This window comes from Sphingomonas arvum (genome assembly GCF_026013565.1).
GTDB lineage: Bacteria > Pseudomonadota > Alphaproteobacteria > Sphingomonadales > Sphingomonadaceae > Sphingomicrobium > Sphingomicrobium arvum.
The window spans coordinates 885,822-938,597 of the sequence record NZ_JAPDOB010000002.1; the positions used below are offsets into that span (position 1 = coordinate 885,822).

A 52,776-nucleotide genomic window follows, 5' to 3' on the forward strand; every position below is an offset into this window, starting at 1 on the left:
TCCATATGGCCTCGCGTTTGATGCGCAGGGGCGTCTGTGGGAAACAGAAATGGGGCCACGCGGCGGCGACGAGCTGAACCTGATCAAGCCGGGCCGGAACTACGGGTGGCCGCTGGTCTCGAACGGGCGAAATTATAATGGCGTGCCGATACCGGCGCACTCGACACGGCCGGACCTTGAAGCACCGAAGTTGTTCTGGGATCCGGTGATCTCGCCGTCGAGCCTGCTGATCTATTCCGGCGACCTGTTTCCACAATGGAAGGGCAGTGGGTTCATCGGAGCGTTGTCAGGCCAGGCGCTGGTCCGGGTGACGTTTGATGGTGAACGCGCGGCCAACGCCGACCGATGGGACATGGGTGCGCGCATCCGCTGGGTCGGGCAGGGACCCGGAGGAGCCATCTACCTGCTGGAGGACGGGGAGAGCGGACGGCTGCTTCGACTGGCTCCGACCGCTCGGCGTTGAACAAGGAAACGGCGGCCAGATCGCTCCGGCCGCCGCGTCCTGGTGGCTGGACCTAGTAGGTGGTCGAGGCCGAGCGCTGCCGGCTCGAATTGTGCCCGCCCGCCTGGTAGAGGATGTCCTGCAGCTGATCGCGTGAGACGCTGGACTGGCTAGGATCGACCGAGACGAAAATGCCACCCTGGTTGACGCGGTCGCTGTAGTAGCTCGCGTCCTCGTTGCTGACGCCATGGCCGGTGAACACGTCGCTCAGGCCGCCGGCGGCCGCGCCAATGGCGGTACCGGTCAGGGCTGCGCCCGGGATGGCCGAAGCGGCAATCGCACCAGCGGCGGCGAGCGGACCGACCCCCGGAATGGCCAGGGCGGCGACGCCGAGCAGGGCGCCGATGCCCGAACCGGCCGCGGCCTTGGCGATGAAGCTGGTCGGCTCGTCGCTGTGCCCGTCACCGACGCGGTCGCCGCTGCCGGTCGTCTCCGTGGTCTCGCCATCGTGGCGGCCGACGACCGAAATGGCCGAGTCGCTGATTCCGGCGGAGCGCAGTTGCGCGATCGCGCGCTCCGCTTCGCTCTGGCTGTCGAAGACGGCGGATACGATGTTTCCCTGCATGGGTAAGAGCTCCTCACGCGGCATGATTGCCGGCATGGAAGCGAAGCGAGCGGCCCGCTTGTTCCACCATTTGCGCCGAATCCCTGATCAGCTGCGAGGGAGCGATCAGCAGCGACGGTAGCGGAGGTAATAGGGGCGGCGGCCCTCGCGGCGGCTTTTTGCGCCGTAGCGCGTCTCGATCCAGCCGCCGACGGGCTCGAGGAAGTCGTTCGGCCGCTCGGCCAGCCAGTCGAACTGCCGCAGGTGGCGCTGCATGATCATCAGCGTCCATTCGAGATAGACCGGGTGATCGGTGGCGATGCGTAGTTCGCCACCCGGCTTCAGCTTGGCCGCGAACAGGTGCACGGGGCCGTCGTTGACCATGCGCCGCTTGGCATGGCGCGCCTTGGGCCAGGGATCGGGGTGAAGGAGGTAGAGCATGGTCAGCGCGCCGTCGGGCACGCGGGCCAGTACCTCAAGCGCGTCGCCCATGTGCAGGCGGACATTCCGCAAGGGCCCGTCCCGAACGTGGCCGAGCGCAGTCGCCACCCCGTTGAGAAACGGCTCGGCGCCGACGAAGCCATGGTCCGGCAGCAGGTCGGCGCGATACGCGAGGTGTTCACCCGACCCGAAGCCGATCTCGAAATGGAGCGGGCGGTCGTCGCCGAACAGGGTGGCGGCGGTGATCGGGCCGTCAGCTGGCACCTCGAGCTGGGGTAGGAGGGTATCGACGAGCTCCTGCTGACCCTTGCGAAGCGTGTGGCCGCTGGATCGCCCGTACAGGCGGTTGAGGGTAAGCGGGTCGCCAGATTTGTGCGCGGTCATCAGGGGAGCGCCTTCACCACATGTGCGTTCAGCGGGCAACCGAGAGGAGTTTCCATGTACGGCAACAATCCCCGCAGCACGGCGCAGATCGCCGGTCATCCGCTGCATCCGATGCTGATCCCATTGCCAATCGCCAGCTTCATCGGCGCGCTGGCGACCGACGTGGTCGGCAAGGTCACCGGCGATCCGGCTTGGGCGCGGGCGAGCAAGTGGCTGCTCGGCACCGGGCTGGTGACGGCGCTGGGCGCGGCGGCGACCGGGTTGACCGATTACCTGGGTGACGAGCGCGTGGCGGAGATCCCGGCGGCGACCTACCACATGGTTGCCAACCTAAGCCTGGTCGGGATCGAAGCCGTGAACCTTACCTGGCGGCTGGTCAGCGACGAGGACGCGCCGGCCGGCGCGATCTGGCTGTCGGCGGCCGCGGCGGGACTGGTCGGCTATTCCGGCTGGCTCGGCGGGGAGCTCAGCTACCGGCATCGGGTCGGCGTGCAGGAGACCGTTGACGAGTTCTCCGGCTATGACGACGGTCATGCCGAAGGTGGGCTCGGCATTCCGCGCGGGCCCGCCCTTAAGGAAAAGATGGCGGGCGCTTAGGCCGCCACCGCCGCCTTCAGCTCGTCTACCAGATCGGTCCGCTCCCACGGAAAGCGGTCGCCCTCGGCCTTGCGGCCGAAGTGGCCGTAGGCGGCGGTGGGCGAGTAGATCGGCTTGTTGAGCCCAAGGTGTGTGCGGATGCCACGCGGAGTGAGCCCGCCGAGGCGCTCGATGCGGCCGATCGCCTGCTCCAGCCGGTCGTCACCGACCGTGCCCGTGCCGTGCGTGTCGACGTAGAGCGACAATGGCGCGCTCACGCCGATCGCATAGGCGAGCTGGATGGTGCAGCGCGTGGCTAGGCCGGCCGCGACGATGTTCTTGGCGAGGTAGCGCGCGGCGTAAGCGGCCGAGCGGTCGACCTTGGTCGGGTCCTTGCCGGAAAAAGCGCCGCCGCCGTGCGGGGCTGCGCCGCCGTAGGTGTCGACGATGATCTTGCGCCCGGTCAGCCCGGCGTCGCCATCAGGGCCGCCGATCTCGAAGCTGCCCGTCGGGTTGATGTGATAAACGGTGTCGTCGCTGAGCAGCTCGGCCGGCAGGATGTCGGCGACGACCTGTTTCACATAAGCGTGCAGCTGGGCCTCGTTGTCGCCCTGGTCGAAGCCCTTGGCGTGCTGGGTCGAGACGACGATGGCGGTGGCCGCGACCGGCTTGCCGCCTTCGAAACGCAGGGTGACCTGGCTCTTGGCGTCCGGCTCCAGGAACGGCGCGGCGCCCGAGTGGCGGTCGGCGGCCATGCGCTCCAGGATCTTGTGGCTGTAGTAGAGCGTCGCGGGCATGAGGTCCGGCGTCTCGTCGCAGGCGAAGCCAAACATGATGCCTTGGTCGCCCGCGCCCTCGTCCTTGTTGCCGCTGGCGTCGACGCCTTGCGCGATATGCGCCGACTGGCCGTGCAGGTTGTTTTCGAAGGTCAGCTTGTCCCAGTGAAAGCCCTCCTGCTCGTAGCCAATCCGTTTCACCGTTGAGCGGACGACGTCTTCAATCTCCTGCTTGGCGCCGTTCACCCACTGGTCGTTCTCGTAAACGCCCTGGCAGCGGATTTCGCCGGCCAGGACCACGCGGTTGGTGGTGGTCAGCGTCTCGCAGGCGATGCGCGCCTCCGGGTCCTTGGACAAGAACAGGTCGACGATGGCGTCGCTGATCTGGTCAGCGACTTTGTCGGGGTGGCCTTCGGAAACGGATTCGGAGGTGAACAGGTAAGAGTTGCGCATGGGTCCTCTGGGCCGCTGAGACACGGATATAACGATATAAGGAAAGCTTTATATGTGGCGCCTGTAGCGGCGGTGCGAAGCGATGCCAACCGCCATGATGAGCAGCGCGGCGGCAAGCACCATTGGGATGATGTTGCCGAGGCGGGCGAAGAGCGTGGGCGACGCGGTGGGCGGCGGGAGATCGGCATCGATCATGCCCGCAGTGCGCCACGGCAGCGAGCGGAGCAGGGCGCCGCGGGCGTCCACCAGGGCGCTGATGCCGGTTGGAGTCGAGCGAATCACCGGCAGCCCTTCCTCGGCCGCGCGCAGGCGAGCCTGGGCGAGGTGCTGCGGCGGGCCCCACCGGCCGAACCACGCGTCGTTAGACGGGTTGAAGATGAAGTCCGGGCGATTGCGGCGATCCACCACCTCGCCCGAGAAGATGATCTCGTAGCAGACCTGGATGCCGGCCTTGCCGAAGCCGGGCAGGGCGAGGGTGCGCGGACCCGGACCGGGCCGGGCGTCGCCGATCCCGGGCGCGAGCTGCGAAAGGCCGATGGCGCTGAGCAGTGGGCGCATGGGGAGGTACTCGCCGTAAGGGACGAGGTGCGCCTTGTCGTAGCGGCCCAGGATGCGGCCGGCCGAGTCGATCGGCATGACGCTGTTGGCCTCGCCGGTCACTCGGCCCTGAGCGTCGGCAGCGAGCGCAACGGCGCCGGTGACCAGCAGGTCGCCGGGACGGAGGAACGCCGAGGCTTGGTTGACCGCTGGGAGCGTAACGGGCGGTTGCGGGCTGCCGGGTTCGAAGGCCTGAAACGGCACTGGCACCGCGACCTCGGGCCAGAACAGCAGGCGCGGGTGGGCGGCACCGCCAAGCGACAGGCTGCCGAGCTTGGCAAAGGCCTCCTGGTCGAGACCGGGCCGCCACTTTTCCTCCTGGCCGATGTTGGGCTGGACCACGCGGATTGGCTGCCCGGCGCCCCGGCGCAGTTCGGCTTGAGGGAGGAAGACGGGAGAAATCAGCAGGACCGACAGCAAGATGGTTGCTAAGCGAGCTCGGCGCCAGTTCTTGCTGAACAGCCAGAGAAGGCCGCCAAGCAGAACCACCGCCACGGACAGGCCGTAAGTTCCAATCCAGCGCGCCAGCTTTGCGTAACCGCCGTCAATCAGAATCACGCCGACCGGGTTCCAGGCGAAGCCGGTGAAGACGGTGGCGCGGAGGTATTCGGCAATGGCCCAGGCGCCGGCGAGCGCCAGCACCAGGGCGACGGGATTACTCCGACCGATGCGCCAGGCGAGGCCCGTGGCGAGGGCGGGATAGACCGCGAGGTAAAGGCTGAGCAGCACGACCGCGACCCAGCCGAGCCAGGGCGGCATGGCGGCCTGGTAGGTGAAGGAGGTGGCGATCCAGTTTAGGCCAAGGACGAACTGGCCGACACCGAATGTCCACCCGGTCAGCAGCGCCGGCCACTGGCTCCGCTGGCCGGCTAGCAGCGCGGCGAGAACCGCAAAGGCGAGCGGCATCAGCGGCCACCAGCCGACGGGCTGGAAGGAAAGCGCGGAGATGAGCCCGGTGCAAAGCGCGATCAGCGGCGCGAAGCGGCTGTAAGAGGACAAAGAGGACACCTTATTGGAAGCGCTTTCCCCCGCGCGCCGTGGAAGCGGAGCGGCGCGGGTCGCGGTGGTGTCGGCAAGAGTGCTCATCGGGGCGGCTGCATGGCAGAAAGGGGGTACTGTAGGACAGATGTTTGTTGCGCGATGCCCGGGCGCTGGGCCGACGTTTAGGCGTCTTCCGTGATCGCCGGTTCCGGGGCGTAGAGGCGGAGGCGGTGCATCTTTCGCTCGTCCGCAGCGACGCTTTCAAGGCGCCAGCCTGAGGGATGGGCAATGCTTTCGCCCGGCTGGAGGATGCGGCCGGCGAGGAGGAAGGCGAGGCCGCCCAGCGTGTCGACCTCGTCGTCCTCGGCAACCAGGCGCTTGTCCACCACCTGGGCGAGCTCGTCGAGTTCGAGACGGGCGTCGGCTTCCCACAGGCCGTCGTCCAATGCGGCGAGCATCGGCTGCTCTTCCTCGTCATGCTCGTCCGCGATGTCGCCGACGATCTCCTCGACGACGTCCTCGATGGTGACGAGGCCTTCGGTACCGCCGAACTCGTCCACCACGATGGCGAGGTGGACGCGCTGGGCGCGCATCCGGGCGAGTAGGTCGAGCACGCCCATGGTTTCGGGGATGAACAGCGGCTCGCGGATGATTTCGTCGACCGTCTTGCGCTCGGTGGCGTCGAAGTAGGCGTTGAAGACGTCCTTGATGTGGACCATTCCCACGACCTCATCGAGGCTCTCGCCGGTCAGCGGCAGGCGGCTGTGACCAGCCTCCGCGAAGATGCGTGCGAGCTCGGCCATGCTGCTGGCGCGCGGGGCGGAGACGATCTCGCCGCGCGTCACGCAGATGTCCCCGGCGGTGCGGTCGCCGAAGTGGAGCAGGTTGCGAAGCATCTGGCGCTCGAGCGGGCTCAGGTCACCCTCGGGTGCGCGATGGTCCTCCGCTTCGTCGATCGCTTCCTCGATCTGATTGCGCAGGGTCGGCTCGCTGTCCTCGCCGAACAGGAGGTGGCGCATGCCGCGCCACAGACGCGAGCCGGGGTCGGGCGAGGTGGCCATCAGGCGGCCTCCGTCGCGTAGGGATCGGGAATGCCGAGCCGGGCGAGCGCGCGGACTTCGCGGGCCTCCATGTCGGTCGCCTCCGCATCGTCGCCATGGTCGTAGCCGAGCAGGTGGAGCGTGCCGTGGACCAGCAGGTGGGCGGCGTGATGGGTGAGCGGAATGGCTTTTTCCTGGGCTTCGGCAACGCAGACGCCGCGGGCGAGGACGATGTCGCCGAGCATCAGCTCGGGGCCGTCGATGCCCGGGTTCGCCAGTTCGGCGGCTTCGGCGAGCGGAAAGGAGAGGACGTTGGTCGACCTGTCCTTGCCGCGCCACTCGGCGTTGAGCGCTCGGACCTGCTCGTCGCCGGTCAGCTGGACCGACAGTTCGACCGGACGCTCGGCGTCTGCCAGCGCGGGGTAGCGGCTTTCGGCAATGGCGGCGCGGGCGGCGGCGTCGGCGAGGGCAGCCCAGTCGGGCTGCTCGCTACTGTCCCATTCGCCGTCGGCGTCCAGGGCGACTTCCAGCATCATCGGCCGGGCCCTTCATATGCTTCAACGATGCGGCCGACCAGCGGGTGGCGGACGACGTCGGCGGCACCGAAGCGAACCATCGAGATCTTGGGAATACCCTCCAGCTTCTCGACCGCATCGTTGAGGCCGCTCTCGACCCCGCGCGGCAGGTCGGTCTGGTTCGGGTCGCCGCAGATGACCATGCGGCTGCGCATGCCAAAACGCGTCAGGAACATCTTCATCTGCTGGGGCGTGGTGTTCTGCGCCTCGTCGAGAATGATGAATGCGTCGTTCAGCGTCCGGCCGCGCATGAAGGCGATGGGCGCGATTTCGATCTCTCCGCTGGTGATGCGCCGCTCGACCTGCTCGTTGGGGAGCATGTCGTAGAGCGCGTCGTAGAGCGGGCGGAGGTAAGGATCGACCTTCTCCTTCATGTCGCCCGGCAGGAAGCCGAGGCGCTCACCGGCCTCGACCGCCGGGCGGGAGAGGATCAGGCGATCGACCTGGCCGCCGATCAGCATAGCGACGGCCTGGGCGACGGCCAGATACGTCTTGCCGGTACCGGCGGGGCCAAGCGCGAAGATCATGTCGTCGCGGGCCAGCGCCTCCATGTACGCGGTCTGGACGGCCGAGCGCGGAACGATGGTCTTCTTGCGAGTGCGGATCATCGCTCGCGGTGGGGCGGAGACCTGATTGTCCGTGTCCTCGATGATGTCAAGCTGCCGCTGCGAGGCCATGCCGATTACGCTTTCCACCGCCGCCATGTCGACGTCGTGACCCTGGTCGAGACGGTTGTAGAGGCCGACCAGCACGTCTCGGGCACGGGCCGCAGAGTCGGGTTCCCCCTCGATCTGCACGCGGTTGCCTCGGGCAGCGATATTGACGCCTAGGCGGTCCTCAATCGCCACCAGGTGGCGGTCATATTCGCCGAACAGGGGCCCAAGCAGGTAGGGCTGGTCGAACTCCAATTCCAGCCGCGCCCGTTCGGGGAGAGCGGGGGCGGTGGCCATGTCACGCTTGGGCATCAGGGACGAGGGACTCCTGTTTGAGCGCATGAAGATAGAGCGGCGCGGTCGCCGCGCAAGCTACTCAACGGTTCTGGCCGGCTCAGGCGGCGGCCGCGAGCGTGACTTCCTCGCCGCCGAGGCTGTTCGGGAGGGCGTGGGTCAGGCGGGCGTGGACGATCGTGCCGGTCGGGGCGGCGGTGTCGAGGAAAACCGATTGCAGGTACGGCGACTTGCCGATCATCTGGCCCGGCTTGCGGCCCTTCTTCTCGATCAGGACCGGGACGGTGCGGCCGACGCACGAAGCGTTGAAGGCGGTGCTGTGCTGGCTGATGCAGGCCTGCAGGCGTTGCAGCCGGTCGTCCATGACCTCTGGCGCGACCTGGCCGGCCATGGTTGCGGCGGGGGTGCCGGGGCGGGGGCTGTACTTGAAGGAGAAGGCCGACGCGTAGCGAACCGTGTCAACGATGGCGAGGGTGGCCTCGAAGTCGGCCTCGGTCTCGCCGGGGAAGCCGACGATGAAGTCGCCCGAGATGGCGATGTCGGGACGAGCCTCGCGGACGCGGGCGATGGTGGCGAGGTAGCTGTCTACCGCGTGGCTGCGGTTCATCGCGCGGAGGATCGGGTCGGAGCCGGACTGCACGGGCAAGTGCAGGTAGGGCGTCAGCTTGGCCACATCGGCATGGGCCTGGATCAGCGCGTCGCCCATGTTGACCGGATGGCTCGTCGTGTAGCGGATCCGCTCCAGCTCGCCGAAGGTGGCGAGGTGGCGGATGAGGCTGGCGAGGTCGTGGCCGTCAGCCTCCCAGGCGTTCACGTTCTGGCCGAGCAAGGTGAGTTCGCGGGCGCCGCCGGCGACCAGTTCCTCGGCTTCGGCGACGATCTGCGCGAAGGAGCGGCTGATTTCCGCGCCGCGGGTGTAGGGCACGACGCAATAGGTGCAGAACTTGTCGCAGCCTTCCTGAACGGAGAGAAAGGCCGACGGGCCAGAGCGCCGGCGCGCGGGGAGGGCGTCGAACTTGGAGATGGCCGGCATGTCGGTGTCGACGCTCCGGCGCCCGGCGGCGGCCTCCGCGACCATATGCGGCAGGCGGTGATAAGCTTGCGGGCCGACCACCAGGTCGATCAGCTTCGAACGGCGCTGGGCTTCAGCGCCCTCGGCCTGGGCGACGCAGCCGGCCAGCGCGACGATCGGCTTGGTGCCGTCCTCGCGAGTAAGGCGGCCAACGTCGCTATAGGCCTTTTCGGCGGCTTTCTCGCGGATGTGGCAGGTGTTGAGGACGACCAGGTCGGCGTCGGCGCCGTCGGGCGCGGCGGTCATGCCGGTATCGCCCAGCAGCTCGGCCATGCGCTCGCCGTCGTAGACGTTCATCTGGCAGCCGAAGGATTTGATTCGGAAGGTCTTGGGGGCAGTCATTGCGGCGCGCCTATACGGCAGCGGGGGCGACCCCGCTAGGCGCGAGCGCGGCTGCGATGGCGTCGTGGGCCTGAGCAGCGAGGTGCTTGCGATTGTCGCTCGGGGTCAGCGCGGGAAGAAGGTGGAGGGTGACCTGCACCGTGCCGCGGCGGCCAAGCAGGCGGAGGAAGTTCGCGACTCCGCTTTCGCCCTGTGGCCAGCCGAACTCGGGTGCGGCCCCGTTGTAGTCGATCGCGACCGGCCGGAGCTGGGTGTCCGCCGGCGCGGGCGCGAAGGCGCTGAGCAAGGCGGGGCGGAACGGCAGGAGCTGGCCGCCGTCCCCAACCGTTCCTTCGGGGAACAGGGTCAGCGGACGGCCGGTCGCCAGCGCGGCACGCATAGCGGCGGTCTGTTCGGCGATGCCGCGGCGGTCGCCCCGGTCGACGAACACGGTGCCGTTCTCCACGCAGAGCCACCGCATGACCGGGTGAGCGCGCAGGCCGTCCTTGGCGACGAAGGCGCAGCCGGTCGCTCCGGCCAGGACCGGGATATCAAGCCAGCTGACGTGGTTGGCGATGAGGAGGGTGCGGGGAGCGATCGCGGGTCCGTCGCTGCGAACTCGGGCGCCGGCCAGCCACGCCACTCCGCGCAACAGGCGGCGGGGCCAGGGCGAGCGGGTGAAGGGGCGGGTGACGAGGTGCGCGAGGACGCAGACGAGGAGCCAGCCGAGCAGCGCCGCCACTCGGGCAGCGGCGCGCAGCCGGGATGAGCCCTTAATGGTCGCGGTTGAGCGGGACGCCGTAGAGCTCCATCCGGTGGTCAACCAAGCGGAAGCCCAGCTTTTCCGCGACCCGGCGCTTGTGGAACTCGAGTTCCTCGTCATGGAACTCGATCACCTTGCCAGACTCGACGTCAATCAGGTGGTCATGGTGCTCGTCGGTGACCGCCTCGTAGCGCGAGCGCCCGTCCCGCCCGAATTCGTGACGTTCAAGGATTCCGGCTTCCTCGAACAGGCGGACGGTCCGGTAGACGGTGGCAATGGAGATATTCGGGTCCACGGCCGCGGAACGGGCGTGGAGCGTTTCCACGTCCGGATGATCCTCGGCCTCCGAGATGACGCGCGCGATGGTGCGGCGCTGCTCGGTGATCCGCAGGCCCTTCTCGGCGCACAGCGCCTCGATGTCGATCATCCGGTGCATGGAAGGGCAAGTAGGAGCGCAGTGGGGCGAGGTCTAGGAGAAATGGTCTGTTGGCAGCGCGTCATGCTGCACTCCTTCATCCATCCACCCTGCCGCGAAGCCCTGCGCTTGCGGGAAGATGAATGCTGAAGCGAGTTCAGCATGACGGCTTTGACTGCCGTTTACTTCGCGCGGGCGGTCCGCTTGCGCTTGGTGCCGAGACCGATCGACTTGGCGAGGGTGCGGCGCTGTTCGGCATAGTTGGGCGCAACCATCGGATAGTCGGCGTTCAGGCCCCACTTCTGCCGGTACTGCTCCGGAGTCATGCTGTAGTGGGTCATCAGATGCCGCTTGAGCATCTTCAGTTTCTTTCCATCCTCGAGGCAGACGATATAGTCCGGCTTCACCGAAGAACGGACCGGAACCTTGGGTTCCGGCTTGCTTTCGGGAGCGAGCTGCGTGCCGCCCAGGCCGGCCAGGGCGCCGTGAACGTTCTGGATCAGCTGCGGAAGGTCGTTGACCGCCACACTATTGTTACTGACGTGCGCCGCGACGATGTCGGCAGTCAGGGTGATCAGCGTGTCCTGACCCACATCATTGTCGTTCATCTTGGTATTTCCTTAACCACAAGGACCGAGCAACGGACAAGCAAGTGCCCGCGACAATCCTTGACTTAGATTCATTTAGCTTCAGTAGCAAGCCGCAACGAAATATGCGGACTTAACGGACGCTCAGAAAGTCCTCGCCATGGTCAGGGCGTCGAAGGTCTCGCCGTCCGTGCCGCGGTAATAGTTGCTGCGGCGGCCAACGATGCGAAAGCCGGTCCGTTCGTAGAGGGCCGTGGCCGGGTTGCCGTCGCGCACCTCCAGGTGGAGGTAGTGGGCGCCGGCGCCTCGCGCGTCCGCGATGAAGCGGTTGACTAGGGCGGTCGCGACGCCGCGGCGGCGGCCGTGCGGACGGACGGCAAGCAGCAGCAGCTCCGACTCGTCCGCGACGGAGCGGACCAGGCTGAAGCCGAGCGGGACCGAGTTGTTGGTTGCGAGGGTCAGCACCACGCCGTGCATGGGCAGGATGCCGGCGCACTGGGCGCGGGTCCAGGCTTCGCCGAAGCGCTGATCGAACGCTTCGTCCATGATCGCCATGACCGGATCGAGCCCGGCGCCGCCCACCTGCTGCAGCACCACGGCCGGCGATGGGTGCAGGCTGCTCATGCTGCCCTGGGCCGGGCGTCGGGTGCGCGGGCGTAGATCGGGCGAGGCGGCAGGTCGCGCTGGGCGGCGGGGAGGCGAAGCAGATTGGCGGCTCTGGGGAAGGCATCGAGCGGCTGGCCAGAGCCGCGTGCGCCAACCAGGGCGGCAGCGCCGGAGCCGATCACCAGCGGAGCGCCGATGACCACCGCCGCTTGTGCGGGTGGAAGGTTGCGCAAAGGGCCGGCGGGGCTGAGGGTGGCGGCATCGAATTGCTGCACGAACAACTCGCCGTGACCGCCACTAATCGCCGCTGCAACTGTCGCGCCGTCGTCGGCCGGGGCTGACGCGGCGAGCAGTGCCAGCGAGTCGAAGCCGCGCAAGGCCGCACCCCAGCCGATCGCCAAGCCATGAGCGGCGGCAATACCGACCCGAAGGCCAGTGAAGCTGCCCGGCCCGCAGCCGACCAGGATGAGGTCGGCGCGGCGGCCGGCGAGCATCTCGTCCAGCATGGGCACCAACCGTTCGGCGTGGCCACGGCCGATCGCCTCGTCTGCACTGGCCAGCAGGGTCCCGTCCTCGCCGAACAGGGCGGCGGTGCAGGCGGCCGTTGAGGTATCGAGCGCGAGGATCATGGCTCCCGTCACAAGGAACGAGGGCGCAGTTTGTTCATCTTCGCGGGCATGGCAAGTCGGTCAAACGGCCTCGACCGTTTCAACCTCCGGCACGTAGTGGCGAATCAGGTTCTCGACGCCGCGCTTCAGGGTGACGGCGGACGACGGGCAGCCGGCGCAGGCGCCCTGCATGGCGAGATAGAGCGTGCCTGCGCGATAGCCGCGATAGACGATGTCGCCGCCGTCCTGCGCCACTGCCGGGCGAACGCGGGTCTCAAGCAGCTCGCGGATCTGGGCGACGATGTCGCTGTCGGCGGGGTCTTCTTCGAACTGGGCGGAATCGTCGATGTGGATGCCGGCGGCGGTGCCGGGCTTGAACAGCGGGGCGCCGCTGGAGAAGTGGTCGAGCAAGACCTGGAGCACGTCGATCTCCAGCCCGCGCCAGTCGACGTCCGGAGCGGCGGTGACCGAGACAAAGTCGCGGCCGAAGAACACGCCTTCGACCTCGCCGGTCGCGAACAGGGCCTCGGCGAGCGGCGATGCGGCGGCGCTGTCCGCGTCGGGGAAGTCGCGGCTGCCGCTCTCCATCACGGGAACGCCGGGCAGGAACTTCTTGGTCGCCGGATTGGGCGTGGCTTCGGTTTCGATCAGCATGGGCGCGATGTGGACCCGGCGACCGCCCGCATCAAGGGCGGAGGGGTGGGGCGCCGAGCACGATCCAGAGAGTGAGCCCGGCGGCGCCCAACAGTGCGAGCAGCAGGCGGAGGGTGGAGGCGCGGACCAGCGGCTCGGTCCCGGCGGGCAATGCGGCGGTGCCGCGGACCATGGCGCCGACCAGGCGCTTGCCGCGCAGGCGGTAGTAGAGGATCGCCGCGACGTGGAGGATGATGAGGCCGAGCAGAACGTTGAACAGCGCTTCGTGGATGCTGTGAGCGAGTTCGCCCGTATCGAAGTCGACAAACTTGTTGAGCGGCCCTGACCAGACGCCATCCTCGTCGACCAGGATGAGGCCGAAGCCGACCTGCGCCAAGGTGAGGCCGAGCAGGGCGACGACACTGAGCGCGCCAAGCGGCGTGTGGCCGATGCGAGTCCAGCTCTTCGCCTCCTGAAGGTAGCGGAACAGCGCACGCGGGCCGCGGACGAAGCTGGCGAAGCGCGCGGTGGAGCTGCCGACGAAACCCCACAAGACGCGGAACAGGAGCAGGAACAGGACTGCGTAGCCGGACCACAGGTGCCACTGGGTGTGGTGGTATTCGGCCGACCACCAGGAAAAGGCGATCAGCGTGGCCAGGCTCCAATGGAACAGGCGGACCGGCAGGTCCCACACCGGTACCGCGAGCGTGGCGTCCGCGGCGGCGGCATGGGCCGTCTCGGCATCAATCATCCTTGGTGCGGAACCGATCGTGGCAGCTGCCGCAGGTCTTGCCGAGCTCGGCCTGGGCGGACTTCATGCGGGCAATGTCGCCGCTCGCGGCGGCCTGCTGGAAGTTGCGGGCGGCGCCCTGGAAGGCCTGCATGCCGCGGTCGAACTCGGCCCGCTGCTGCCAGATCTCGGCCTTGGCGCCGGTCTTGCCCGCTTCGGGGCCGGTGCCGGCGGGGAACCAGCCGATCGCCTGGGGAGCGAGGGTGGCGATGCGGTCGGCGGCGGTCTTCACCGCGGCGGGGTCGTTGCGGTCGATGCCCTGCTTGGCCGCGCGCATCGCCTTGCCGATCTGCTCATAGCCTTCGTGCCGCTTGCGCATCAGGGCGAGTGCCTGCTGGCGCTCAAGCGGGGTGTCGGCGGTATTGACGACGGCATTGGTGACGGCGGCGGTCGCCTCCGCGCCGCTGGCGTTCGCGTCGGCCAGGGCAGCGTTGGTACCATCGCCGCCGCCGGTGCAGGCGGACAGGGCAAAGAGGGCCGTGGCGATCAGCAGCTTGTTCATGGTCGCTCCGCGTTTGTGGTTCGCTCGGGCTTGTTGCGCGTCAGGCGGGCGGCGTCCAGCTGTCGTCGATCATCTTGATGATCGCCGAGAAGTCGAGGCCCGCGCCGCCGCGGTCGGCGAAGCGCTGGTAGAGCTCCTCCGCCTCGCCGCCCATCGGGGTGTAGGCGCCGGCTGCCCGTGCGGCCTCGGCGGCGAGCTTCAGGTCCTTGAGCATCAGGGCGGTGGCAAAGCCGCCCTGGTAGCCGCGGTCCGCGGGCGTCTCGGGGCCGACGCCGGGGACGGGGCAGTAGGAGGTCATCGACCAGCTCTGGCCCGAGGCCTTGGACGAAATGTCGAAGAAGGTCTGCAGGTCGAGGCCGAGCTTCTGCGCCAGCGCGAAGGTCTCGCAGGTGGCGACCATGGTCGCGCCCAGCAGCATGTTGTTGCAGATCTTGGCGGCCTGCCCCGCACCCGCGCCGCCGGCGTGGATCACCGCCTTGCCCATCTGCTCGAGATAGGGCCGGGCGCGCTCGAAGCCGTCATCGGTGCCGCCGACCATGAAGGTCAGCGTGCCGCCTTCGGCCGCGGCGATGCCGCCAGATACGGGCGCGTCGACCATGGTGTAGCCGGCGGCCTGCGCCTCAACCTCGACGGTGCGGGCAGTGTCGACGTCGATGGTCGAGCAGTCGATCAGGATCGCGGAGGTCGGCGCCTTGCCGAACACGGCCGAGCGGAAGACCTCGGCAACGTGCTTGCCCGCAGGGAGCATGGTGATGACCGCGTCGGCGCCCTCGACCGCCGCGGCGGCATCGGAAACGCGCGAGCAGCCGCGTTCCTCAGCCTTGGTCAGCGCGGCTTCGGACAGGTCGAAGGCGCGGACCTGGTGGCCGGCCTTGGCGAGGTTGGCGGCCATCCCGCCGCCCATGTTGCCCAACCCGATGAATGCGACGTTGGCCATGCCTTCTAACTCCTACTTGCCGGTCCAGTTGCCCGGGCGCTTTTCGACGAAGGCGGCCATGCCTTCCTTCTGGTCGGCGGTGCCGAACAGGCCGTGGAACAGGCGGCGCTCGAAGCGGATGCCCTGGCTCAAGCTCTGTTCGAACGTGCCGTTCACCATCTCCTTGGCAGCAATGGCGGCGAGCGGGGGCATGGCGGCGATTTCGGCCGCGGTCTTGAGCGCTTCGTCGAGCAAGGAGGCGGCGGGCACGACGCGGGCGACGAGGCCGGCGCGTTCGGCTTCCTCCGCGTTCATCATGCGGCCGGTCAGGCACATCTCCATCGCCTTGGCCTTGCCGACCGCGAGCGTCAGGCGCTGCGAGCCGCCCATGCCGGGGGTGACGCCCAGCTTGATCTCCGGCTGGCCGAACTTCGCATTGTCGCCGGCGATGATGAAGTCAGCCATCATCGCCACCTCGCAGCCGCCGCCGAGCGCGAAACCGCTGACGGCCGCGATCCACGGCTTGCGGGTGGCGGTGACCTTTTCCCAGCCGGCGAAGAAGTCCGACGCGTACATGTCGGCAAAGCCCTGGCTCGACATTTCCTTGATGTCGGCGCCGGCCGCGAACGCCTTCTCGCTGCCAGTCAGGACCAGGCAGCGCTGACCGTCGTCGGCGTCGTAGGCGGCGAAGGCGGCGATCAGTTCGCGCAGCACCTCGCTATTGAGGGCATTGAGCGCTTGCGGGCGGTTGAGGGTGACGAGCGTGACGGCGTCGCGTTGTTCGACGAGGATGCTGTTGTAGTCGGCCATGCGTTCCTCAGGCTTGCGGGAAGGGCGTCCATTCCTCGCCGGGCGGCAGGGGCACGAACAACTGGTCGACCGTTTCGTCCAGCACCGCTTCTGGCACGGCCGGGTTCCACTTGGGCTCCTGGTCCTTGTCGATCAGCAGCGCGCGGACGCCTTCGACGAAATCGTGAGTTCGGACGACCCGGCAGGCGAGGGCATATTCGGCCGCCATCTCGTCGGCGAAGTCGGTCCGCTGGGCACCTTCGGCGAGCAGGCGGAGGGAGACCTTGCACGACAGTGGGCTCTTGCTCTTGATGGTCGCCAGCTCGGTCTCGGCCCAGGGAGTTGCTTCAGCTTCAAGCGCGGCCATTACGTCTTCCAGGCTGTCGGATGCGAACAGCTTGGAGATGGCCGGAACGTTGGCCTCGATCTTGGCGGTGGGCGCAACGGCGGTGTAGGCGCCGATCGCGCCGCTCGCGCGGCCGGGCGTCTTGGCGAGCCGCTCGACCAGGTCGGGCAGGGACGCCTGTTCGACATAGTGGGTCGCGAGCCGGAGATAGTGGCATTCGGCACCGTCGAGGCGAGCACCGGTCAGGGCCATGAACTGGCCGATCCGGCCAGGCAGGCGCGACAGGTACCAGCCGCCGCCGACGTCGGGGAACAGGCCGATCCCGGTCTCCGGCATGGCGAGGCGCGTGTTCTCGGTCGCGACGCGGAACTTGCACGGCAGCGAGATGCCGACGCCGCCGCCCATGGTGATGCCGTCCATCAGGGCGATGGTCGGCTTGGGGTAGGTGAACAGCAGGTGGTTGAGGCGATACTCGGCGTGGAAGAAGGCCGCGGCCTCCTGCCCGTCGTCGGCGCCGCTGCGGGCGAGCATGACCACATCGCCGCCGGCGCAAAAGCCGCGGCCCTCGGCATGGTCAATGAGCACCGCCTTGACCGCCAGATCCTCGCGCCAGGCGAGCAGCGCGGCCGACATCGCCTCGCACATCTCGCGGGTGAGCGCGTGCAGGGCCTTGGGCCGGTTCAGCCGGATGCGGCCGAGCGGCCCTTCGGTGAAGGTGAGGACGTCGGTGGTCATCGGGGTGGTCACTGGCGAAGCATTTCGCGCGCGGTAATCATGCGCATGATCTGGTTGGTGCCTTCCAGGATCGAGTGGACGCGGAGGTCGCGCCAGAAACGCTCGATCGGGTAATCCTGCAGGTAGCCGTAGCCGCCGTGCAGCTGCAGCGCGCGATCGACGACCGCCGACCCCGTATCGGTGGCGAGGCGCTTGGCCATCGCTGCGAACTTGGTCTTGTCGGGATCGCCCGCGGTGACCTTGGCCGCGGCGACGTAGAGCAGCCAGCGGGCGGCCTGCAGCTCCGTTTCCATGTCGGCCAGGGTGAACTGGGTGTTCTGGAAGTCGGTCAGCGGCTGGCCGAACTGCGTCCGCTCCTTCGTGTAACCGATCGCTTCGTCCAGGCAGCGCTGGGCGCCGCCCAAGGAGCAGGCGCCGATGTTCAAGCGGCCGCCATCGAGGCCCATCATGGCGATGCGGAAGCCCTCGCCCTCGCCGCCGACGCGGTTCTCGACAGGCACGCGGACCTCGTCGAAGTTGACCTGCGCAGTCGGCTGACTGTGCCAGCCGAGCTTCTTTTCCTGAGCGCCGAAGCTGACTCCGGGCATGTCCTTCTCGATGACGAGGCAGGTGATGCCGCGCGGGCCGTCGTCGCTGGTGCGGACCATGGTGACGTAGATGTCGTTCTCGCCGCCACCGGAGATGAACGCCTTGGAGCCGGACACGACATAATGATCGCCGTCGAGCACCGCGCGGGTCTTGAGCGCGCCAGCGTCAGAGCCCGAGGCCGGCTCGGTCAGGCAGTAGCTGCCCATCCGTTCCATCGAAATCATGGACGGCAGGTACTTGCCCTTGACCGCGTCCGAACCGAACCGGTCGATCATCCACGACGCCATGTTGTGGATGGAGATAAAGGCGCTGGTGGACGGACAGCCGTAGCTCATCGCCTCGAAGATCAGCGCGGATTCGAGCCGGCCGAGGCCGATGCCGCCCGATTCCTCGGACACGTAGATGGCGCCGAACCCGAGCTCGGCGGCAGCGCGGATCGTTTCGCGCGGGAAGATGTGCTTTTCATCCCACTCACCGGCGTTCGGAGTGATCTCCGCCGCGGTGAACTGCCGGGCCATTTCCTGGATCTGGCGCTGGTCGTCGGTAAGCTCAAATTGTTGCATGGGTGGCCGTTAGCGCGGCCGAGCAGGGCTTTCCAGTATGTTAACGACTGGCCGGCGCGGCACTTCCATTTGCGAGCTGGTCGGTCGGGGTGGCGACGCTCTCGTCGGGCGGGAGGGTATCGATGTCGTTGGAGGCTGTGGCCCGGGCTGCTTCGGCAGCGGACAGACGGGCATCCTGGCGATCGGCCGCGGGGCGGCAGGCGATCAGCGAGGAAGCGGACGCGAACAGGCCGACAAGGGCAAACTTCGTGAGATTCTTCATGAGCTTATCAACGCTTCGGCTTCGACTTCGACCCGCCATTCGTCGCGCAGCAGGGCCGCAGTGACGATCATGGTGGCGGCCGGGCGGATCGCACCGAAAATCTCGCCATGGACAGCGCCGACCGCGTCGGCGTCGGCGGGGTCCGTGAGGTACATGCGGGTGCGGACGACGTCGGCGGGCGTCCCGCCGAGGTCGGCCATGGCGGCCAGGATGATGGCAAAGCAGCGGCGAGCCTGGGCCGCGGCGTCGCCGGGCGTCGAGGAGCCGTCCGGTTCGACCGGCGCGGTGCCTGAGACGAGGATGCGGTCGCCCACGCGGACCGCGCGGGAGAAGCCATAGCGGGCTTCGTAGGGGGAGGTGCCGGAGGTGCGACGAACGTGGGAGGCCGTCACGGGATTGGATCCCGTGACGTCGGTCCTGTCAGCCGCGGGCGGCTGCAGGCCAGCCGGCGACGGGCGGCTCTTGCACAATGACGCTCGCTCCGCTCCGCTTTCATTGTGCGCGGCGCCCTCCGCTCACCCCATGGTCGGAATTACGAAAGCGTTGGCCGCGTCGCCGACGCCACCGTCGGGCCAGCGCTGGGTCACGACCTTGGTCTTGGTCCAGAAGCGCAGGCCCTCCTGCCCATACTGGCCGATGTCGCCGAAACCCGAGCGCTTCCAGCCGCCGAAGCTGTGGTAGCTGACCGGCACTGGGATCGGCACGTTGACGCCGACCATGCCGACGTTGACCCGGCTGACGAACTCGCGCGCGGCGTGGCCATTGCGGGTGAAGATGGCGACGCCGTTGCCATAGTCGTGCTCGGACGGGAGGCGGACCGCTTCCTCGAAGTCGCGGGCGCGGACCATCTGCAGCACGGGGCCGAAGATTTCTTCCTGATAGGAACGCATGTCCGTGGTGACCCGGTCGAAGAAGGTCGGACCGACGAAGAAGCCGTCCTCGTTGCCCTGGAGCGAAAAGCCGCGGCCGTCGACCACCAGCTCGCCGCCCTCGTCGATGCACATCTGGATATAGCCCTCGACCCGCTCCTTGTGGGCCTTGCTGACCACCGGGCCATAGTGGGCGTCCGGGTCGGTCGACACGCCGATGCGCAGCGCTTCGATCGCCGGAATGAGCTTCTCGCGGAGGCGATCGGCCGTCTCGTCGCCGACGGGCACGACCACGGGCAGCGCCATGCAGCGCTCGCCGGCCGAGCCGAAGGCGGCGCCGGTGAGGTCGGTGACGACCTGGTCGAGGTCGGCGTCGGGCATGACGATGCCGTGGTTCTTGGCCCCGCCGAATGCCTGCACCCGCTTGCCGTTCGCGGTGCCGCGCGAGTAGATGTACTGGGCGATTTCGGACGAGCCGACAAAGCTGATGCCGGCGATATCCGGATGGTCGAGGATGGCGTCGACCATTTCCTTGTCGCCGTGGACGACGTTGAGGATGCCATCGGGCAGGCCCGCTTCCTTCATCAGCTCGGCCAGGCGCACGGGGACGGTCGGGTCGCGCTCGGACGGCTTGAGGATGAAGGCGTTACCGCAGGCGATTGCCATGCCAAACATCCACATCGGGATCATGGCGGGGAAGTTGAACGGCGTGATGCCCGCGCCGATGCCGATCGGCTGGCGCAGCGAGTAGACGTCGATGCCGGGGCCGGCGCCCTGCGTGTACTCGCCCTTGAGCGCCTGCGGGATGCCGCAGGTATATTCGATCACTTCCAGGCCGCGCTGGATGTCGCCCTTGGAATCCGCGAGCACCTTGCCATGCTCGCTGGAGAGCAGCTGCGCGAGCTCGTCCATGTGCTGCTCGATCAGTTCCTTGTAGCGGAACATGACTCGGGCGCGGCGCTGCGGGTTGGTCGCGGCCCAGGCCGGCTGCGCGGCCTTGGCGGCATCGACCGCCTGCTGGAGGTCGGTCGCGGTGCCGAGGCGGACGGTCGCCTGGACCTGGCCTTCGGACGGGTTGAACACCTCGGCCTGGCGGTCGCCGGACTGGAAGCTGCCGCCGCCGATGAAATGGTCGATGGTACGCATGGGGGTCTCCTCTTGGGCCGAGCCTCTAGCCAAGGCCGGGCGGCGATGCCAGTGAGTCGGGCCAAGAGGAGTGTCCGTCCATGCGCCGTATCGCGTTCCTGCCCGTCGTCCTGCTCGCCAGCCCGGCCGCAGCCCAGACCGCCACGCCCGAGCAACGGATGCAGGCGGCGGCGGACCAGGTCAGCCAGCAGCGGTTGTATCGCGACGTGGCCAAGCTGGTGAGCTTCGGTACGCGGCACACGCTGTCGTCCCAGACCGACAAGAAGCGCGGGATCGGGGCGGCGGTGCGCTGGGCCGAGGCGGAGCTGAAGAAGAACGGCCTGCAGACGCTGCAGACCTGCGACACGGTGATCAAGCCGCCGCGGGTGCCGACGCCGACCAAGGTCTGCAATGCGGTCGGCATCCAGCGCGGGACGGAGCGGCCGAACGACGTGGTGATCATCACCGGGCACATCGACAGCCGGGTGACCGACGTCATGAACGTCAATGCCGACCAGCCCGGCGCCAACGACGACGGATCGGGAACGGCGGCGGTGCTTGAGTCGGCACGGGTACTGTCGAAGCAGAAGTTCCCGGGCACCATCGTCTATGCGGCGCTGTCGGGCGAGGAGCAGGGGCTGCTGGGCGGCAAGATCCTGGCCGACTACGCCAAGGCGCAAGGCTGGAACGTGATCGCCAACCTCAACAACGACATCGTCGGTAATTCCTGCGGCTCGGACGGCGTGTGCAACGACAAGGTCGTGCGGGTCTTTTCCGAAGGGCCGCGGTGGCAGGGGCGGGAGGAGCTGGCGGCGGCACAGCGCAGCCTAGGCGGCGAAAATGATGCGCCGTCGCGCAACATCAGCCGCTTCCTGGACCGGCTGGCGGAGCGGCTGCCGGGCATTGGGCTGGACGTCATGCAGGTGTGGCGTAACGACCGCTTCGGGCGCGGCGGCGACCATACCGAGTTCCTCAACAACGGCTTCCCGGCGGTGCGCTTCTCGGTGGCGGTCGAGAATTACGACCAGCAGCACCAGGACCTCAGAACCGAAGGAGGCAAGGTCTATGGCGACACCATCGACAAGATGGATTTTCCGTACCTGACCAAGGTAGTGAAGCTGAACACCGCCGCGCTGATGGCGCTGGCGAGTGCGCCGCCGCCGCCGGTCAACGCTCGGGTGGAAGGAGCCGTGCAGACCTTTACGCGCGCTCTATGGGAAGAGTCGGAGGGCTCACAATCTTATGTCGTGCGGTGGCGGCGTACGGACGCCTCGAATTGGACGGAACAGGTCGCCATGCCCAGGCACCGAGCCGAGACGAGCCGTGGTCCTTCCATGTGCCAGATGCTGCGCGGCGACGGTACTCCTCCTCCGCCACAGCAGCGCGTGAACTTCGGCTGTCAGATCGAATTGAGGAGTATCCGCGTCGACGACTGGGTGTTTGGTGTCTCGTCGGTCAGCGCAGATGGGTGGGAGAGCCCGGTGGCGAGTGCGGTGCCGGGTGGGGCGTTCAAGCCGTATGTGGCGCCTCCAGCCGCCGCGAAGTGAGTTGCTGCAACAAGTTCGACGTGGCGGCGTAGAGTAGGCCATGCCTCGCAAACCCGCCCACGCCGGCCTGCCGACCCGCCAGCAAATCCTCGACTTCATCCAGCAATCCGGCCAGCCCGCGGGCAAGCGGGAGATCGCGCGGGCGTTTGGGCTGAACGGGCATGACAAGATCATGCTCAAGTCCCTGCTCAAGGACATGGCCGACGAGGGGCTGATCGACTCGGCGCCGGGCCGCACGTTCCACAAGGCGGGCGGGGTGCCGAAGGTCACGGTGCTGCGGATTGTCGCGGTCGAAGACCAGGCAGTTGCGGTGCCGGAAAGTTGGCATGGGGACGGGCCGCCCCCGAAGCTGCGAGTCATCGAAAAGGGCCGGCGATCGGCTCTGGCGCTGAACGACCGCATCCTGGCGCGGACGGAGGAGCGCGGGCAGGGCCATGTCGCGCACCTGATGAAGAAATTGCAGCGCTCGGCCGACCTGATCCTGGGCGTCGTCCACGAGGACGAGGACGGCAAGCGCTGGCTTAAAGCCGTCGACAAGCGCGAGCGGCGGCAGTTGCCGATCAGCGAGTTGGGCGAGGCGCAGACCGGCGACCTGGTGCTGGCCGAGCCGTCCGGACGGCCGCCGCGGGTGTCGGCACGGGTCGATGCGGTGCTGGGCGACCCGTTCGCGCCGCGCAGCTTCTCGCTGATCGCCATCCACAAGCATGGCCTGCCAGTCGAGTTCCGGGACGAGACGATCGCCGAGGCGACCGAGGTCTCGCAATTGCCGCTGGGAGAGCGCGAGGACCTCAGGCACCTGCCGATCGTCGCGATCGACCCCGCTGACGCGCGCGACCATGACGATGCGATCTGGGCGAGCCCACGCGAGGAGGGCGGCTGGGATGCGATCGTCGCCATCGCCGACGTCAGTTTCTACGTGCGGCCGGGATCGGCGCTGGACCGCGAGGCGCGGCGGCGGGGTAACAGCGTCTACTTCCCCGACCGGGTCGTGCCGATGCTGCCGCACGAACTGTCGAGCGACATCTGTTCGCTGAAGGAAGGGCAGGACCGGGCGGCGCTCGCCTGCCACCTGGAGGTGGCGAAGGATGGGACGCTCAGAAATTGGCGGTTCAGCCGGGCGGTGATCCGGGTGGCGGGCAACATCGCCTATGAGGATGCGCAGGCCGCGATGGACGCGGCGGGCGAGGAGCGGACGGAGGTCGCTTCGTCGCCCTGCTCGATGCCGGAGATCGAGGGTCCGGTCGCTCCCGAGTTGGTGAATGGCGCACTCAAGCCGTTGTGGGCCTGCTGGCGGGCGCTGCTGGCAGCGCGCAACCGGCGCGAGCCGCTGGAGCTGGACCTGCCCGAGCGGCAAGTGGTGCTGGACGAGAAGGGGCGGATCGCGTCGGTGGCGCCGCGTGAGCGGCTGGACGCGCACCGGCTGGTCGAGGATTACATGATCGCCGCCAACGTCGCGGCGGCCAAGGCGCTGGAGGCGAAGAAAGCGCCGGTCATGTACCGGGTGCACGAGACTCCGGGCCGCGAGAAGCTGACGGCGCTCAAGGACTATCTCAAGACCTTCGACCTGGAGTTCGCGCTGGGGCAGGTGGTGAAGCCGGCCACCTTCAACCGGATCATCGAACGCGTCGGCGACAGCGAGGCGCGGCCCGAGATCATGGAGATGCTGCTGCGCACGCAGACGCAGGCGCGCTACTCGCCGGACAACCTGGGGCACTTCGGGCTGTCACTCGGGTCGTACGCCCACTTCACCTCGCCGATACGACGCTACGCCGACCTGCTGGTGCACCGCAGCCTGGTGCGGTCCTATGGGCTGGGCGAGGGCGGGCTGCCGGCCGAGGATGCCGAGCGGTTTACGGAGATCGGCGAGAATATCTCGATGCTGGAGCGGCGGGCGATGGAGGCGGAGCGCGAGACGCTGGACCGCTATGTCGCGGCCTACCTGGCCGACCATGTCGGGCAGCTGCTGGACTGCCGGATTACCGGGGTGCAGCCGTTCGGCTTTTTCGCGACCGTGGACGGGCTGGGCGGCGACGGGCTGATTCCCGCGGGCGAGCTGGGTAACGAGTATTTCCGCTACGATGAGGCGGCGCGGTCGCTGGTCGGGGACGAGACACAGGAGACCTACCGGGTCGGACAGCGGCTACAGCTGCGGCTGGTGGAGGCTAATCCGGTCAGCGGCGCGCTGCGGTTCGAGCCGCCGGAGGGCAGCTACGGACGAGGGATGGGCCCGCGCAAGGACCGGGTGCGGCGACCGCCGATGGGACGCCGCGGGCGACCGGCCAACATCCGGCACCAGGGCAAGAAGCGCTGACCTTGCCCGTGGCGCGTTGCTGCCGGTAGCATCGCGGCAAGCGAACAGGAGAATGAGCGTGGCCAAGGACAAGAAGAGCAAGAAGGCCAAGGACGCCCACCCGAACGACCGGCTTGAGGTCGTCGGGCACGAGAACGGCGGAAAGAAGGGCAAGAAAGCGAAGAAAGCCAAGGACGAAGGCCAGGGCGTTGGCGGCGGGCTGGAAGCGCTGGCGTCCAAGGTGCTCGACCATCCGCTGGTGGCCGACCTGCTGGCCGTAGGCGCCATGGCGGCCGTGGCGGCCATTGCCGAAAGCGGTAAGGCCGACCCGGCTGCCGCCAAGAGCAAGGATTCGGTGAAGAAGGCCGGCAAGGCGGCCGCGGCGGCGATCGGGACCCGCCTGCTGAAGGAAGTGACGATCGGCGGCGCGAAGAAGGGCTAGGCGGGGCGGCGCAACAGAGTCAGCCGCGCGCGGCCAGTGTCGCGCTCGGCGGCAAGTTCATACGGACCAGGGTCGACGGCCTGGCCGCGTTCGGTTTCCACCGCCAGCCAGCCGCCGGGTGCGAGCCAATCGGCCGCGCTGACCGCCGCCACCACCTTCCTGCCGGAATTGGCCGCGTAGGGCGGATCAGCCAGGATCAGGTCCAAGGTGCGGCCGCGGGGCAGGCGCTCTGCGGAGGTGGCGAGGACTTCGACCGCAGCGCCCAGGGTGCGGGCGTTGGCTTCGATCGTGCGGCGGGCGGCAGCATCGGTTTCGACGAACACGGCCGATGCGGCGCCGCGGGACAGCGCCTCAAGGCCGAGCGCGCCCGAGCCGGCGTAGAGGTCGGCGACGGTTAAATCATCGAAGCTGCCGAGTCGGCTGGTCAGCATGCTGAACAGGGTTTCGCGGGTGCGGTCGGCGGTCGGGCGGGTGGTCATGCCCGGCGGCGCGGCGAGCGGGCGGCCCCGCCAGCGCCCGGCGATGATCCTCACTTGAGCGTCTGGCGGAAGCGGAACAGGTCTTCACGCTGGACTTCGGCGACCTGGCCGGGCTCCAGCTCGTCCGCGCCAAGCGGGCCGTAGCTGGTGCGGATCAAGCGGGAGACCTGCAGGCCGAGGTAGGCGAGGACGCGGCGCACCTCCCGGTTCTTGCCTTCGGTCAGCGCCAGCTCGATCCAGGTGTTGCGGCCGGTGCGGCGTTCCAGGTTGGCGTCGATCGAGCCGTAGCGCACGCCCTCGATCTCCACGCCTTCCGCCAGTTCCTCCAGCTGTTCCTGCGTGATGTCGCCGAACGCGCGGGCACGGTAGCGGCGGACCACGCCAGTCTTCGGCAGCTCGAGCTGGCGCTTCAGCTCGCCGTCGTTGGTGAGCAGCAGCAGGCCTTCCGTCATGAAGTCGAGTCGGCCGACCGGCATGACCCGCGGCAGGCCGGCGGGGAGCCGGTCGTAGATGGTGGGGCGGCCCTTGGGATCGTTGGCGGCCGTGAGGCAGCCGGCCGGCTTGTAGAAGCGCCACAGGCGGGCGGCGGCGGGCGGGCGCACCGGCTTGCCGTCGACGGTGACGCCGGCAAGGTCGGTGAGGATGGTGGCGGGGGTGGTCAGCTTCTCGCCGTTCAAGGCGATGCGGCCGTCGGCGATCATGCGCTCGATCTCGCGGCGGGAAGCCACGCCGGCGCGGGCGAGCAGCTTGGCGATGCGCTGCGGCTCGCCGGCGGTGTGCTGCGGTGCCTCGGCGGAGCCCCCGCGCGCCGGAGCGCTCTTTTTCTGCGTCCGCTTTTGCGGCACAGGTGAGGCTCTCGTTCGTTCCGGGGGCAAAATATGCGTCCTTGGGTGAAAGGTGTGCTTTGGGGCTGTTCGGCAAGCGGAAGCGGATCGTCAAGCGTATCCTGATCGTGGAGGACGAGCCGCTGGTCGCCTTCGACAATGAGACCATGGTCGCCGACGCCGGTTATGAGGTGGTCGCCACTGTCGATGACCACGACGATGCGGTCGAGGTGCTCGAGAGTGAATGCGAGCCGCTGCCGCCGAGCGGGGACGAGGACGAGGATCCGCGCGGGGTCCACCTGATCCTGACGGATATCAGCCTGGCGGGCGACAAGGACGGCTATGCACTGGCGCGGGAAGCGAAACGGCGCGGCATCCCCGTGCTGTTCGTCACGGCCACCCCGCCGGAAGGCGCGGAGGAGCTGGTGCTGGGCTATCTGCTGAAGCCGTACCAGGAGCGGACGCTTCAGGCGGCGCTGAAGATGATTGACCGCAAGCTGAGCGGACAGCCGGTGAAGAAGGTGGACGGACTGGTTCTCTACTAGGCGAGCGCTTCATCCATCAGGCGGTGGAAGTCGACGACGCCCGCCTCCAGTGTACCGAGTGTGATCTGATCGATCAGGCCGGAGGCCAGCCCCTGGTGGCAGAGGGCTGCGGCGCGGAAGTCCTCGGCGCCGAAGGTGCCCCCGTCGAGCAGGTCCCAGCTCTTGCGCCAGTGCGCCTCCGCCTCGGGCGTGCCCGGCGGCTCGGGAATGAGCATGACGTCCTCCACCAGGGTGCGGCCGACCGCCTGTGGATAGCAGAGCAGCAGGTTCACATAGTCGGGCGAGACGATGATCACGCTGTTAGGGAAGAAGTGGTAGGTGAAGGTTGCGGCGCCGCGCACCTGTCGCCAGTCGTCCGGGTCCATGCCGGCGAGATAGTCGGCGCGGGCGACCACGGCGCGCTGGTGGCGGCCGATCCGGTCGGCGACGGTGATGCCGTCGGTGAAGAACTTGGCGATGGTGGCGGCGTGCAGCCGTTGGACGTGGTAGCTTTCAAGAAAGGCGTCGATCACCAGCTTCCAGTTGGCCGCGACGTCGTGTGTGCGGCGGCGGTAGAGGTGGAGGCCGGCGAGACCGAACGCGTCCATGTCGTCGCTGAGCGCCGCCACGGGCGCGAAGTCGGCGGCGGGATCGGGCGAGGACCAGATCAGTCCGCCGCTCTCGTGCGCGGCGAACCGGCGCAGCGGCATGGTCGCCTTGTCGAGGCCGGGGAAGCAGTCGGGGCGCGGCACGCCGGCAAGGGCGCCGTCCGGCTTGTAGGCCCAGGCATGGTACGGGCAGACGATACGGGCGGCTGGGATGACCTCGCCGGTTTCGATCAGGCGGGTGCCGCGGTGGCGGCAGACGTTGGCGAGAACGTGCACGCGGCCGTCGGCGTCGCGGCTGACGATCAGCGGCAAGCCATAGTCGTCGTGGGTGACGGCGGTGTTCGGCTTCGGCAGCAGCGCCGAAGGGCCGAGTAGCAGCGGCGTGCGCGCAAACAGCCGTTCCTGCTCGCGAACGAAGCGGTCCGGGTCGGTGTAGAGGTTGGCGCGGAGCGTGGCGGTGGCGGCGCCCGCGTCCGAATGGCCTTGCACAAGCCGGTCGATCAGCGCGCGCTGGCCCGGCGTCGGGCGCGACGAACGGAGCGGTGCGTCCATGGCAAGGGAGACTGCGCCTGTTGCGCCCCGCTTTCAAGCGGCTAGGGTCGAGGGCGAGTAGCGGGGAGATCAGCGTGGCGACAGTGGCGGACGAGAGGCGGGAGCTTGGCTGGCGGAGGTCGCTGCCCGCGGGTCTGCGGCCGTATACGGAGGGTGCGCCGATCGCCGCGCTGTTCCTCGGCGTCTCGTCGGGCTTTCCCTACGCCATGATCGGCGCGACGCTGACCACCCGGCTGAAGCAGGACGGCATCGACAAGTCGACCATCACCGCGTTCAGCCTCGTCTTCCTGATGTACAATCTCAAGTTCCTGTGGGCGTGGATCATCGACGGCGTGCGCCTGCCCGGCCTTGGCCGGCTCGGGCAGCGGGTGTCGTGGATGCTGGTAACCGGCGCGGCGGTGATCGCGGCGGTGGCCAACCTCGCCTTCGCCAACCCGGCCGACATCGGCTCGGTCGTGACCGCCGCCATCCTGGTCGGGATCGCCGGCGCCAGCTTCGATATCGTGATTGACGCGTACCGGATCGAGGCGCTGGAGCCCCGGCAGTTGGGCGTCGGGTCCGGCATGAGCCAGTATGGCTGGCGCATCGGTTCGGCTGGCGCGGGCGCGCTGGCGCTGGTCGTATCGGCCCGCTCCGGCTGGGAGATGGCGTACCTGGCCTGTGCCGGGCTGGCGCTGCCGGCAATGATCACGGCGCTGATCTATGGCGAGCCGAGCCGGCACCGTGCTCCGAAGGATCGGCCGGCGCTCGCGGCGACGGTCGAGGCCGTATGGAAGCCGTTCGTCGAGTTCTTCCAACGCCGCGGCGCCTTCCTGGTGCTGCTCTTCATCCTGCTGCACAAGATTGGCGACACGCTGGCGAACCTGACCTTCCGCCTGCTGTTCGACGACCTCGGTTTCTCCAACGACGAGATCGCCCTGTACGACGTGGGTGTCGGTTTCTGGGCCTATCTGATCGGCATCTTTATCGGCGGTGTCATGTACACCCGGCTGGGCATGAAGCGTTCGGTGATGATCAGCCTTATCCTGATGGCGGTCAGCAATTTCAGCTTCGCGTTGCTGGCGGGAGCTGGGCACAGCAACCTTGGCATGGCCGGCGCGATCGGGTTCGAGAATATCGCCAGCGGCATCGGCGGCGTGTGTGTCGTGGCCTACTTCTCCGCGCTATGCGACCTGCGCTTCACGGCCGCGCAATATGCGTTGATCTCGGCCGGAGCGAGCATCGTCGGCCGGTTCCTGACGGGGACCACGGCCGGCGCGCTGATCGACGCCATGGGTTACCCGAACTTCTACCTGATGACGACGGCGGCCGCTCTGCCTGGCATCCTGCTGTTCTGGCTGATGATGCGGATGGGGCTGATCGACAGTTCGATGGGATCAGCGGGGGTGGTCGGTGAGGGCGACGCGCGGGCCGATGCGCCTCAGGAAGGGGACTCGTCGTTGAGCGCGAGCACCTCGCCCGCAAGGTAAAGCGAGCCGGCGATCAGGGCCGGCGCCTCGGCCGGAATGGCGGTGAGGGCGTCGGCGACGGTGGCGTGGGCGGTGGCGGGGAGGCCGAGGTCTTGTGCGGTCGCGGCGAGGTCGTGGGGTTTACTCGCGAGCTCGTGGGTGAAGCCGACGGCGTGAACCTGGGTCGCGACGCCGCGAAAGGGGGCCAGCAGGCCGCGGGCGTCCTTGGTGGTCAGCACGCCCGTGACGAGGTGCAGCGGGCCGCTGACGAGGCCTGACATTGCCTCCGCCAGCGCTTCCGCTGCCTGGGGATTGTGGCCGCCGTCCAGCCAGACCTGACGATCGCCGATCAGGGGTCCGGGCCGGAGCTGCTGCAGACGAGCGGGCCAGCGGGTGTCGCGCATGGCGGCAGCGAGCGCGGTCTCGGGAAGGGCTAAGTCGGACTGGTGGCGGAGCATGCCAATTGCCAGCCCGGCATTATCGACCTGGTGCGCGCCCGGGAGCGCAGGACGGGGCAGGCGCAGGTCGCCCGCACCGTCGCGATAGTGGAGGTGGTCGACGTGGGACCAGACGTCCCAGCCGTTTCCTTGCGCGATGAGCGTGGCACCAACGGCCGCCGTGACTTCCGCGACGCGTGCGGCGACTTCCGGCGGGTAGGCGAGGGTGACGAGCGGCACGCCGGGCTTGGCGATGGCGGCCTTCTCGGCGGCAATGCCGGTCAGCTCGGCGCCTAACCACTGCTGGTGGTCGTGCCCAAGCGCCGCAATGCCGGTGACCAGCGGGCGGGCGATGACGTTGGTGGCGTCGAGGCGGCCACCCATGCCGACCTCCAGCACCAGCGCGTCCGCGGGGGTGCGCGCGAAGGCGAGAAAAGCGGCAGCGGCCGTCACTTCGAAGAAGCTCGGTTCGATAGCGGCGCTGGCGTCCAGCACTTCGCCGAGCAGGGCGGCGAGCCGGTCGTCGTCGATCAAGGTGCCGGCCAGGCGGATGCGTTCGTTGAAGCGGACGAGGTGCGGCGAGGTGAAGGCGTGGACGCGGTGCCCGGCTGCTTCCAGCGCGGTGCGGAGGAAGGCGCAGGTGGACCCCTTGCCATTGGTGCCGGCCACGTGGAGCACGGGGGGAAGCCGGTCCTGCGGGCGGCCGAGCCGGTCGAGCAGGCTTGTGATGCGCTCCAGCCCCAGGCGGTCGCCACCCGGGCTGAGCGCAGCCAGTCGGTCGAGCTGCGCCTGGACGCCCGGATGATCCGAGCGTGCGCCGTCAGCCATCAGGCGGCCTCGGCCTCGCTCTCCGGTGCGAGATAGGCGATGAGCTTGCCGATGGTGGCGCGCAGGTCGCCGCGGGGGACGACCAGGTCGACCATGCCGTGGTCGCGAAGATACTCGGCGCGCTGGAAGCCGTCGGGCAGCTTCTCGCGGATAGTCTGCTCGATGACGCGCTGGCCGGCGAAGCCGATCAGGGCGCCCGGCTCGGCCAGTTGCACGTCGCCCAGCATTGCGTAGCTGGCGGTGACGCCGCCGGTGGTGGGGTCGGTCAACACGACGATGTAAGGCAAGCCGGCTTCGCGCAGTTCGGCCAGCGCCACGGTGGTGCGCGGCATCTGCATCAAGCTGAGGATGCCTTCCTGCATGCGGGCGCCGCCGGCCGCCGTGAAGATGATGTAGGGAGCACGGGCCTCGATCGCGGCGCGGACCCCGGCCAGGAAGGCGGAACCGACCGCGACGCCCATGGAGCCGCCCATGAAGGCGAAATCCTGCACGCCGACCACGGCCGTCCGACCTTCGACCTGGCCGCGGGCATTGATCAGGGCGTCGCGTTCTTCGGTGGCGGTGCGGGCGGCTTTCAGACGGTCGACATAGCGCTTGGTGTCGCGGAACTTGAGCGGGTCCTCCCGCGCCTCGGGGGCGGCGAGTTCGTCATACTTGCCCTCGTCGAACAGGATGGCGAAGCGCTGGTGCGCACGGATACGGTCGTGGTGGTCGCAGCGCGGGCAGACAAAGAGATTGTCCTCCCATTCCTTGAGGAACACCATCGAGTCGCACTTCTTGCACTTGTGCCAGAGGTTCTCGGCGACCTGCCGCTTGGGAAGGAAGGAGATGCTGTTGCGGACCCGGTTCAGCCAGCTCATCGACGTATGTTCTTTCGGGAAACAGGAAGCGGTGAGGCCCTAGCGCCGCCCGCCTCTACAGGGAAGCGGCGATCGCGCGCGCGGCCTCGGCCGGGCTCTCGGCGGCGGTGACCGGTCGCCCGACGACCAGCATGGAGGCTCCGGCGGCGAGTGCTTGCGCAGGGGTCATGACCCGCTTCTGGTCGCCGGTGTCGCTGCCGGCCGGGCGCACGCCGGGCACGACGAAGTAGCCGTCGGGCCAGGCAGCCCTGGCGCCCGCGACCTCCGCGCCCGAGCAGACGATCCCGTCGCAGCCGGCGCGGCGGCTGAGGTCGGCCAGGCGCCTGACCTGGACGTCGGCCGCGTCGCAGACACCGATGTCGGCCAGGTCACCATCGTCGAGGCTGGTCAGAACGGTGACTGCCACTACCTTGGTGTCCTCGGGCGCGGCGGCCCTGGCGGCCGCGAGCATCGCCTCGCCACCCGCCGCGTGGACCGTCAGGACGGCCGGCCTGAGGGGCGCGAGCGCCGCCACCGCCTTGCCGACCGTGTTGGGGATGTCGTGGAGCTTCAGATCGAGGAAGATCGGCAATCCTTCGCACGCCAGTCCGCGGACGCCACCCGGGCCGTTAGCGACGAAGAACTCCAAACCGAGCTTGATCCCGCCGGCATGCGGGCGGACGGCGGCGGCCAGCCGCTGCGCCCGCGACAGGTCCGGCGTGTCGATCGCGATGAACACGGGGCTGGTCATGGTACGATGGGCGCGGTCTCGGCCGGGTTCACCGCCGGCGGGTTGGCCAGGACCTCCGCCTGGTGGGACTGCACCGCCAGCCGGCGCTTCAGCGTCCAGATCCGCCCGCGCAGGATGATGAGCGTGGGGAGCAGGCCGAGCAGGAACGCGATCGCGATCAGCAGCGGAATCTTGATGTCCAGCTGCAGGCTGCCCCACAGGTTGAGGGTCACGTCCGACCAGTTGTTCCTTGCCATGATCGCGAGGAACGCCGCCACGACCACCCAGAACAATGTGCGCAGGAACTGCATGGGCGTCACCGATAGGCGAGCCGTGCGATCTTTTCCAGCGGCGGTGCGTTCGTCGCTGCAACCTATCGTTTCAGCGCAGCGAAGCGACGGGCCCGTTGAGAGGAGGCCCACGGAGCGCCACACGGGCGGTCCGGGGAGGATGAAACACTGAAGAGGACCACGCTGTTCGGCGCTGGCGCCGTGTTGCTGGTTGGGGCCGCGCTGGCGAGTGTCCGCGTGGTCGAGCCGGCGCAGGGCTCTGCCGCGCAAGGCGCCGGCGCACCGGTCGCCGCTAACCTGGCGCTCGCCAAGGTCACGCCGGCTGCGCGCCGCGACGTCAACTACGCCCAGATCGACGAGCGCCTGAAGCGCCTGGTGGAGAAGCCAGGCGTCGTGGGCGTCGCTGTTGGCATCGTCGAGAACGGCCGCATCACGTTCCTGAACGGCTATGGCGAGACGGTGGCTGGGTCGGGCGACAAGGTCACGCCGGCGACGGTGTTCCGTTGGGCCTCGGTTAGCAAGGGCGTCGCCGGCACCATGGTCGCGAAGCTGGCCGAGCAGGGCAAGGTCGACCTCAACGGCCCGCTGGTGAACTATGCGCCGGGATTGAAGCTGCCGAACGGCGGCGAGTATCGGGTGACGGTCAGCGACCTCCTCAGCCACCGGTCGGGCCTGCCGAAGCACGCCTTCGACAACAAGCTGGAGGAAGGCCAGCCAGTGCCGGTGCTCAAGGCGCAGTTGGCGACGGTCGGTCTGGGCTGCGCGCCGGGGACGTGCTGGAGCTACCAGAACGTCGCATATGACGGCGCCAGCGACATCGTCGCCAAGGCAACGGGCAAACCCTACCAGGAGGTGGTCGCCCAGCAGCTGTTCGGGCCGATCGGCATGAGTTCGGCGACGATGACCCGCGACGGATTGATGACCGCACGCAGCTGGGCACGGCCGCACAGCGTCGGTCGGCGACCGCTGGAAGTGACGCAGCCCTACTACGACGTGCCGGCGGCCGGCGGCGTCAACAGCAACATCAAGGACCTGGCGCTGTGGATGATCGCGCAGGCCGGCGGCATGCCGACCGTGCTCTCGCCCAAGGTGCTGGCCACCATTCATCAGCCGCTGGTCAAGACGCCGGGCGAGCGGGCGCGGCTGCGCAAGTTCCTCGAGCGGGTCGGCGACGCTTATTACGGCCTCGGCTGGCGTTCGTATAATTACGCCGGGCACACGATCGTCGGCCATCGCGGTGGCGTGAACGGCTACCGCTCGCTGATCCTGTTCGATCCGCAGCTGAAGAGCGGCGTGGTGGCGCTATGGAACAGCAACACGAACCAGCCGGGCGGCCTGGAGTTCGAGGTGATGGATATGCTCTACCACCTGCCGTTCCGCGACTGGCTGGAGCTGAACAAGGTGCCCGGCAAGGTGCCGACCGCGCCAGCCGAGCAGCCGGAGGAACAGCCAACAACCGAGGTAGCGCTGGCCGGGTCCGGTGGTGGGACGACGCGTGGACGCTAGCTAGGCACCGGTCCGCCGCTCCACTGCGTGCAGTTCGTGCAGTTGCTTGCGGCTTGCGGCCCAGCGCAGCAGCATGCCGGTGATCGACGTCGCCATGCCCGCCAGCAGCGCCGGAAGGTGCCATGAGGGATCCTCGGGGCTGGGCCAAGCGACGGAGCCGAGCAGCATCACGCTGATGATCGAGACGAAATAACCCAAGCCGCGCATCGGGCCTCCTCCAGCTGTTGCGACTGCTTCGCAGGCGGAACAACTGTTCCGGCGCGCCGGTTTCATGGGGCGTTATTCAGGAGAGCTCCATGCCCGACGCCATCACCTTGTTGAAGGAAGACCACCGCAAGCTTGAAGGCCTGTTCAAGGACTTCCAGGACGCCAAGGGCAACGGGGCCAAGAAGAAACTGGCCGAGCAGATCTGCGCCGAGATCATCGTTCATAGCCAGATCGAGGAAGAGATCTTCTACCCGGCATGCGAGGGCAAGGTGGAGGAGGCCGACCTCAAGGAAGCCTATGTCGAGCATGACGCGGCCAAGGTGCTGGTGGCCGAGATCGCACACGGCGGGCCCGACGACGAATATTACGACGGCAAGGTCAAGGTGCTGCAGGAAGAGATGGAGCACCACATCAAGGAAGAGGAAGGTTGGCTCCACGGCATCTTCAGCCAGGCCAAGCGCCACGGCGTCGACATGGACGCGGTGGGCGAGCAGCTGAAGAAGCGGCGGTCGGAGCTGATGGCCAAGATCGACAAGGACGGGCTGCCCAAGGTCAAGCTCACCACCATGGACGACGTCAAGGTTTAGGCGACCGGCTCCAGGTCCGGGTTTGTGCGGAGGTAGGCAACGGGCACCGCGAGGCAGAGGAGGCCGAGCGGGATCATCAGCACGTTGCCGCCGCCGCGCAGCATCAGCAGCAACGGCGGGACCGACAAGAGCAGAAGCGTGGTCAGCACCAGTGCGCCCGAGCCACTGCGAGCGGTCGGCCGAAGGCGCTCGCGGTCCCGGAACAATTCACTGAGCAAGGCGACGATACGGCTGGCCGAAGTGCGGCAGACGCCGGGCACCAGAGCGTGAACGAGGCAGGCCAGCGCCGCCGACAGCAGCAGCGTCGCGACCAGCAGGGCAAAGCCAAGGTGCTGGAAATAGCCCTCGCGGGCCTGCGCAAGGTGCTCGCGGCTGGCGCCGATGATGGACCGGTCCGACATGACGCGCATTGCATCGTGCTTGCGCCACGCCGTCAACCGGCCGCGCGACGGACGGCCGCAAAAGAAGGCCGGCGCCGCGACAGGGGGTGCGCGGCGCCGGCAGGTGCGGCGGCGCAGGGGAGACGCCGCCGGTAGGAAGCTTAAAGCTTCACGCGCCGATCAGGACGGGGGTCCCCACGTCGGTGAGCTTGTACAGCTTGGCGGCAAAGGCGCTCGGCAGGCGGATGCAGCCATGACTTGCCGGCTCACCCGGATTGTGACCGGCGTGCAGTGCAATGCCGTAATTGTCGATGCGCTGCATGAAGGGCATGGGCGCATTGTCGTACTTCTTGCTGCGGTGCATCGGCTTCTTCTCCAGCACGCTGAAGATCCCGGTGGGCGTGTCCTTGCCCTCCTTGCCGCTGGAGATGGTGGTCATACCGACCAGCCGGTCGCCGCGGTAGACATAGGCCATCTGCTCGCCGAGGCTCACCACGACCTTGGCCGGACCTTCGCCGAGGTCATCGGCCCACAGGTACTGGCCGGGCGCGAGGGCCTTGGGCCCGAAGCTTTCCAGCATGTCCCAGCGGGCCGCGTCGGCGGCGCTGGTCGCCTCGATGCGGGCTTCCGCCGATTCTTCCGAAGCCAGTGCGGCGGTGGGGACCGACAGGGCGAACAATCCCGACGCCGCCAGCGCAATCGCTAGCTTGTTCATCTTGCGTCTCATTTTGTTGTTGACTTTACTTGAAGTCTTCAACGGCGGGCCTGAAAAGGCGTTCCGAATGAGTCGCGGGCGTAACTGTTGGCTTGTGTTCAGGAAGGGCGGCGCCGCGAGATCGAGCGACGCCGCATAGGTCCGGATCAGGCGTGGGCGGTCATGAACTTCTCCAGGTCGCTGCAGCCGCCGATGAGCGTGCCGTCGACCCAGATCAGCGGGGTGGTCGAGACTCCGTGCTCGGCCTTGAAGGCCTCCACCTCGTCGCGGCTTGCGAGAATGTGCTCCTCCACCTCGAAATTATTGTCGTCGAGCAGCTCCTTGGCGCGGCGGCCGTAAGGGCATTCGTGCTCGGGCAGGATCATGCGGTAGATGACTGCGGATGGCATAGCTGGTCTCCTTGGCAGGGGTCGGCGAGTCAGCGAACCGCGCGGAAACGGGTTCCGCCCCAGCCATAGGCTTGCGGTGCAGCCGCTTACGCCCGTCCGGTCGTTGCGAGTGGCTCAGAGGTCTTCGGCGGTCTCGCAGTTGTTCACGGTGTCGACCAGGGCGGCATATTGGGCCGGTGTCGTCGCCCGCGTGATGAACGGGCCGAGGTAGGCCATTCGTTCGCGTTCCAGTTCGCCGTAGATGCGGGTCCGGTCGAGCCCGAGCTCGCGCCCGCTGGTCAGGGCAGCGTTCAGGTGGTGCGCCGCCTGGCTCTCCATCAGGCCCTCCCGGGCGTCAATCTGCGTACGCGTCCGGGGATCGCGCAGCACGTGCACGGCGGCCTCGTAAGCGGCGTAGCAATGCTTCGCGCGAGCAAAGGGCGCCTGTCGGACGCATTCGTCCGTGTCGCAGCCGTAGGGACGGCAGCCGGACAGCAGCACGGCCATGGAAGCAAGGGCGAGGCTGGCCTGAGCGGACATCTTCATGGGCGACGGTCCCCTGCTGATTGGACACAAGAACCGGCGGCGCCGCTCTCGTCAACATGGCTCGGCCGCGGCCGTGATCAGCCCGGGCAACTCACCAGCATCCTGATCCGGGGCAAGCACCAGCAGCAGAGCCTTGCGCGACGACCGTTACCCGACCATCGTTAACGCGCTTTGTGTGGAAGCAGGCGAGGCGAACGGGCGGGGCATGCCTGTTCGGTCTTGCCGGTTTCCGAGCGTGTCAGTGGGGGATTGGCTCGTGTCGGGTAACGCGGATGACTGACATATTCCTGTCGTACAAGGCCGAGGATCGCCCGCGCGTCCGGCCGCTGGTCGACGCGCTCAAGGCTGCGGGGCACGAGGTGTGGTGGGATGCGCGGATCGGCGGCGGCGAGAACTGGCGCGAGTCCATCGCGCAGCAGCTCGATGCCGCCAAATGCGTGGTGGTCGCCTGGTCCGAGCGTTCGGTCGGGCCCGAGGGCCGGTTCGTCCGCGACGAGGCCGGTGTGGCGCAGGAGAGCGGTCGGTATCTCCCGATCACCATCGACCCGGTGCGTCCGCCACTCGGCTTCCGCGAGGTCCAGGCGATCGACCTGTCGGGGTGGGACGGCAATGGAGAACACGACGGCTTCGTTGCCCTTCTGTCGGCGATCGAGACCGTCAAGCAAGGCCGGCACCTGCCGTCCGCCGAGCGCGCATCGGGGCAAGCTGCGAACACTGGCCCATCGCGCCGCACGGTGATCGGTGGCGGTGCGGCCCTGGCTGCAGTCGCGGCGGTCGGAGGCTATGCGCTGCTTCGACCCACTTCCGCCAAGGCCGGCCGGATCGTCATCCTGCCCTTCTCCAACCTGTCGGGCGGCGGGCAGGATTATTTCGCCGACGGTCTCGCCGAGGAGCTGCGCGGCGCGCTGTCCCGGGCCGGGCTGGAAGTGATCGGCCGGACCAGCACGGAGGCGGTGGCGCAGAAGGACACCGCCACCATCGTCAAGTCGCTCGGCGTCAGTCATATCCTGACCGGCAGCGTTCGTCGCTCCGACGAGAAGATGCGGGTCAGCGCACAGCTGATCGCCGGCAAGGACGGCGTCCAGGCCTGGGCCGAGAATTACGACCGGGCAGTGGGCGACGCCATCCGGGTCCAGTCCGACATCGCCGAGCGGGTCGCTACCGCGCTCAGCGTCGCCGTCGGGGTGCTGCGCAAGGCAGTCGAGATCGGCGGCACCAACGACCCGGTCGCGCAGGACTATGTGCTGCAAGGCGCCGAGTTGCTGCGCGTCCAGGGCCTCACCAAGGAAGTGCTGCCAACGGTGATCGCGCTCAACCGCAAGGCGATCGAGCGTGACCCGAAATATGCCCGGGCAGTGCTGAGCGTGGGCCAGTTGCAGGCGAGCTATGCCGGCCAGTTCGCATCGGACGAACAGGACGGCGCCAGGTGGCTGGCGGATGCCGAGCGCACGATCCGGCATGGCGTCGCTTTGGCGCCGGGCTTCGGCCCGGGCTATGCAGCGCTGGCCGACCTGGATCGCGGCAGCCTGCGCTATCCGGCTGCATTGGCCGGCTTTCGCAAGGCGATTGAGCTGGCTCCGACTACCAGCAACGTGCTGGTCCGGTCATTGAACGCCCTGCCGTGGATCGGCACCCTCGAGGAGGCCGAACAAGCGGCCCGTGCCGCGGTCTCGCTCGACCCGCTGTCGCCGACGGCCTTTTCGTTGCTCACGCTTGTGCTCAGGCTCGCCGGCCGCCTGGACGAGGCGATCACCGCCGGCCGGAAGGCGGTCGAATTGTCGCCGACCAATGCCAACGCCCTGACCCAGCTGGCCTATACCTACATCGACAGCCGGGATCATGCGGCGGCGCTGCGCACGAGCCAGGGACTGTCGGACGGCGATTTCAACCGTCCTTTCGTCGCCGGCGCCGTTGCTGCAAAGGAGGGCCGGCAGGATGGCGTGGACCAAGCCATTGCCGAGCTGCGCAAGATGTTCGCCGACTATGCGAGCTACCAATACGCCCAGATTTACGCGCTTGCCGGGAAGACGGAGCCTGCGTTCGCGGCGCTGACCGTGGCGGAGCGGGTCAAGGACCCGGGCCTCATGTCGACGATGCGCGACCCGTATCTCAGATCATTGCGAGCCGACGAGCGGTTCGCGGCGCTTGTTCGTCGGCTCAATTTCCCGATTGTCGATCCTGGTATCGGCGCGGCTGGGTAGTTGGATACGCATTACTAACTGCCTCGCGCCAGCTCCGCCAGCTTCGCCACCGTGTTCATGTTCCGGGCCGTCCCCGCCTTCAACGCGGGGATGACGAGACGGCTATGGCCGAGGCCGGTGGGGTAGTGGACGATGATGGCCCGCGGGCCGAGGGCGAGCTGTTCGTCGCTTCGATGGCGGGCTTGGGCGAGGGCGTCAGGCGGCGGGTCCGCATGGAGGAAGGTGACGAACACGCGATTGCCGGGGTGGTCCGGGAAGGGGTTGGCGGCAGTGAGGGCGGCTAGTTCGGCGCCGGTCCGGAGGGTCAGCCAGATGGGCTTGCCTGTGTGGGCGGCGAGGCCGGCTTCCAGTAGCTGCCTGGCCTCGGCATCCGGTATGGGGCTGTCGAACAGCAGGTTGCCGCTGGCAATGTAGGTGCGCGGGTTGGCCAGACCGGCTTCGACGGCGATGCGGCGGAGGTCGGCCATCGGCAGTGCGACACCGGCGTTGATCGCCCGGAGCAGGGCAACGCGGGGGGTCAGCGCAGCGCCGCTTCGAGCTGGGCCTTGGTCATGCGCGAGCGGCCCTTGATGTCGTGCTTGCGGGCGCGTTCCATGAGTTCGGCCCTGGTCTCGTGCCCATCGCGGGCGCGGGCGACCTTGGCGGCGACGTCGGCGGGCTGGGCGGAGAACTGCTTGCCTTTGCGGGTGTCGGCGCGCTTGGCGGCGGTGGTGCGGGCATATTCCTCGTCGGTGAGCGCCTCACGCGCCTTTTTCGGCAGGTAGCGCTCGTGCGTCTCGCCGCTGTCCTTGCCCGACCTGGTGCCCCACTCCTCGCGGGTCCACTCGGCGAGATGATTGTGGGGGTCCTTGTTGCCGCGATAGCCACCGCCCGCCTTCTTGTACTCGGCCACCGCCAGCTGCGCCTTGCGGGCCGACCATTCGCCTTTGTCGCCGCCCTTCTCACCGGCGGTGACGCGCGCCTTGATCTTCTCCCACAGCTCGGGGTCGGTCTTTTCGGCGGTTTCGGACATGTTGCGAGAACCGGGCTGGACCTCTGCGGGTTCCCGCTCAGCCGGCGCTGACGAAGCTGTCGAGCACGCGCTTGCGGCCGGCGTGCTCGAAATCGATCTCCAGCTTGTTGCCCTCAATGAGCGCAATGGTGCCGTAGCCGAACTTGCCGTGGAACACGCGCTGGCCGAGCGCGAGGTCGCTGCGGCCCTTGTTGCCAAGGCTGATGGCGGAGGCGCGGACTTCGGACGGACCGCTGCCGTAGGCGCCGGCCGGCCGGGCGCCGCTGGAGCGGTCATCCAGCTGGGCGCGGAAGTCGGAGGCGGCGCGCTGGTAGCCGGGGCCGCGGGTGGTGGCGCGCTGGGTGCCGCCGTAGGCGAGGTGGGCGAATGGGTCCTCGCGCTCGCTCCACTGGGCGCGCCATAGGGACTCGCCGCCGGTCATGGTGGTTTCGCTCTCGATATGCTCGGGCGGAAGCTCGGCGATGAAGCGGCTGGGAATGGAGCTGGTCCACTGGCCGTAGATGCGGCGGTTGGCGGCGTGGAGGATGGTCGCCTCGCGCCGGGCGCGGGTGATGGCGACGTAGGCGAGGCGGCGCTCCTCCTCCAGGCTGGCAAGGCCGCCTTCGTCGATCGCGCGCTGGGAAGGGAACACGCCTTCTTCCCAGCCGGCGAGGAACACGACCGGGAACTCCAGCCCTTTGGCCGCGTGAATGGTCATGATGGTGACCTTGGGCTCGCCGCGCGCCGCGTCATTGTCCATCACCAGGCTGACGTGCTCGAGGAAGGCGGAGAGCGTCTCGTACTCCTCCATGGCGCGGGCGAGCTCGGCCAGGTTCTCGAGCCGGCCCGCGGCCTCGGCCGACTTCTCAGCCTGGAGCGCGGCGGTGTAGCCCGACTCTTCGAGCAGGAGGCGGGCGAGGTCGGCGTGCGGGGCGGAGCGGCCCTTGGTGAAGGTGGCCGCGTCAAAGGTGCTGCCGGTGGGCTGCAGCGCGGCGTTCTCGGCGTCCGCCAAATTCTGGGCATGCATGGTGCGCCACCGCCCGAAGTCGCCGACGAAGCGGCCGAGGCTGCGGCGGGCCTGCGGCGTGAGCTCGTCGCTGTCGAGCATCTGGGCGGCGGCGAGCAGCAGGGGCAGGCCGGCGGCCCGCGCGTGGCGGTGGATAGCGGCGACCGCCTTGTCACCCAGGCCACGCTTGGGCGTGTTGACGATGCGCTCGAAGGCGAGGTCGTCGGCCGGGCTCTGGACGAGGCGAAGATAGGCGAGGGCGTCGCGGATCTCGGCGCGCTCGTAGAAGCGGAAGCCGCCCACGATCTGGTAGGGCAGGCCGATCGCGATGAAGCGTTCCTCGAACTCGCGGGTCTGGAACTGGGCGCGGACAAGGATGGCGACGTCATCGAGGCTGCCGCCGCGGCGCTGCATGGATTCAACGTCGTCGCCGATGCGACGGGCTTCTTCCGGGCCGTCCCAGACGCCGATCACCCGAACCTTGTCGCCGGCATCGATCTCCGTCCACAGCGTCTTGCCGAGGCGGCCGCTGTTGTGGGCGATGAGGCCGCTGGCGGCGCCGAGGATGTGGGGGGTGGAACGGTAATTCTGCTCCAGCCGGATGGTGGTGGCGCCGGGGAAGTCGGCCTCGAAGCGGAGGATGTTGGCGACCTCCGCCCCGCGCCACGAGTAGATCGACTGGTCGTCGTCGCCGACGCAGCAGATGTTGCGGCGCGGCTCGGCCAGCAGCCGCAGCCAGTCGTACTGGACGGCGTTGGTGTCCTGGTATTCGTCGACCAGGATGTAGCGGAAGCGGTCGCGGTAATGCTCCAGCACGTCAGGGTGGGTGCGGAACACGGTCAGCATGTGCAGCAGCAGGTCGCCGAAGTCGCAGGCGTTGAGCGCCTTCAGCCGGTCCTGGTACTGCGCATAGAGCTCGCCGCCGCGGCCGTTGGCGAACGCCTCGCTCTCGCCCGCGTCGATGTCGGCCGGGATCCAGCCCTTGTTCTTCCAGCGGTCGATGCAGGCGGCGAGTTGGCGGGCGGGCCAGCGTTTCTCGTCGAGGTCGGCGGCGGCGATCAGCTGCTTCAAGAGGCGCAGCTGGTCGTCGGTGTCGAGAATGGTGAAGTTCGACTGCAGCCCGGCCAGCTCGGCATGGATGCGGAGCATCTTGGCGCCGATCGAGTGGAAGGTGCCGAGCCACGGCATGCCCTCGATCGCACCGTTGCTGATCCGGCTCACGCGCTCCTTCATCTCGCGCGCCGCCTTGTTGGTGAAGGTGACGGCGAGGATCTGGCTCGGCCAGGCGCGGCGGGTGGCGATAAGGTGGGCAAGCCGGGCGGTCAGCGCCGCGGTTTTGCCCGTGCCGGCGCCTGCGAGGACGAGGACCGGGCCCTCGGTGGTGAGCACGGCTTCGCGCTGCGGCGGGTTGAGGCCGCTGACGTAAGCTGGATCAGGCTGGGAGGCGGGCAGGGCGGCAGAGTCGGACACGCCGAACGAGGTAGGCGCGGCGGAACGGAACGGCAACACGGGACGTGGCCGGGCAAGCGAGCCGTTTATGCGCCATTTCCCCGTTATCCACAGGCTTGGCGTTGGCGAATCCGGTTGGCGCGAATCGGAAATCACAGCATCCTGCAAGGGTGATCGGGGGCAGCGGCCCCGGCCGGAACGGAAGGGCTCCGCAAGGAACCGGACCAGACTGGAAGGGGCTCAAAGCACCGATCTCCGCCGGCGAAGGCGCCGGAGTGGAATTCGTGAGCAGGACCAGCTTCCCCAGGATGCCGGCACCACTCGCGGAGGATCTCCGGAGAGCGATGTCGGCAAGAGGCGCCGGAAGAGCTGATCTTCCTCGTCACGCACAGCAGGGCCGGTCTTCGGACCGGGTTGGCAGGGCGCAACGAGCGATCAGTCCAAGAAGGGCCGCGGAACGACGATTGGTGGTCTGGCTTCGATAAGGAACCAGGCCCGGTCCGAGGGTCCGGACTAGCGAAGGCAGCGGCCGCAAGGACCGCCGGAGCGGCCGGGCAGGAGGACAGCCGAAGCGAAGCCGGTTCGCCCGCAAGGGTGGATGGGCCACCGGAAAGCTCCCGCAAGGAGGCTGGATGGCGAGCGACGGCAGAACCGGTCGAAGCAGGGCAGTCGCCGAAAGGCGGCCGGCCGGCGGAACCGGGGAAGGCTTCCGACAAGGGAGCGGCGATCGAAACGGACGCGACGCCTGAGCTGGTGAGCAAGGATCGTGGAAGGCGGGGGTCCCCAAGATGCCCCGCGAACAAGCGAACACCGGCAGAGCCAAGACTCGGCGCAGTGGGGGCTGGCAGCGATGCCGGCCCCCATTTCGCGTGGCTGCCGTGTTAGCGCGATCCTCGGCCTGCTTTCCGGATCTGACCGGATTGCGCTACGCAGGGCGCTTTGCACGAGGGGAGCTGGACGGTGGACCAAGCAGCTGGTCTCAAGATGGCACTGGACGCTGCCAATCATGCCTCGCCTTTCCACCGGGTGACCGGGTTCGAGGTGGCACAAGCGGGCGAGGGCACAGCGGAAATCCACTTCGCGAGCGCGCGCGAACTGCTGAACCATGCGGCGGCGCTGCACGCGGGAGTGCAGTGTGCGGCGTTGGACACGGTGTGCGGCTATGCGGCTGCGACGCTGGCGGGTCCTGTGGTCACCCTGCAGATGACCACCCAGTTCCTCAGCTCGGCCAAGGGCGAGCGATTCATCGCCCGCGGCTCCGTCGTGAAGGCCGGTAAGTCGCAGTTGTTCGCCGAGGCACAGCTGTTTGCCGTGACCGAAGAGGCGGAGAGACTGGTCGCTACCGCGGCGGCGGTCCTGACCAGGGTCGGCTAGGCGAGGAGGGCATTGCCTTCACGACGAAGCAGAGTAGCATCGCCCCTGGGGAGGAATGGGGCATGATCAAGGCTCTGCTTGGCTTGTTGATCCTCACGGGGGTGGCGGCGACGCTGACCAGCGCGCGGCCGCCGGTTGAGGCGCAGTCGCGCGGGTGAACCGGCTGTTCGAGCGCGTATCGGGCAAGGTGGCCGCGGCGGCCGGGCGCCCGTGGGCCTTCATCCTAGCGGTCGCGATCATTGTGGTGTGGGCGCTGTCGGGGCCCGTGTTCGGCTGGTCCGACACGTGGCAGCTGGTGATCAACACGGGCACCACCATCGTCACGTTTTTGATGGTGTTCCTGATCCAGAACGCGCAGAACCGGGACGCGAGCGCAATCCAGGCCAAGCTCGATGAGCTGATCCGCGCCGTGCACACCGCGCGCAACGCCTTCATCGGGATCGAGCATCTGTCCGAGCATGAGCTGATCCAGTTGAAGGAGGCGCTGGAGCGGATGGCCGGGGACGAGCAGGCCCACCACCATGCCATTGAGCGGTTGATCGCGCGCCGCTAGCCTGGGCGCCGCTCGGCTTGTTCCCTTGGTGAGGTATTGCGTTGATTGTTTCCCTCGCGCTGATCGCTGCCGCCGTGCCGACCGTGCCACCGCCGGTCATCTCCGTGCCGCCGCCGGTTACCGTCACCCCGGCGCCGCTACCGTCGCCCATGCCGGCACCCGCGCTGTTCCAGCGGGCCGTGCCGCCCACCCCGATTGGTCCGCTGCCGGCGCTGCTCAGTCCCAATGACTATCCGGCCGAAGCGCTGCGCCTTGGACAGCAAGGAACGGTCGGCGCTGCGCTGACCATCTCCGATCAGGGCCGGGTCACCGCCTGCGCGATCGAGCGCAGCAGCGGCAGCGTGGCGCTGGACGTCGCCACCTGCCGCCTGCTGCGCGCGCGGGCTCGCTTTGCGCCGGCGAAGGACGCGATGGGCGCAAGCGTTGATGGAGCGACGCGGACCACGATCCGCTGGGTCCTGCCGCCGCAGCCGCGCGTACCGCTGAAGTCGTGGGCAAGCACGGTTACGTTCACGCTGATCGACGGCCAGGTGCGGCGCTGCACGGAGGAGCGGACCAGGAATGCACCGACCTTCATCAACAATTGCCAGAGCCGCGGCACGTTGCAGGTGATCGATCAGGTGGCGCCCAAGGATGCACGTGGCCGCGAGGTCAGGTTCGTGTCCTTTGCCCGCCTGACCCCGTTTGGCGGAGGTCGCGAGGGAACGGCGCCGGTAGGCGAACCGGTGATCAACGTCGCCGCCAAGCTGGCGATCGACGCGCAGGGCAAGGTAACCGGCTGCAGTCTGCAGACCGACGATGTCCGCGGCCTGCCACAGCCGCAGCGCCGTCCTACCTGTCAGCAGCTGTTCTCCGCACCTTATGCGGTCGAGGCGTCCGGCGCCGCAGGAACGCCGACATCCGCCGTCGCGGAGATGATGCTGGTGCGGCTGCCCTGAGCGGCGGGGTGAACGGAAAGGGGCGGCGGCATTGCTGCCACCGCCCCTCCGGCACGCCGATCAGCGCAATCCTAATCTAGCATGTTCTGCGGCACTTTGCCGCCATTGGCAGCCAATTGTCGCATGGTGGCCTTGTGCAGCCAGATATTCATCTCGGCACTGCCGTCGAGCGCGCCCGTGTAGCCGAGCTCACGCGCCAGTTCCTTGCGGTTGTCGAGGCTGCTGTCGATGCCGAGCAGCTTCATCAGGTCGACGATGGAAGTGCGCCAATTGAGGTCCGGATTGCCTTTCTGCTGGGCGATCTGGGTCAGCGCCTGCTCCACATCGACGGTCTGCCCCTGCTGCGGCTGGGCGGTGGTTGCGCCGCCCTGCTGGAACTGCGGCTGCTGTCCCTGCTGCTGCAGCGGCGGGCCGCCGGCCATGCCGGCCGGGATCTGGGGCCGGTTGCCTGGACCCGGATCCTTGTGGCCGAAGATGGCGCCCTTGATCTTGTCGAACAGGCCCATGTCAGGCCTGCAGGCCGTGCTTGAGGCTGCTCACGCGGTCGTGGCCCTGGCGAACCGACTGGTAGGCGCGCTCGATCACGGAGCGGCTGTCCGCCGGCAGGTCCTGGCTGTTCAGCGCCGTTTCGAACTTCTCCTTGAGATAGTCCTCGCCGCGCTCGACCTCGTTGATGATCGACTCATCATTGCGGCCGGTGATCGCGGACTTGAGGTCCAGGAAGCGCTGGTGGGTGGCGCCCAGGAAGCTGCCATCATCCGGCGGGTTGCCGCCCAGGCGGCGGATCTCGGAGCGGAGGTCCTCGGCGACCTTGCTGCGCTCGTCGGCCATGGAGCGGAACAGCTCCTGGAAGCGGCTGCCTTCGGCGTTCTGCGCCGCGTCCTTGTAGCCGTTGATGCTGTCGATGAGGGTGGTGGTGAGGGTTTCAAGCGTTCCGACGCCGGCGGTGTCAGCCATGTGCGTTTACTCCTGTCTTGGGGTGGAAATCGTCGGCTCAACGCGCCGAAACCCAGTTTGGGTTCGCGCGGCCGGCGGTCGGCGGGACCGTCCGTCGCCCAAGCGAGCCGAAGTGATCGACAAGGGACTTAGGACAACGCAGAACAGGGTGGGGTAAGCGTATCAGGGGGAAAACACGTGATTGCATTGTCGCTCATTGTCGCGGCGGCGGGCGCCGCGCTGCAGCCGACATCCAAGTGGCAGGTCAACTTCGACGAGAACCAATGCGTCGCCAGCCGGCAGTATGGCGATGCAAATGCGCCGCTGGTCCTGATGCTGAAGGCTCCGGCAACCAGTGGCATCCTGCAGATGGTGATCTCGAAAGCCACTCCTGGCGGAGCCCGGAACGCGGCTCAGGTAGAGGGCGCACTGGCGTGGGGAACGGCGCCCGGTCACAAGATCAGTGTTCTCCGCTACGAGCCGACGGGCCGGCAGAAGCTTCGGTTCTACGTTGCCAACGTGCCCAAGGCGGACGTCGATGCGGCCATGGCAGGGCAGGCCAGCGAGCTGTCCTTCTCCATCAAGAACGTTTCTGGAGAAGCCCCGGTGACCGGCTTGCACGCAAGGCTTGCCGTCCCGAGCATCACGTCTGTGCTGCAACTGCTGAACGAATGTGCCGAGAACCTGCACCGCCATTGGGACCAGGGCAGCGACCCGGCGGCGCCGCTAAAGAGTCGTGCGGCGGCCACGCAGCCGTTGCCAAGTCTGTTCGATGGCGACCACGATTATCCGGATACGGCGCTCTTCGGCGATCAGAGCGGAACGACGAGTGCGCTGCTCCTGATCAACGAGGAGGGCCGAGTTGCGGACTGCACCCTGACGGCAACGAGCGGGGTAGCGTCACTGGACGCCAGAACCTGCATGATCCTGCGGGAGCGGGCCCGGTACCGGCCTGCGGTGGCGGCCGACGGGAAGCCGACCCGCGCGATCGACGCGGCTACGATCCCGTGGGTCAACCTGGGGCAGGTCCCCTGATACCTGCGAGGCTGCGTGGCGGGACGATCTTGACCCTTGGAAAGGCGGCGAGGGTTGTGGATCATGCCCGCATCCGCTGGACCATGCCTTAAGGCGCACACACTCCTGCCGACTGGAACGGCGGGCGCGGTCGGGCTACCGCAGGGGAACAGGGAGGATTTCAGCCATGCGCATAACCGGTCCGCTTCTCGCCTTCGCCATGCTCGCGGGGGCCGCTCCGACCATTGCGGCGCCGACGCCGACCATCGCCAATGCCGTCGGCGCGACGGCCGCGCGCGATCCCGACAACGTCAAGCTGGACGCGAGCCGGCGGCCGGCCGAGCTGCTGAGCTTCTTCGGGCTGAAGCGGGGCATGAAGGTGCTCGATATGTTCGGCCTCAACGGCTACTGGGCCGAGATCACCGCGCCGGTGGTCGGCCCGCGCGGACGGGTCACCGTGTGGCAGCCGAGCCAGTTCTATACGGCGACCGCGCTGGAGAAGTGGTCGACGGGTCCAGGCAAGCAGCCCAACGTGCAGGTGATCGTCAGCCCATTCCAGGCTCCGGAGTGGCCGGCCGCGGCTTATGACTTTGCGCTGATCAACCTCGACTACCACGACGTCTATTGGGAGAGCACGCAGCGTGGCCTGCCGCGAATGGACCCGGCCAATTTCACCCGGCGGTTGTACGCGGCGATGAAGCCGGGCGGCGTCGTCGGCGTGGTCGACCATGTCGCCATCGCCGGCAGCGAGCCGCGCCAGAGCGTCGAAAAGCTGCACCGGATCGACCCGGCCGTGATCCGCGCCGACTTCGAGCGGGCCGGGTTCAAGCTGGAGGCGGAGAGCCCGCTGCTGCGCAATCCGGCCGACAACCATACGCTGCTGGTGTTCGACAAGGCGATCCGTGGGCAGACCGACCGCGTCGTGCTGAAGTTCCGTAAGGTCCGATGAGCGCGGTGGCCGAGCAGCCGACGGAGCGCCCGAAGAAGGCCGGCGGCGGCGCGTGGCTGATCCTCGCAATGCTGCTGCTCGGCCTGGTGCTCGGCATCGTTGCCGGGCGCTCGGGCGACGGCTGGCGCGAGCCGCTGGTGCAGGCCGCGGGGCTGGTCGGCGGGCTGTGGCTCGATGCGCTCCGGATGACGGTGATCCCGCTGGTCATTGCCCTGCTGGTCAACGGCATCGTCGGCAGCGCGGACGCCGCCCGCGCCGGCGGCATCGCCGCCAAGGCAGTCGCCTGGTTCATGGCCTTTTACGTCTTCTCGGCCGCCGTAGGCGGGTTCGGGATGCAGCTGCTGACCCAGGTCTTTCCGCTACCCGCGGAGGGTGCCGCGGCGCTGCGGGCCGGGCTGGCCGGTGTCGACCAGTCGCAAACCGCGGCGGCGGTCCCGAGCGTGGCCGACTTCTTCAAGTCGATCATCCCGCCCAACCCGATCGCTGCCGCGGCCAACGACCAGATCCTGCCGCTCGTGTTCTTCACCGTGGTATTCGCCTTTGCTCTCGCCCGCGTCGCCGAGGAGCGGCGGCGGGCGGCGCTCGGCTTCTTCGAGGCGGTCGGCGATGCGATGCTGATGGTGATCGGGTGGGTGCTGTGGCTGGCGCCGGCCGGTGTGCTGGCACTGGCCTTCACGGTCGGTGCGGGGGCGGGCGGATCGGCGCTGGGCGCAGTGGCGCACTATGTAGTGTTGGTGTCGCTGCTGGGCATCGTGGTGCTGGTCGCCGCGCTGTTGGTCGGCATCCTGGTTGCGCGGATCCGGCCGGGTTTGTTCCTCAAGGCGATCGCCGGGCCGGCGGCGGTGGCAGGATCCACCCGCTCGTCGCTGGCCTCCTTGCCGGCCATGCTGACCGGAGCAGAAATCCTCGGGGTGGACGAGCGGCGGGCCGACATACTGCTGCCGATGGCGGTGGCGCTGTTCCGGGCGACCGGGCCGGCGATGAACATCGGCGTGGTGGTCTATGTCGCGCACTGGTTCGGCATCGCCATTCCGCTGCCGTCCTTGCTGATCGGGATCGCGGTGGCGGCGATCGCGTCCATCGGCGCGGTCAGCCTGCCCGGGCAGATCAGCTTTATCACCTCCATTGCCCCGATCAGCCTGGCGATGGGCATTCCGATCGAGCCACTGGCGCTGCTGATCGCGGTGGAGACCATTCCCGACACCTTCCGCACGGTGGGCAACATCGTCGCCGACCTGGCGGTGACAGGCGTGATCGCGCGGAGCGAGGGCGACGAACTCGTTGGGGGCAGGGCAGCGGCCGACCGCGCCTGACCGTTTGTCGATTGGTCCGGTCCGGGCAGGCGTCCGTCCGCTCGCCGACATCCAGCTATTGGCTCGTCGAGGCGGCGTGGACCGGTGGTGGCGGCCTTCGTAGCAAGGCCAGGCGGCGCGAGGGCAGGACCTTCCTTCTTCTCCCGAACCAGGAGGGGCTCGCGTCGCTGACCCACCTCATCCCCATGAGGCGGAAAGTCCGGCCGCTGGCAATCCTTTCGAAGTAGGGAAGGTCAGCGGCCGGCAATCGCTCGGACGCTGTCGGCGTAGAGCCGTCCGACCGGCTGCTCGGCCCCATCCGCCAGGCGCGCGATCCAGCGGCCGGAAGGGTTGCGCTGGAAGCCTGTGATGAAGTCGCGCCGGACGATCGCCGAGCGGTGCAGGCGGACGAACAGCTCCGGGTCGAGCCCTTCCTCCAGCGCCGCCATGCTGTGGTGAATCAGCCAGCTGCGCGGACCGACGTGCAGCCGCATGTAGTCGCGCTCGGCCGAGACCCGGTCGATGTCGCGGGATGCGATGCGGACCAGGCCGGTCAGGTCCGACGCCCAGAACTCTTCCAGGTAGCGGCCCCTGGCGAGGGCAACGGAGGCGGCCGGCGTCGGCTCGGACGTGCTCCGGCGCAGGTGCTCGCGCGCACGGGTCAGGGCGCGTTCGAGCCGGGCCGGGTCGACCGGTTTCATCAGGTAGTCGACCGCCGCCACCTCGAATGCCGCCACCGCAAACTGGTCAAAGGCGGTGACGAACACCACTGCCGGGCTGGGCTGACGGCCAGCCATGGCGCGCGCCACGTCGATCCCGTCGAGGCCCGGCATCGCGATGTCGAGCAGCAGCAGGTCGGGGGACAGCGCCTCGCTCATCCGCACGGCGCCTTCGCCGTCGGATGCGGTGCCGACCAGGTCGACGCCCTCGCAGCGCGCGAGCAGCAATTGAAGGCGCTCGGTGGCGAGCGGTTCGTCGTCCACCACGAGCACTCTTAGCGGTTGGTCATCCATTCGTGCCTGGGTCGCGGTTCAGGGGCAGGGTCATGACTACACGATAGCCGCCTTCCGCCATTGGGCCAAACGAACAGCTGGATTCACGGCCGAAGCGTGCGGCGAGACGCTGGCAGACGTTGGTGAGGCCGACGCCGGTGCTGCACGGCTGGTGGCGCTGGCGTGGCGACTTCAGCGCGGTGCCGCCGCTGTTGGTGATCGTGATCTGCAGGCGGCCGGGATACGGCTCGTTGGCCTCGATCCGCAGGGTCACCTTGTCGCGGGTGGCCGACACGCCGTACTTGATGGCGTTCTCCACCACCGGCTGCAGCACCAGGGCAGGCAGGCGGGCCTGGCCGAGGTAGGCCGGGACGTCGATCTCGACCTTGAGGCGGCGGGGGAAGCGGACCTTCTCGATATCGAGGTAGAGCCGCTGCATGTCGATCTCCTCCGCCAGCGTGACGTCGGCGGTGGCGTCGAGCGACAGGCTGCTGCGAAAGAAGTTGGACAGCTTGAGGATCATGGTCTCGGCCTCGGCCGAGCGGCCGGCCATGACCAGGGAGGAGAGGCTGTTCAACGTATTGAACAGGAAGTGCGGATTGACCTGGTAGCGGAGCGCGCGGACCTGCGCCGACTGCGCCGCGCTTTCGGCCAGCGCGGCGCGGCGCTGCAGGGCCAGCGCCTGGGCCTGCGACACCGCCGCAAGATAAAAGGCGCTCCACGCAACAAAGAAGAACAACCAGATTACAGCCGTATCAGCACCTAGGCGGAAGCGGTCGCGGTTGCTGAGCTGATTGACCTTGGGGAGCGTCAGCACCACGGGATCCGCGGCGCGCCGTTCGATCCGGACCTGCTCGCCCTTGGTGATCACGACGAAGCCTTCGCGCGCTTGGAAGCGGAATTCCTCCTTGCTGCTGCGCATGTGCCCTTCGGCTGCCATGAGCATCGCCGACAGCAAGGATGCCGCAATCAGGGATGTCACCCCTGCGACCACTGCCTTGCGACCGAGGTCCGGCTGCGGTGCAAATAGCTGAATAGCCACATAGATGCCGAAGGTCAGGACGGTGCCGACCCCCAGCATGACCAGCTTGTTGAGAAGAAACGTTGCGGGATCGTCACCGAGAAAGGCGCGGGCGACGACCGTCACTGTGTAGGCCAGCCAGAACAGGATGATCAGTGAAGTAGCCCGCTTCCAGTCGGCGAACGGTCGTTCCTCGCGCGGCGCGTGGGCCTCCGCCGTTGCGTCCACGTAGCGAAGCATGTTCATCCGCATGATTGTGCGCTTTGCGGCCGGTCGGTGCAACGCCCCGCCGTCCGCTTGCCGAAGCGCGATAGCCGCCCGTCGAACGGAACGGGCTGCGACGGGCAATCGTTACGGCAGCAAGACCCAGGAGGGATTTCCCGTGACCGACACCATCGACCCGCAGAACTGCCCGCCGCCCGTCATCTCCGCCGACCCGGAAAAGGAGCTGGAACGGCGGTTGCGCAAGAACCCAGACGACCTGGATGCCAAGGCCGACGTCGGCAGCGATGAGTCCATGGACGCCTCCGACCCACCGGCCGCTGCGCAGCCAGGCCAGAACGACGATCCGGTGCCGTCGTCAGGGTTTCCGGAATAGTTCCACGGTCAAGGTGAACTTCTCGATAAGTTGCATTTGAGTGACAGACAGGCGGCTTGCGACAAGCTGCTGCAGTCCGTCCTTGCTGACCGACCCGCCCTCTGGCTTCATATGAACGGGGGGCGAGCCCATGGTTAAGCTTTGTGCAACCAGATCAAAGCCATGGTCCCGCCGAGCGTAAAGGAGTGTGGGGTCATGGGCACACAGAACAGCCAGCCTGCCGGTGGGGCGCTGCTGCTGAGCGAGATCAAGGAATTCGCTGCGTTTCCCAAGTCGACCCAGCGCTACCTGCGCCGGTCGCTGGATGTGGCATTCGGTCGGCGGGACGCGCTCGGCTGCTGGGCCCGCGACGAGGCGGAAGCGGCGTCGATCCGCGCGCAGAGCCGCATCTACAAGCAGCTCGATGCGCTTCGGCTGCAGATCCCTGATGACAGCGGCCTGGACACCATCGACCCGTTCATGGGCCAGCTGATGACCGTCACGGCCTTCGACCTCGGCCAGGACCGGGTGCCGAACTTCGCCGCTTATCGCTTCCTCTACGAGCGGCTGCTGGGCGCGGCGGTGCGCCCGTGGCTGCCCGCCGCGTTCTGCGCCGCCGCCGCGCTGCCGCACCTGCACCCGGACCGCCGCCGCAGCCTGCTGCAGTCGATCAGTGAAAGCGCGGCGACCGCGCCGGGCTGGTCGAACCGGGAGCCCGTCTTCTGGCCCGAGTGGGTCGAGAAGGTCGACGTCGCCGCGGCGGCGTAGCATCAACGGGTGGGCGCTGGTTTTCAGCGTTCCACCGTTGGGTATATCCGGGCGAGTTCGTCGAGGCTGGCTCGCGCGCTGGTATGATGGATGAAGATGCCCCCGGCATCCTCCCACGCCGCGCGGTGGCGCAGGGTGTCGTCGACCAGCACGTCCGCGCCTGTCATGTGGCGGTACTTGTCCCGCGCCATGCAGGTGATGATCGGCACGCCGGGGAAGTGCTCGGCCGCCCAGCGAACCTTCTGCGGAGCCGCCCAGTTGC

At 68.1% G+C, this 52,776-nt stretch carries 61 protein-coding genes (2 of these 61 running past the window's edge); 18 read left to right on the forward strand and 43 right to left on the reverse strand.

The window, feature by feature from the left end:
* Window positions 1-463: the 3' end of a PQQ-dependent sugar dehydrogenase gene (locus OMW55_RS11900; protein ID WP_407822142.1), read on the forward strand. It extends 794 nt beyond the left edge of the window; the window shows 463 of its 1,257 coding nt (coding positions 795-1,257); the start codon falls outside the window, past its left edge; its stop codon occupies window positions 461-463.
* 52 nt (window positions 464-515) lie between these two features.
* On the opposite strand, the gene OMW55_RS11905 is transcribed toward OMW55_RS11900, so the two are convergent.
* Window positions 516-1,067: a hypothetical protein gene (locus OMW55_RS11905; RefSeq protein WP_264883386.1), complete on the reverse strand. Its 552-nt coding sequence runs from the start codon at window positions 1,065-1,067 to the stop codon at window positions 516-518.
* A gap of 105 nt (window positions 1,068-1,172) precedes the next feature.
* Window positions 1,173-1,871 carry a tRNA (guanine(46)-N(7))-methyltransferase TrmB gene (locus OMW55_RS11910; RefSeq protein ID WP_264883388.1) on the reverse strand — a complete coding sequence of 233 codons (699 nt, stop codon included), beginning with the start codon at window positions 1,869-1,871 and terminating at the stop codon, window positions 1,173-1,175.
* Between the two features lie 54 nt (window positions 1,872-1,925).
* On the opposite strand from OMW55_RS11910, the gene OMW55_RS11915 reads away from it, so the two are divergent.
* The gene (locus OMW55_RS11915; protein WP_264883390.1) at window positions 1,926-2,468 is read left to right on the forward strand and encodes a DUF2231 domain-containing protein; all 543 of its coding nucleotides are present in this window, start codon (window positions 1,926-1,928) and stop codon (window positions 2,466-2,468) included.
* Here OMW55_RS11915 and metK read toward each other — a convergent pair.
* The 21 genes from metK to OMW55_RS12020 all read right to left on the reverse strand — a co-directional run bounded on the left by metK (window position 2,465) and on the right by OMW55_RS12020 (window position 20,327).
* A complete protein-coding gene (gene metK, locus OMW55_RS11920) occupies window positions 2,465-3,676 on the reverse strand; it encodes a methionine adenosyltransferase (RefSeq protein ID WP_264883391.1) in 1,212 nt (403 codons plus the stop codon). The genes OMW55_RS11915 and metK overlap by 4 nt on opposite strands.
* A 48-nt stretch (window positions 3,677-3,724) precedes the next feature.
* Window positions 3,725-5,359: an apolipoprotein N-acyltransferase gene (gene lnt / locus OMW55_RS11925; protein WP_264883392.1), complete on the reverse strand. Its 1,635-nt coding sequence runs from the start codon at window positions 5,357-5,359 to the stop codon at window positions 3,725-3,727.
* A 77-nt stretch (window positions 5,360-5,436) separates the two neighbouring features.
* A complete protein-coding gene (locus OMW55_RS11930) occupies window positions 5,437-6,315 on the reverse strand; it encodes a hemolysin family protein (RefSeq protein ID WP_264883393.1) in 879 nt (292 codons plus the stop codon).
* Entirely contained in the window at window positions 6,315-6,827 is a 513-nt protein-coding gene (ybeY, locus tag OMW55_RS11935) for an rRNA maturation RNase YbeY (RefSeq protein ID WP_264883996.1), read from the reverse strand. The genes OMW55_RS11930 and ybeY overlap by 1 nt, the downstream gene beginning before the upstream one ends.
* A complete protein-coding gene (locus OMW55_RS11940) occupies window positions 6,827-7,834 on the reverse strand; it encodes a PhoH family protein (protein ID WP_264883394.1) in 1,008 nt (335 codons plus the stop codon). The genes ybeY and OMW55_RS11940 overlap by 1 nt, the downstream gene beginning before the upstream one ends.
* Window positions 7,835-7,916: 82 nt before the next feature.
* The gene (gene miaB, locus OMW55_RS11945) at window positions 7,917-9,230 is read right to left on the reverse strand and encodes a tRNA (N6-isopentenyl adenosine(37)-C2)-methylthiotransferase MiaB (RefSeq protein WP_264883395.1); all 1,314 of its coding nucleotides are present in this window, start codon (window positions 9,228-9,230) and stop codon (window positions 7,917-7,919) included.
* 10 nt (window positions 9,231-9,240) lie between these two features.
* Entirely contained in the window at window positions 9,241-9,951 is a 711-nt protein-coding gene (locus OMW55_RS11950; RefSeq protein ID WP_264883396.1) for a lysophospholipid acyltransferase family protein, read from the reverse strand.
* 31 nt (window positions 9,952-9,982) lie between these two features.
* A complete protein-coding gene (locus OMW55_RS11955; protein WP_264883397.1) occupies window positions 9,983-10,408 on the reverse strand; it encodes a Fur family transcriptional regulator in 426 nt (141 codons plus the stop codon).
* A 161-nt stretch (window positions 10,409-10,569) separates the two neighbouring features.
* Complete coding sequence (locus tag OMW55_RS11960) at window positions 10,570-10,995, reverse strand: MucR family transcriptional regulator (protein ID WP_264883400.1); 426 nt, start codon at window positions 10,993-10,995, stop codon at window positions 10,570-10,572.
* A gap of 123 nt (window positions 10,996-11,118) precedes the next feature.
* Window positions 11,119-11,598 (reverse strand): GNAT family N-acetyltransferase, encoded by a 480-nt coding sequence (locus OMW55_RS11965; protein ID WP_264883402.1) that lies wholly within the window; start codon window positions 11,596-11,598, stop codon window positions 11,119-11,121.
* A complete protein-coding gene (tsaB, locus tag OMW55_RS11970; RefSeq protein ID WP_264883403.1) occupies window positions 11,595-12,209 on the reverse strand; it encodes a tRNA (adenosine(37)-N6)-threonylcarbamoyltransferase complex dimerization subunit type 1 TsaB in 615 nt (204 codons plus the stop codon). Before tsaB ends, OMW55_RS11965 begins: the two co-directional genes overlap by 4 nt.
* 60 nt (window positions 12,210-12,269) lie before the next feature.
* Window positions 12,270-12,842 carry a NifU family protein gene (locus OMW55_RS11975; protein WP_264883404.1) on the reverse strand — a complete coding sequence of 191 codons (573 nt, stop codon included), beginning with the start codon at window positions 12,840-12,842 and terminating at the stop codon, window positions 12,270-12,272.
* Window positions 12,843-12,873: 31 nt separating this feature from the next.
* The gene (locus tag OMW55_RS11980; RefSeq protein ID WP_264883406.1) at window positions 12,874-13,572 is read right to left on the reverse strand and encodes a cytochrome b/b6 domain-containing protein; all 699 of its coding nucleotides are present in this window, start codon (window positions 13,570-13,572) and stop codon (window positions 12,874-12,876) included.
* Window positions 13,565-14,113 (reverse strand): c-type cytochrome, encoded by a 549-nt coding sequence (locus OMW55_RS11985; protein WP_264883408.1) that lies wholly within the window; start codon window positions 14,111-14,113, stop codon window positions 13,565-13,567. Before OMW55_RS11985 ends, OMW55_RS11980 begins: the two co-directional genes overlap by 8 nt.
* A gap of 40 nt (window positions 14,114-14,153) precedes the next feature.
* Window positions 14,154-15,050, reverse strand: a complete 897-nt coding sequence (mmsB, locus tag OMW55_RS11990; protein WP_264883410.1) for a 3-hydroxyisobutyrate dehydrogenase — start codon at window positions 15,048-15,050, stop codon at window positions 14,154-14,156.
* Window positions 15,051-15,062: 12 nt separating this feature from the next.
* On the reverse strand, window positions 15,063-15,839 hold the full coding sequence (locus OMW55_RS11995) for an enoyl-CoA hydratase (protein ID WP_264883413.1): 777 nt from the start codon (window positions 15,837-15,839) through the stop codon (window positions 15,063-15,065).
* A 7-nt stretch (window positions 15,840-15,846) separates the two neighbouring features.
* A complete protein-coding gene (locus OMW55_RS12000) occupies window positions 15,847-16,899 on the reverse strand; it encodes an enoyl-CoA hydratase/isomerase family protein (protein ID WP_264883415.1) in 1,053 nt (350 codons plus the stop codon).
* Window positions 16,900-16,907: 8 nt separating this feature from the next.
* Window positions 16,908-18,050, reverse strand: a complete 1,143-nt coding sequence (locus OMW55_RS12005; RefSeq protein ID WP_264883417.1) for an acyl-CoA dehydrogenase family protein — start codon at window positions 18,048-18,050, stop codon at window positions 16,908-16,910.
* Between the two features lie 40 nt (window positions 18,051-18,090).
* On the reverse strand, window positions 18,091-18,312 hold the full coding sequence (locus tag OMW55_RS12010) for a hypothetical protein (RefSeq protein WP_264883418.1): 222 nt from the start codon (window positions 18,310-18,312) through the stop codon (window positions 18,091-18,093).
* The gene (locus tag OMW55_RS12015) at window positions 18,309-18,704 is read right to left on the reverse strand and encodes a RidA family protein (protein ID WP_264883419.1); all 396 of its coding nucleotides are present in this window, start codon (window positions 18,702-18,704) and stop codon (window positions 18,309-18,311) included. The genes OMW55_RS12010 and OMW55_RS12015 overlap by 4 nt, the downstream gene beginning before the upstream one ends.
* 123 nt (window positions 18,705-18,827) lie before the next feature.
* A complete protein-coding gene (locus tag OMW55_RS12020; protein ID WP_264883420.1) occupies window positions 18,828-20,327 on the reverse strand; it encodes a CoA-acylating methylmalonate-semialdehyde dehydrogenase in 1,500 nt (499 codons plus the stop codon).
* Window positions 20,328-20,407: 80 nt separating this feature from the next.
* Here OMW55_RS12020 and OMW55_RS12025 point away from each other — a divergent pair, with 80 nt between their 5' ends.
* The 3 genes from OMW55_RS12025 to OMW55_RS12035 are packed head-to-tail and all read left to right on the forward strand — an operon-like array spanning window position 20,408 to window position 24,585.
* A complete protein-coding gene (locus OMW55_RS12025; protein ID WP_264883421.1) occupies window positions 20,408-21,853 on the forward strand; it encodes a M28 family peptidase in 1,446 nt (481 codons plus the stop codon).
* A 40-nt stretch (window positions 21,854-21,893) separates the two neighbouring features.
* Window positions 21,894-24,164, forward strand: coding sequence for a ribonuclease R (rnr, locus tag OMW55_RS12030; protein ID WP_264883422.1), 2,271 nt, complete (start codon window positions 21,894-21,896; stop codon window positions 24,162-24,164).
* 52 nt (window positions 24,165-24,216) lie between these two features.
* Window positions 24,217-24,585 (forward strand): hypothetical protein, encoded by a 369-nt coding sequence (locus tag OMW55_RS12035; protein ID WP_264883423.1) that lies wholly within the window; start codon window positions 24,217-24,219, stop codon window positions 24,583-24,585.
* Here OMW55_RS12035 and rsmD read toward each other — a convergent pair.
* Both rsmD and OMW55_RS12045 read right to left on the reverse strand, forming a co-directional pair.
* A complete protein-coding gene (rsmD, locus tag OMW55_RS12040) occupies window positions 24,582-25,118 on the reverse strand; it encodes a 16S rRNA (guanine(966)-N(2))-methyltransferase RsmD (protein WP_264883424.1) in 537 nt (178 codons plus the stop codon). The genes OMW55_RS12035 and rsmD overlap by 4 nt on opposite strands.
* Complete coding sequence (locus OMW55_RS12045) at window positions 25,115-25,942, reverse strand: pseudouridine synthase (RefSeq protein WP_407822158.1); 828 nt, start codon at window positions 25,940-25,942, stop codon at window positions 25,115-25,117. Before OMW55_RS12045 ends, rsmD begins: the two co-directional genes overlap by 4 nt.
* Window positions 25,943-25,968: 26 nt before the next feature.
* On the opposite strand from OMW55_RS12045, the gene OMW55_RS12050 reads away from it, so the two are divergent.
* Window positions 25,969-26,433, forward strand: a complete 465-nt coding sequence (locus tag OMW55_RS12050; RefSeq protein WP_264883425.1) for a response regulator — start codon at window positions 25,969-25,971, stop codon at window positions 26,431-26,433.
* On the opposite strand, the gene OMW55_RS12055 is transcribed toward OMW55_RS12050, so the two are convergent.
* Complete coding sequence (locus tag OMW55_RS12055; protein WP_264883426.1) at window positions 26,430-27,572, reverse strand: aromatic ring-hydroxylating oxygenase subunit alpha; 1,143 nt, start codon at window positions 27,570-27,572, stop codon at window positions 26,430-26,432. The two genes, OMW55_RS12050 and OMW55_RS12055, sit on opposite strands and share 4 nt — an antisense overlap.
* A 122-nt stretch (window positions 27,573-27,694) precedes the next feature.
* On the opposite strand from OMW55_RS12055, the gene OMW55_RS12060 reads away from it, so the two are divergent.
* Complete coding sequence (locus OMW55_RS12060) at window positions 27,695-29,041, forward strand: AmpG family muropeptide MFS transporter (RefSeq protein ID WP_407822159.1); 1,347 nt, start codon at window positions 27,695-27,697, stop codon at window positions 29,039-29,041.
* Here OMW55_RS12060 and OMW55_RS12065 read toward each other — a convergent pair.
* Genes OMW55_RS12065 through OMW55_RS12080 form a run of 4 tightly spaced genes read right to left on the reverse strand, consistent with a single transcriptional unit; the run spans window position 28,993 to window position 32,165 of the window.
* The gene (locus OMW55_RS12065; protein ID WP_264883428.1) at window positions 28,993-30,285 is read right to left on the reverse strand and encodes a bifunctional folylpolyglutamate synthase/dihydrofolate synthase; all 1,293 of its coding nucleotides are present in this window, start codon (window positions 30,283-30,285) and stop codon (window positions 28,993-28,995) included. The genes OMW55_RS12060 and OMW55_RS12065 overlap by 49 nt on opposite strands.
* Window positions 30,285-31,145, reverse strand: coding sequence for an acetyl-CoA carboxylase, carboxyltransferase subunit beta (accD, locus tag OMW55_RS12070; RefSeq protein WP_264883429.1), 861 nt, complete (start codon window positions 31,143-31,145; stop codon window positions 30,285-30,287). The genes OMW55_RS12065 and accD overlap by 1 nt, the downstream gene beginning before the upstream one ends.
* Before the next feature lie 55 nt (window positions 31,146-31,200).
* Entirely contained in the window at window positions 31,201-31,875 is a 675-nt protein-coding gene (pyrF, locus tag OMW55_RS12075) for an orotidine-5'-phosphate decarboxylase (protein ID WP_264883431.1), read from the reverse strand.
* Window positions 31,872-32,165, reverse strand: coding sequence for a LapA family protein (locus tag OMW55_RS12080; RefSeq protein ID WP_264883432.1), 294 nt, complete (start codon window positions 32,163-32,165; stop codon window positions 31,872-31,874). The genes pyrF and OMW55_RS12080 overlap by 4 nt, the downstream gene beginning before the upstream one ends.
* Window positions 32,166-32,345: 180 nt before the next feature.
* Here OMW55_RS12080 and OMW55_RS12085 point away from each other — a divergent pair, with 180 nt between their 5' ends.
* A complete protein-coding gene (locus tag OMW55_RS12085; RefSeq protein WP_264883433.1) occupies window positions 32,346-33,650 on the forward strand; it encodes a serine hydrolase domain-containing protein in 1,305 nt (434 codons plus the stop codon).
* Here OMW55_RS12085 and OMW55_RS12090 read toward each other — a convergent pair whose 3' ends face one another.
* Entirely contained in the window at window positions 33,651-33,857 is a 207-nt protein-coding gene (locus tag OMW55_RS12090; RefSeq protein WP_264883435.1) for a hypothetical protein, read from the reverse strand. It lies immediately after the preceding gene.
* 89 nt (window positions 33,858-33,946) lie between these two features.
* Between OMW55_RS12090 and OMW55_RS12095 the strand changes: the two genes are divergently transcribed.
* Entirely contained in the window at window positions 33,947-34,444 is a 498-nt protein-coding gene (locus tag OMW55_RS12095; protein ID WP_264883436.1) for a hemerythrin domain-containing protein, read from the forward strand.
* Here the strand turns inward: OMW55_RS12095 and OMW55_RS12100 are convergent.
* The 4 genes from OMW55_RS12100 to OMW55_RS12115 form a co-directional block, all read right to left on the reverse strand.
* The gene (locus OMW55_RS12100) at window positions 34,441-34,854 is read right to left on the reverse strand and encodes a DUF6356 family protein (RefSeq protein ID WP_264883437.1); all 414 of its coding nucleotides are present in this window, start codon (window positions 34,852-34,854) and stop codon (window positions 34,441-34,443) included. The two genes, OMW55_RS12095 and OMW55_RS12100, sit on opposite strands and share 4 nt — an antisense overlap.
* Window positions 34,855-34,993: 139 nt before the next feature.
* On the reverse strand, window positions 34,994-35,539 hold the full coding sequence (locus OMW55_RS12105; protein ID WP_264883438.1) for a L,D-transpeptidase family protein: 546 nt from the start codon (window positions 35,537-35,539) through the stop codon (window positions 34,994-34,996).
* 146 nt (window positions 35,540-35,685) lie between these two features.
* Entirely contained in the window at window positions 35,686-35,928 is a 243-nt protein-coding gene (locus tag OMW55_RS12110; RefSeq protein ID WP_264883440.1) for a glutaredoxin domain-containing protein, read from the reverse strand.
* A gap of 114 nt (window positions 35,929-36,042) precedes the next feature.
* On the reverse strand, window positions 36,043-36,453 hold the full coding sequence (locus tag OMW55_RS12115) for a hypothetical protein (protein ID WP_264883441.1): 411 nt from the start codon (window positions 36,451-36,453) through the stop codon (window positions 36,043-36,045).
* Window positions 36,454-36,725: 272 nt separating this feature from the next.
* Between OMW55_RS12115 and OMW55_RS12120 the strand changes: the two genes are divergently transcribed.
* Window positions 36,726-38,654, forward strand: coding sequence for a TIR domain-containing protein (locus OMW55_RS12120; protein WP_264883443.1), 1,929 nt, complete (start codon window positions 36,726-36,728; stop codon window positions 38,652-38,654).
* A 14-nt stretch (window positions 38,655-38,668) separates the two neighbouring features.
* Here OMW55_RS12120 and OMW55_RS12125 read toward each other — a convergent pair whose 3' ends face one another.
* The 3 genes from OMW55_RS12125 to OMW55_RS12135 are packed head-to-tail and all read right to left on the reverse strand — an operon-like array spanning window position 38,669 to window position 42,121.
* Window positions 38,669-39,175: a DUF1697 domain-containing protein gene (locus tag OMW55_RS12125; protein WP_319950678.1), complete on the reverse strand. Its 507-nt coding sequence runs from the start codon at window positions 39,173-39,175 to the stop codon at window positions 38,669-38,671.
* Complete coding sequence (locus tag OMW55_RS12130) at window positions 39,172-39,666, reverse strand: hypothetical protein (protein WP_264883445.1); 495 nt, start codon at window positions 39,664-39,666, stop codon at window positions 39,172-39,174. The genes OMW55_RS12125 and OMW55_RS12130 overlap by 4 nt, the downstream gene beginning before the upstream one ends.
* A 37-nt stretch (window positions 39,667-39,703) precedes the next feature.
* Window positions 39,704-42,121, reverse strand: coding sequence for an ATP-dependent helicase (locus OMW55_RS12135; RefSeq protein WP_264883447.1), 2,418 nt, complete (start codon window positions 42,119-42,121; stop codon window positions 39,704-39,706).
* Window positions 42,122-43,084: 963 nt separating this feature from the next.
* Between OMW55_RS12135 and OMW55_RS12140 the strand changes: the two genes are divergently transcribed.
* From OMW55_RS12140 to OMW55_RS12150, 3 genes are all read left to right on the forward strand, one after another.
* Window positions 43,085-43,474, forward strand: coding sequence for a PaaI family thioesterase (locus OMW55_RS12140; RefSeq protein ID WP_264883449.1), 390 nt, complete (start codon window positions 43,085-43,087; stop codon window positions 43,472-43,474).
* Between the two features lie 154 nt (window positions 43,475-43,628).
* Window positions 43,629-44,027, forward strand: a complete 399-nt coding sequence (locus tag OMW55_RS12145) for a low affinity iron permease family protein (protein WP_264883451.1) — start codon at window positions 43,629-43,631, stop codon at window positions 44,025-44,027.
* 41 nt (window positions 44,028-44,068) lie between these two features.
* Window positions 44,069-44,965, forward strand: a complete 897-nt coding sequence (locus OMW55_RS12150) for an energy transducer TonB (RefSeq protein WP_264883453.1) — start codon at window positions 44,069-44,071, stop codon at window positions 44,963-44,965.
* A 71-nt stretch (window positions 44,966-45,036) separates the two neighbouring features.
* Here the strand turns inward: OMW55_RS12150 and OMW55_RS12155 are convergent, their stop codons facing one another.
* Both OMW55_RS12155 and OMW55_RS12160 read right to left on the reverse strand, forming a co-directional pair.
* Window positions 45,037-45,471, reverse strand: a complete 435-nt coding sequence (locus tag OMW55_RS12155; protein WP_264883455.1) for a DUF3597 domain-containing protein — start codon at window positions 45,469-45,471, stop codon at window positions 45,037-45,039.
* Between the two features lies 1 nt (window position 45,472).
* A complete protein-coding gene (locus OMW55_RS12160) occupies window positions 45,473-45,922 on the reverse strand; it encodes a ferritin-like domain-containing protein (RefSeq protein ID WP_264883457.1) in 450 nt (149 codons plus the stop codon).
* Between the two features lie 177 nt (window positions 45,923-46,099).
* Between OMW55_RS12160 and OMW55_RS12165 the strand changes: the two genes are divergently transcribed.
* The 3 genes from OMW55_RS12165 to OMW55_RS12175 all read left to right on the forward strand — a co-directional run bounded on the left by OMW55_RS12165 (window position 46,100) and on the right by OMW55_RS12175 (window position 49,177).
* Complete coding sequence (locus tag OMW55_RS12165; RefSeq protein ID WP_264883459.1) at window positions 46,100-46,936, forward strand: energy transducer TonB; 837 nt, start codon at window positions 46,100-46,102, stop codon at window positions 46,934-46,936.
* Between the two features lie 166 nt (window positions 46,937-47,102).
* Window positions 47,103-47,864 (forward strand): class I SAM-dependent methyltransferase, encoded by a 762-nt coding sequence (locus OMW55_RS12170; RefSeq protein ID WP_264883460.1) that lies wholly within the window; start codon window positions 47,103-47,105, stop codon window positions 47,862-47,864.
* Entirely contained in the window at window positions 47,861-49,177 is a 1,317-nt protein-coding gene (locus tag OMW55_RS12175; protein ID WP_264883462.1) for a dicarboxylate/amino acid:cation symporter, read from the forward strand. Before OMW55_RS12170 ends, OMW55_RS12175 begins: the two co-directional genes overlap by 4 nt.
* A gap of 233 nt (window positions 49,178-49,410) precedes the next feature.
* Here OMW55_RS12175 and OMW55_RS12180 read toward each other — a convergent pair whose 3' ends face one another.
* Complete coding sequence (locus tag OMW55_RS12180) at window positions 49,411-50,169, reverse strand: LytR/AlgR family response regulator transcription factor (protein ID WP_264883465.1); 759 nt, start codon at window positions 50,167-50,169, stop codon at window positions 49,411-49,413.
* On the reverse strand, window positions 50,162-51,409 hold the full coding sequence (locus OMW55_RS12185; protein WP_264883468.1) for a sensor histidine kinase: 1,248 nt from the start codon (window positions 51,407-51,409) through the stop codon (window positions 50,162-50,164). Before OMW55_RS12185 ends, OMW55_RS12180 begins: the two co-directional genes overlap by 8 nt.
* Before the next feature lie 142 nt (window positions 51,410-51,551).
* Between OMW55_RS12185 and OMW55_RS12190 the strand changes: the two genes are divergently transcribed.
* Both OMW55_RS12190 and OMW55_RS12195 read left to right on the forward strand, forming a co-directional pair.
* On the forward strand, window positions 51,552-51,767 hold the full coding sequence (locus OMW55_RS12190; protein WP_264883469.1) for a hypothetical protein: 216 nt from the start codon (window positions 51,552-51,554) through the stop codon (window positions 51,765-51,767).
* A 195-nt stretch (window positions 51,768-51,962) separates the two neighbouring features.
* Entirely contained in the window at window positions 51,963-52,514 is a 552-nt protein-coding gene (locus OMW55_RS12195; RefSeq protein ID WP_264883471.1) for a hypothetical protein, read from the forward strand.
* A gap of 23 nt (window positions 52,515-52,537) precedes the next feature.
* On the opposite strand, the gene OMW55_RS12200 is transcribed toward OMW55_RS12195, so the two are convergent.
* On the reverse strand, window positions 52,538-52,776 hold the end of the coding sequence (locus tag OMW55_RS12200; RefSeq protein ID WP_264883472.1) for a 5' nucleotidase, NT5C type. Its footprint extends 244 nt past the window's final position; 239 of the gene's 483 nt are visible here — the last part of the coding sequence; its start codon lies off the right edge, out of view; its stop codon occupies window positions 52,538-52,540.

What these genes read in the sequence shown, in the direction of transcription:
- OMW55_RS11905 (WP_264883386.1), bottom strand. Translation starts at nt 1,067, where the DNA reads ATGCAGGGAAACATCGTATCCGCCGTCTTCGACAGCCAGAGCGAAGCG.
- OMW55_RS11910 (WP_264883388.1), bottom strand. Translation starts at nt 1,871, where the DNA reads ATGACCGCGCACAAATCTGGCGACCCGCTTACCCTCAACCGCCTGTAC.
- OMW55_RS11915 (WP_264883390.1), top strand. Translation starts at nt 1,926, where the DNA reads ATGTACGGCAACAATCCCCGCAGCACGGCGCAGATCGCCGGTCATCCG.
- metK (WP_264883391.1), bottom strand. Translation starts at nt 3,676, where the DNA reads ATGCGCAACTCTTACCTGTTCACCTCCGAATCCGTTTCCGAAGGCCAC.
- lnt (WP_264883392.1), bottom strand. Translation starts at nt 5,359, where the DNA reads ATGAGCACTCTTGCCGACACCACCGCGACCCGCGCCGCTCCGCTTCCA.
- OMW55_RS11930 (WP_264883393.1), bottom strand. Translation starts at nt 6,315, where the DNA reads ATGGCCACCTCGCCCGACCCCGGCTCGCGTCTGTGGCGCGGCATGCGC.
- ybeY (WP_264883996.1), bottom strand. Translation starts at nt 6,827, where the DNA reads ATGCTGGAAGTCGCCCTGGACGCCGACGGCGAATGGGACAGTAGCGAG.
- OMW55_RS11940 (WP_264883394.1), bottom strand. Translation starts at nt 7,834, where the DNA reads ATGCCCAAGCGTGACATGGCCACCGCCCCCGCTCTCCCCGAACGGGCG.
- miaB (WP_264883395.1), bottom strand. Translation starts at nt 9,230, where the DNA reads ATGACTGCCCCCAAGACCTTCCGAATCAAATCCTTCGGCTGCCAGATG.
- OMW55_RS11955 (WP_264883397.1), bottom strand. Translation starts at nt 10,408, where the DNA reads ATGCACCGGATGATCGACATCGAGGCGCTGTGCGCCGAGAAGGGCCTG.
- OMW55_RS11960 (WP_264883400.1), bottom strand. Translation starts at nt 10,995, where the DNA reads ATGAACGACAATGATGTGGGTCAGGACACGCTGATCACCCTGACTGCC.
- OMW55_RS11965 (WP_264883402.1), bottom strand. Translation starts at nt 11,598, where the DNA reads ATGAGCAGCCTGCACCCATCGCCGGCCGTGGTGCTGCAGCAGGTGGGC.
- tsaB (WP_264883403.1), bottom strand. Translation starts at nt 12,209, where the DNA reads ATGATCCTCGCGCTCGATACCTCAACGGCCGCCTGCACCGCCGCCCTG.
- OMW55_RS11975 (WP_264883404.1), bottom strand. Translation starts at nt 12,842, where the DNA reads ATGCTGATCGAAACCGAAGCCACGCCCAATCCGGCGACCAAGAAGTTC.
- OMW55_RS11980 (WP_264883406.1), bottom strand. Translation starts at nt 13,572, where the DNA reads ATGATTGATGCCGAGACGGCCCATGCCGCCGCCGCGGACGCCACGCTC.
- OMW55_RS11985 (WP_264883408.1), bottom strand. Translation starts at nt 14,113, where the DNA reads ATGAACAAGCTGCTGATCGCCACGGCCCTCTTTGCCCTGTCCGCCTGC.
- mmsB (WP_264883410.1), bottom strand. Translation starts at nt 15,050, where the DNA reads ATGGCCAACGTCGCATTCATCGGGTTGGGCAACATGGGCGGCGGGATG.
- OMW55_RS11995 (WP_264883413.1), bottom strand. Translation starts at nt 15,839, where the DNA reads ATGGCCGACTACAACAGCATCCTCGTCGAACAACGCGACGCCGTCACG.
- OMW55_RS12000 (WP_264883415.1), bottom strand. Translation starts at nt 16,899, where the DNA reads ATGACCACCGACGTCCTCACCTTCACCGAAGGGCCGCTCGGCCGCATC.
- OMW55_RS12005 (WP_264883417.1), bottom strand. Translation starts at nt 18,050, where the DNA reads ATGCAACAATTTGAGCTTACCGACGACCAGCGCCAGATCCAGGAAATG.
- OMW55_RS12010 (WP_264883418.1), bottom strand. Translation starts at nt 18,312, where the DNA reads ATGAAGAATCTCACGAAGTTTGCCCTTGTCGGCCTGTTCGCGTCCGCT.
- OMW55_RS12020 (WP_264883420.1), bottom strand. Translation starts at nt 20,327, where the DNA reads ATGCGTACCATCGACCATTTCATCGGCGGCGGCAGCTTCCAGTCCGGC.
- OMW55_RS12025 (WP_264883421.1), top strand. Translation starts at nt 20,408, where the DNA reads ATGCGCCGTATCGCGTTCCTGCCCGTCGTCCTGCTCGCCAGCCCGGCC.
- rnr (WP_264883422.1), top strand. Translation starts at nt 21,894, where the DNA reads ATGCCTCGCAAACCCGCCCACGCCGGCCTGCCGACCCGCCAGCAAATC.
- OMW55_RS12035 (WP_264883423.1), top strand. Translation starts at nt 24,217, where the DNA reads ATGAGCGTGGCCAAGGACAAGAAGAGCAAGAAGGCCAAGGACGCCCAC.
- OMW55_RS12055 (WP_264883426.1), bottom strand. Translation starts at nt 27,572, where the DNA reads ATGGACGCACCGCTCCGTTCGTCGCGCCCGACGCCGGGCCAGCGCGCG.
- OMW55_RS12065 (WP_264883428.1), bottom strand. Translation starts at nt 30,285, where the DNA reads ATGGCTGACGGCGCACGCTCGGATCATCCGGGCGTCCAGGCGCAGCTC.
- accD (WP_264883429.1), bottom strand. Translation starts at nt 31,145, where the DNA reads ATGAGCTGGCTGAACCGGGTCCGCAACAGCATCTCCTTCCTTCCCAAG.
- pyrF (WP_264883431.1), bottom strand. Translation starts at nt 31,875, where the DNA reads ATGACCAGCCCCGTGTTCATCGCGATCGACACGCCGGACCTGTCGCGG.
- OMW55_RS12080 (WP_264883432.1), bottom strand. Translation starts at nt 32,165, where the DNA reads ATGCAGTTCCTGCGCACATTGTTCTGGGTGGTCGTGGCGGCGTTCCTC.
- OMW55_RS12090 (WP_264883435.1), bottom strand. Translation starts at nt 33,857, where the DNA reads ATGCGCGGCTTGGGTTATTTCGTCTCGATCATCAGCGTGATGCTGCTC.
- OMW55_RS12095 (WP_264883436.1), top strand. Translation starts at nt 33,947, where the DNA reads ATGCCCGACGCCATCACCTTGTTGAAGGAAGACCACCGCAAGCTTGAA.
- OMW55_RS12100 (WP_264883437.1), bottom strand. Translation starts at nt 34,854, where the DNA reads ATGCGCGTCATGTCGGACCGGTCCATCATCGGCGCCAGCCGCGAGCAC.
- OMW55_RS12105 (WP_264883438.1), bottom strand. Translation starts at nt 35,539, where the DNA reads ATGAACAAGCTAGCGATTGCGCTGGCGGCGTCGGGATTGTTCGCCCTG.
- OMW55_RS12110 (WP_264883440.1), bottom strand. Translation starts at nt 35,928, where the DNA reads ATGCCATCCGCAGTCATCTACCGCATGATCCTGCCCGAGCACGAATGC.
- OMW55_RS12115 (WP_264883441.1), bottom strand. Translation starts at nt 36,453, where the DNA reads ATGAAGATGTCCGCTCAGGCCAGCCTCGCCCTTGCTTCCATGGCCGTG.
- OMW55_RS12120 (WP_264883443.1), top strand. Translation starts at nt 36,726, where the DNA reads ATGACTGACATATTCCTGTCGTACAAGGCCGAGGATCGCCCGCGCGTC.
- OMW55_RS12130 (WP_264883445.1), bottom strand. Translation starts at nt 39,666, where the DNA reads ATGTCCGAAACCGCCGAAAAGACCGACCCCGAGCTGTGGGAGAAGATC.
- OMW55_RS12140 (WP_264883449.1), top strand. Translation starts at nt 43,085, where the DNA reads ATGGCACTGGACGCTGCCAATCATGCCTCGCCTTTCCACCGGGTGACC.
- OMW55_RS12155 (WP_264883455.1), bottom strand. Translation starts at nt 45,471, where the DNA reads ATGGGCCTGTTCGACAAGATCAAGGGCGCCATCTTCGGCCACAAGGAT.
- OMW55_RS12160 (WP_264883457.1), bottom strand. Translation starts at nt 45,922, where the DNA reads ATGGCTGACACCGCCGGCGTCGGAACGCTTGAAACCCTCACCACCACC.
- OMW55_RS12170 (WP_264883460.1), top strand. Translation starts at nt 47,103, where the DNA reads ATGCGCATAACCGGTCCGCTTCTCGCCTTCGCCATGCTCGCGGGGGCC.
- OMW55_RS12175 (WP_264883462.1), top strand. Translation starts at nt 47,861, where the DNA reads ATGAGCGCGGTGGCCGAGCAGCCGACGGAGCGCCCGAAGAAGGCCGGC.
- OMW55_RS12180 (WP_264883465.1), bottom strand. Translation starts at nt 50,169, where the DNA reads ATGGATGACCAACCGCTAAGAGTGCTCGTGGTGGACGACGAACCGCTC.
- OMW55_RS12185 (WP_264883468.1), bottom strand. Translation starts at nt 51,409, where the DNA reads ATGCTTCGCTACGTGGACGCAACGGCGGAGGCCCACGCGCCGCGCGAG.
- OMW55_RS12195 (WP_264883471.1), top strand. Translation starts at nt 51,963, where the DNA reads ATGGGCACACAGAACAGCCAGCCTGCCGGTGGGGCGCTGCTGCTGAGC.